This is a genomic window from Pseudomonas sp. 18.1.10 (genome assembly GCF_024655625.1).
Taxonomy (GTDB): Bacteria; Pseudomonadota; Gammaproteobacteria; order Pseudomonadales; family Pseudomonadaceae; genus Aquipseudomonas.
Genome location: NZ_JANLGL010000016.1, coordinates 1 through 52,499 on the forward strand (window position 1 = coordinate 1; position 52,499 = coordinate 52,499).

43 protein-coding genes and 2 pseudogenes are annotated in these 52,499 nt (G+C 55.7%); 12 read left to right on the forward strand and 33 right to left on the reverse strand.

The window, feature by feature from the left end; genetic code table 11:
* Positions 1–201: 201 nt before the first annotated feature.
* The 21 genes and pseudogenes from NUV89_RS04670 to mnmG all read right to left on the reverse strand — a co-directional run bounded on the left by NUV89_RS04670 (position 202) and on the right by mnmG (position 22,424).
* On the reverse strand, positions 202–1,359 hold the full coding sequence (locus NUV89_RS04670; RefSeq protein ID WP_306108736.1) for a TnsD family Tn7-like transposition protein: 1,158 nt from the start codon (positions 1,357–1,359) through the stop codon (positions 202–204).
* A gap of 54 nt (positions 1,360–1,413) precedes the next feature.
* Positions 1,414–1,887 (reverse strand): annotated as a pseudogene (locus NUV89_RS29800) (TniQ family protein); the annotation flags it as partial.
* A gap of 15 nt (positions 1,888–1,902) precedes the next feature.
* Complete coding sequence (locus NUV89_RS04675; RefSeq protein ID WP_032857199.1) at positions 1,903–3,372, reverse strand: ATP-binding protein; 1,470 nt, start codon at positions 3,370–3,372, stop codon at positions 1,903–1,905.
* Complete coding sequence (locus tag NUV89_RS04680) at positions 3,369–5,537, reverse strand: Mu transposase C-terminal domain-containing protein (RefSeq protein ID WP_032857197.1); 2,169 nt, start codon at positions 5,535–5,537, stop codon at positions 3,369–3,371. Before NUV89_RS04680 ends, NUV89_RS04675 begins: the two co-directional genes overlap by 4 nt.
* Entirely contained in the window at positions 5,534–6,391 is an 858-nt protein-coding gene (locus NUV89_RS04685; RefSeq protein WP_032857196.1) for a TnsA endonuclease N-terminal domain-containing protein, read from the reverse strand. The genes NUV89_RS04680 and NUV89_RS04685 overlap by 4 nt, the downstream gene beginning before the upstream one ends.
* A gap of 280 nt (positions 6,392–6,671) precedes the next feature.
* Positions 6,672–8,504, reverse strand: coding sequence for a glutamine--fructose-6-phosphate transaminase (isomerizing) (glmS, locus tag NUV89_RS04690; RefSeq protein ID WP_257780469.1), 1,833 nt, complete (start codon positions 8,502–8,504; stop codon positions 6,672–6,674).
* Positions 8,505–8,514: 10 nt separating this feature from the next.
* Complete coding sequence (locus NUV89_RS04695) at positions 8,515–9,282, reverse strand: DeoR/GlpR family DNA-binding transcription regulator (RefSeq protein WP_257780470.1); 768 nt, start codon at positions 9,280–9,282, stop codon at positions 8,515–8,517.
* Positions 9,283–9,449: 167 nt separating this feature from the next.
* On the reverse strand, positions 9,450–10,817 hold the full coding sequence (gene glmU, locus NUV89_RS04700; protein ID WP_257780471.1) for a bifunctional UDP-N-acetylglucosamine diphosphorylase/glucosamine-1-phosphate N-acetyltransferase GlmU: 1,368 nt from the start codon (positions 10,815–10,817) through the stop codon (positions 9,450–9,452).
* 123 nt (positions 10,818–10,940) lie between these two features.
* A complete protein-coding gene (locus NUV89_RS04705) occupies positions 10,941–11,357 on the reverse strand; it encodes a F0F1 ATP synthase subunit epsilon (RefSeq protein WP_003177061.1) in 417 nt (138 codons plus the stop codon).
* A 44-nt stretch (positions 11,358–11,401) separates the two neighbouring features.
* Positions 11,402–12,778, reverse strand: coding sequence for a F0F1 ATP synthase subunit beta (gene atpD / locus NUV89_RS04710; protein WP_010207684.1), 1,377 nt, complete (start codon positions 12,776–12,778; stop codon positions 11,402–11,404).
* Positions 12,779–12,805: 27 nt separating this feature from the next.
* The gene (atpG, locus tag NUV89_RS04715) at positions 12,806–13,666 is read right to left on the reverse strand and encodes a F0F1 ATP synthase subunit gamma (RefSeq protein ID WP_010565870.1); all 861 of its coding nucleotides are present in this window, start codon (positions 13,664–13,666) and stop codon (positions 12,806–12,808) included.
* 50 nt (positions 13,667–13,716) lie between these two features.
* A complete protein-coding gene (atpA, locus tag NUV89_RS04720; protein ID WP_010207686.1) occupies positions 13,717–15,261 on the reverse strand; it encodes a F0F1 ATP synthase subunit alpha in 1,545 nt (514 codons plus the stop codon).
* Between the two features lie 21 nt (positions 15,262–15,282).
* Entirely contained in the window at positions 15,283–15,819 is a 537-nt protein-coding gene (locus NUV89_RS04725; RefSeq protein ID WP_017736229.1) for a F0F1 ATP synthase subunit delta, read from the reverse strand.
* Between the two features lie 12 nt (positions 15,820–15,831).
* The gene (locus tag NUV89_RS04730; RefSeq protein ID WP_017736230.1) at positions 15,832–16,302 is read right to left on the reverse strand and encodes a F0F1 ATP synthase subunit B; all 471 of its coding nucleotides are present in this window, start codon (positions 16,300–16,302) and stop codon (positions 15,832–15,834) included.
* 56 nt (positions 16,303–16,358) lie between these two features.
* Positions 16,359–16,616, reverse strand: coding sequence for a F0F1 ATP synthase subunit C (gene atpE, locus NUV89_RS04735; protein ID WP_002555987.1), 258 nt, complete (start codon positions 16,614–16,616; stop codon positions 16,359–16,361).
* A gap of 134 nt (positions 16,617–16,750) precedes the next feature.
* A complete protein-coding gene (atpB, locus tag NUV89_RS04740; protein ID WP_017736231.1) occupies positions 16,751–17,620 on the reverse strand; it encodes a F0F1 ATP synthase subunit A in 870 nt (289 codons plus the stop codon).
* Positions 17,621–17,636: 16 nt separating this feature from the next.
* Entirely contained in the window at positions 17,637–18,044 is a 408-nt protein-coding gene (locus tag NUV89_RS04745; protein ID WP_017528671.1) for a F0F1 ATP synthase subunit I, read from the reverse strand.
* Positions 18,045–18,192: 148 nt separating this feature from the next.
* A complete protein-coding gene (locus NUV89_RS04750; RefSeq protein ID WP_017736232.1) occupies positions 18,193–19,065 on the reverse strand; it encodes a ParB/RepB/Spo0J family partition protein in 873 nt (290 codons plus the stop codon).
* A 9-nt stretch (positions 19,066–19,074) separates the two neighbouring features.
* Positions 19,075–19,872 carry a ParA family protein gene (locus NUV89_RS04755; protein ID WP_017736233.1) on the reverse strand — a complete coding sequence of 266 codons (798 nt, stop codon included), beginning with the start codon at positions 19,870–19,872 and terminating at the stop codon, positions 19,075–19,077.
* Between the two features lie 18 nt (positions 19,873–19,890).
* A complete protein-coding gene (rsmG, locus tag NUV89_RS04760; protein ID WP_017736234.1) occupies positions 19,891–20,535 on the reverse strand; it encodes a 16S rRNA (guanine(527)-N(7))-methyltransferase RsmG in 645 nt (214 codons plus the stop codon).
* Positions 20,532–22,424, reverse strand: a complete 1,893-nt coding sequence (mnmG, locus tag NUV89_RS04765; RefSeq protein WP_257780472.1) for a tRNA uridine-5-carboxymethylaminomethyl(34) synthesis enzyme MnmG — start codon at positions 22,422–22,424, stop codon at positions 20,532–20,534. The genes rsmG and mnmG overlap by 4 nt, the downstream gene beginning before the upstream one ends.
* Positions 22,425–22,988: 564 nt before the next feature.
* Here mnmG and NUV89_RS04770 point away from each other — a divergent pair.
* From NUV89_RS04770 to NUV89_RS04780, 3 genes are all read left to right on the forward strand, one after another.
* Positions 22,989–23,495: a sigma-70 family RNA polymerase sigma factor gene (locus NUV89_RS04770; protein ID WP_257780473.1), complete on the forward strand. Its 507-nt coding sequence runs from the start codon at positions 22,989–22,991 to the stop codon at positions 23,493–23,495.
* On the forward strand, positions 23,495–24,439 hold the full coding sequence (locus tag NUV89_RS04775) for a FecR domain-containing protein (RefSeq protein ID WP_257780474.1): 945 nt from the start codon (positions 23,495–23,497) through the stop codon (positions 24,437–24,439). The genes NUV89_RS04770 and NUV89_RS04775 overlap by 1 nt, the downstream gene beginning before the upstream one ends.
* 90 nt (positions 24,440–24,529) lie before the next feature.
* Complete coding sequence (locus NUV89_RS04780) at positions 24,530–26,956, forward strand: TonB-dependent siderophore receptor (RefSeq protein ID WP_257780475.1); 2,427 nt, start codon at positions 24,530–24,532, stop codon at positions 26,954–26,956.
* Positions 26,957–26,975: 19 nt separating this feature from the next.
* On the opposite strand, the gene mnmE is transcribed toward NUV89_RS04780, so the two are convergent.
* The 5 genes from mnmE to rpmH form a co-directional block, all read right to left on the reverse strand.
* A complete protein-coding gene (gene mnmE / locus NUV89_RS04785; RefSeq protein WP_257780476.1) occupies positions 26,976–28,346 on the reverse strand; it encodes a tRNA uridine-5-carboxymethylaminomethyl(34) synthesis GTPase MnmE in 1,371 nt (456 codons plus the stop codon).
* Positions 28,347–28,425: 79 nt separating this feature from the next.
* On the reverse strand, positions 28,426–30,129 hold the full coding sequence (gene yidC / locus NUV89_RS04790; RefSeq protein ID WP_124527025.1) for a membrane protein insertase YidC: 1,704 nt from the start codon (positions 30,127–30,129) through the stop codon (positions 28,426–28,428).
* Between the two features lie 2 nt (positions 30,130–30,131).
* Entirely contained in the window at positions 30,132–30,377 is a 246-nt protein-coding gene (gene yidD / locus NUV89_RS04795; RefSeq protein WP_192298133.1) for a membrane protein insertion efficiency factor YidD, read from the reverse strand.
* Positions 30,370–30,774 (reverse strand): ribonuclease P protein component, encoded by a 405-nt coding sequence (gene rnpA / locus NUV89_RS04800; RefSeq protein ID WP_257780487.1) that lies wholly within the window; start codon positions 30,772–30,774, stop codon positions 30,370–30,372. Before rnpA ends, yidD begins: the two co-directional genes overlap by 8 nt.
* 16 nt (positions 30,775–30,790) lie before the next feature.
* Complete coding sequence (gene rpmH / locus NUV89_RS04805; RefSeq protein ID WP_003213577.1) at positions 30,791–30,925, reverse strand: 50S ribosomal protein L34; 135 nt, start codon at positions 30,923–30,925, stop codon at positions 30,791–30,793.
* A gap of 586 nt (positions 30,926–31,511) precedes the next feature.
* On the opposite strand from rpmH, the gene dnaA reads away from it, so the two are divergent.
* Genes dnaA through gyrB form a run of 4 tightly spaced genes read left to right on the forward strand, consistent with a single transcriptional unit; the run spans position 31,512 to position 37,701 of the window.
* The gene (dnaA, locus tag NUV89_RS04810) at positions 31,512–33,023 is read left to right on the forward strand and encodes a chromosomal replication initiator protein DnaA (protein ID WP_257780477.1); all 1,512 of its coding nucleotides are present in this window, start codon (positions 31,512–31,514) and stop codon (positions 33,021–33,023) included.
* Between the two features lie 38 nt (positions 33,024–33,061).
* Positions 33,062–34,165, forward strand: a complete 1,104-nt coding sequence (gene dnaN / locus NUV89_RS04815; protein WP_185709615.1) for a DNA polymerase III subunit beta — start codon at positions 33,062–33,064, stop codon at positions 34,163–34,165.
* Positions 34,166–34,175: 10 nt separating this feature from the next.
* The gene (gene recF, locus NUV89_RS04820) at positions 34,176–35,279 is read left to right on the forward strand and encodes a DNA replication/repair protein RecF (protein ID WP_207040235.1); all 1,104 of its coding nucleotides are present in this window, start codon (positions 34,176–34,178) and stop codon (positions 35,277–35,279) included.
* A 4-nt stretch (positions 35,280–35,283) separates the two neighbouring features.
* Complete coding sequence (gene gyrB, locus NUV89_RS04825) at positions 35,284–37,701, forward strand: DNA topoisomerase (ATP-hydrolyzing) subunit B (RefSeq protein WP_017736246.1); 2,418 nt, start codon at positions 35,284–35,286, stop codon at positions 37,699–37,701.
* Positions 37,702–37,797: 96 nt separating this feature from the next.
* Here gyrB and NUV89_RS04830 read toward each other — a convergent pair whose 3' ends face one another.
* On the reverse strand, positions 37,798–38,517 hold the full coding sequence (locus NUV89_RS04830; RefSeq protein WP_257780478.1) for a response regulator transcription factor: 720 nt from the start codon (positions 38,515–38,517) through the stop codon (positions 37,798–37,800).
* Positions 38,518–38,842: 325 nt separating this feature from the next.
* Between NUV89_RS04830 and NUV89_RS04835 the strand changes: the two genes are divergently transcribed.
* Positions 38,843–41,125 (forward strand): CHASE2 domain-containing protein, encoded by a 2,283-nt coding sequence (locus tag NUV89_RS04835; protein WP_257780479.1) that lies wholly within the window; start codon positions 38,843–38,845, stop codon positions 41,123–41,125.
* A 182-nt stretch (positions 41,126–41,307) separates the two neighbouring features.
* Here the strand turns inward: NUV89_RS04835 and NUV89_RS04840 are convergent, their stop codons facing one another.
* From NUV89_RS04840 to glyQ, 4 genes are all read right to left on the reverse strand, one after another.
* The gene (locus NUV89_RS04840) at positions 41,308–42,078 is read right to left on the reverse strand and encodes a 1-acyl-sn-glycerol-3-phosphate acyltransferase (protein ID WP_257780481.1); all 771 of its coding nucleotides are present in this window, start codon (positions 42,076–42,078) and stop codon (positions 41,308–41,310) included.
* A gap of 82 nt (positions 42,079–42,160) precedes the next feature.
* The gene (gmhB, locus tag NUV89_RS04845; RefSeq protein ID WP_257780482.1) at positions 42,161–42,697 is read right to left on the reverse strand and encodes a D-glycero-beta-D-manno-heptose 1,7-bisphosphate 7-phosphatase; all 537 of its coding nucleotides are present in this window, start codon (positions 42,695–42,697) and stop codon (positions 42,161–42,163) included.
* A 2-nt stretch (positions 42,698–42,699) separates the two neighbouring features.
* The gene (gene glyS / locus NUV89_RS04850) at positions 42,700–44,754 is read right to left on the reverse strand and encodes a glycine--tRNA ligase subunit beta (protein WP_257780483.1); all 2,055 of its coding nucleotides are present in this window, start codon (positions 44,752–44,754) and stop codon (positions 42,700–42,702) included.
* The gene (glyQ, locus tag NUV89_RS04855; protein WP_003213601.1) at positions 44,751–45,704 is read right to left on the reverse strand and encodes a glycine--tRNA ligase subunit alpha; all 954 of its coding nucleotides are present in this window, start codon (positions 45,702–45,704) and stop codon (positions 44,751–44,753) included. The genes glyS and glyQ overlap by 4 nt, the downstream gene beginning before the upstream one ends.
* An 81-nt stretch (positions 45,705–45,785) precedes the next feature.
* On the opposite strand from glyQ, the gene NUV89_RS04860 reads away from it, so the two are divergent.
* Both NUV89_RS04860 and NUV89_RS04865 read left to right on the forward strand, forming a co-directional pair.
* Positions 45,786–46,280 carry a DNA-3-methyladenine glycosylase I gene (locus tag NUV89_RS04860; protein WP_257780488.1) on the forward strand — a complete coding sequence of 165 codons (495 nt, stop codon included), beginning with the start codon at positions 45,786–45,788 and terminating at the stop codon, positions 46,278–46,280.
* Positions 46,281–46,941: 661 nt separating this feature from the next.
* Positions 46,942–47,490 (forward strand): helix-turn-helix domain-containing protein, encoded by a 549-nt coding sequence (locus NUV89_RS04865; RefSeq protein WP_169905663.1) that lies wholly within the window; start codon positions 46,942–46,944, stop codon positions 47,488–47,490.
* A 318-nt stretch (positions 47,491–47,808) separates the two neighbouring features.
* On the opposite strand, the gene NUV89_RS04870 is transcribed toward NUV89_RS04865, so the two are convergent.
* Both NUV89_RS04870 and NUV89_RS04875 read right to left on the reverse strand, forming a co-directional pair.
* Positions 47,809–49,335: a hypothetical protein gene (locus tag NUV89_RS04870; RefSeq protein ID WP_257780484.1), complete on the reverse strand. Its 1,527-nt coding sequence runs from the start codon at positions 49,333–49,335 to the stop codon at positions 47,809–47,811.
* A 384-nt stretch (positions 49,336–49,719) separates the two neighbouring features.
* Entirely contained in the window at positions 49,720–51,369 is a 1,650-nt protein-coding gene (locus NUV89_RS04875) for a recombinase family protein (protein ID WP_308220186.1), read from the reverse strand.
* Positions 51,370–51,384: 15 nt separating this feature from the next.
* Here NUV89_RS04875 and NUV89_RS04880 point away from each other — a divergent pair.
* Together NUV89_RS04880 and NUV89_RS04885 are read left to right on the forward strand one after the other, a co-directional pair.
* A pseudogene (locus NUV89_RS04880) lies at positions 51,385–51,474 on the forward strand (DNA-3-methyladenine glycosylase I); the annotation flags it as partial.
* A 40-nt stretch (positions 51,475–51,514) separates the two neighbouring features.
* Positions 51,515–52,402 carry a lysophospholipid acyltransferase gene (locus NUV89_RS04885; protein WP_257780486.1) on the forward strand — a complete coding sequence of 296 codons (888 nt, stop codon included), beginning with the start codon at positions 51,515–51,517 and terminating at the stop codon, positions 52,400–52,402.
* Positions 52,403–52,499: the final 97 nt, after the last annotated feature.

Sequence of the window (52,499 nt, forward strand, 5' to 3'; positions counted from 1 at the left end):
ACTATCTTGGCCAATTTGGAGGGCTGTCAGGAGAGGGTGCTGGCCGGACGGTTACAAATACAATACACCACACATATAAATACTTTCACTGCACGCCTCGTCAAAATTCACACATCGAATCCACGCACAGCTCATATATATAGAGGCTTGTGCCGACGGCGTTACAGAGCAATATTCATACGCGGATCAGGGTGCCTTCACTCATATTTGGAGTTTTCTGAGACACGCTGTTCGATACAGCGCTGATTGAGTGATTGGCTTGCCGTCAAGTTTTAGCTTCCGCTCGGCCCAGCTCAGGCGCCGCCGATGGAATGCATCAAGGGTTTCGCATTCGGCTGCCAGTGCAGCCGCACAGTGCGGCAGCTTGTTGAGCTGCTTTTCAAACCTAGATAACACATGAAGCTCTCTGCCTATTTTTGTCCGTGAGATGCGGACAGGTTTACCTGGAAGCGCTCGTAACATTTCAGCGCATTGAACCACTTCGTTGGCAAGGTCAAGGTCGAGGTCTTTGAATCTTTCTGCCTGCTGTCCGCGCGGTCTGTGGGCTTTTCCTGGCTCTTGTGTAAGCTCGGACAGCCATTGCCGATCGTTTCGATGAAGCCACACATAATCTCGACACTCATGAGCTAGGCGAGCTCTGTATTCCCCGTCAAATCGGTTCCTCCTATCAACCAGCAGTTTCGAAAGCCTCGCCTCTTTCCATAGGTCAGGTCCATACGAAATCGCGCGTATCATTCGGTAGACGCATGTAACCGAGCTCCTTGTTTCTGACGCTATGGTCTTAGCGTTAGCCCCCATGAGCGCCAGCGTCCAGATCGTTTCAGATGCCTCACTCATATACTCATTGGTGCTTGAGCGATTGGTTGGAGATCTGTTGGCAGCTCGTCCACCAGGAGTTTCGCTATTGGCTGTTCGACTAAGCGACTCGGTAATAGGCCCGTTTGGCCGCAGTATCCTTTCCATATCGACCTTGAGCGCACAGGCCAGCAGGATGAATTTCAGCGGATGATGGGTGCCCCTCGGCTTACGCAAAAGCTTCACAATCCAGGCCGCCGGTATATCCGCAGACGACTTGCTCAGTATCGAGTATTCCCCTGAGGAGGGGAGCGCCTCAAAGAACGCAGACATGTGTCGCGCCAAAATGCCTAAGTGCAGCCGACCAGTATCGGAAGCCATTTTCAAGGCAATAGCGCTATCCAGAAACACCGAGCGAATCGCATCAGGACATAATGGCGGAACATCGGTCTCAAGCACCTGCATCGAACGCTGCGCTATTTCTTGCAGAGCACTTTGTAGATTTTGAGGGATGTCTAGCGAAATGGAGTGAGACTGAACGTCCTCATCGTCCGGTAAATGCATTCTTCGAGAGTTTCTGCTCAACCAGCGGTAATCAAGGAACCTCAACGGGGTTCCATGGTGGGGACAGATCAAAACGCCTGGAAGCTGATGCACACGGTGCCAGTACGCTGCTCCCACACAGGCCATGTCCTGTTGGACACAGTCGAAGCAAAATCGCACTCTCGAAGCAAACTCGAGTCGGCTCGCGATTAACCCCAACCTTAGCATCAACCCCTTGCCGTTTCCCGCCATCAAGATATTGGCGTCGTCCACCTGTTGCGGGGTCAAAAAAGGTTCGTAGTAGGGCAGTTGCGTATGGCGCTTTATAACAGCGGCTAGCGATAAGCCTGTATCACACGGCAGCGCCTCGACAAGCTCAGCTAGTCGACATGGAAAAGCAACGTTCTGCGAAAAGCATTTCGCGGACTGCGCTCCATCGAAAACTGCTGCGCAACTACGTACGCCACAGAGCCGGGCGTATCTTGAGAGAACGCTGTGAAGCGTCTCATCGTGGAAAACGGCCGGAAAGAAATGGAATTTGAGCCCCATTTCGTCACCCTTAATTCACCCCTTCCGATACAACGGAGAAAACTCAAAGAGATCACTGCTTATCCAACCGGCGCTCTTCAACGCCTCAATGGAGTCTTCACTTTCACTTAGCGCCTGTGCCTCTGAGGTCTCAACCGCCACCGCCGCAGGTGACTGCGATTTGACTTGGTTAACGGCCGCCACATTAGGTTTGGTAGCACTATTGTCGCTGCGACTGATGACACTGCGCAGCAATGCCAGTCGCTCCGGCCGAGCCACACCATCGAACGCCATCATGTCGCTTAGTTGGTCTTCAATCGGAAGCAAATCATCGAACTGCCGCATCCGTTTCGGATCTCGGCTTCGCAGAGCGGACAAAGCTGGCTTCAATATCTGCATCTTGGTGTTGCTCACCAACGCAATTGTCTCGGCGGTAACGCATTCCGAACCACTCTGGATCGCATACCTTTGACTGAGCACCAAAAGCTTCACCAAAAAGTCGGTGACCCCTTGTGTATGCTCATACAGCGCATCAAACACATCCTCTGTCAGTTCGACCGGCTGCTGGTACCACTGATAGCTCCAGAGGTTTTCAACAAGCATGCGCCACTCGTCATCGTCCTTCTCAAAACGTTTAAATTCGAGTACCCCGACGCCGCAGCAACGCCTTGCGTTGCGCATGACGTCCGAAAATAGGCTGATCATCGAATTTGTCCCGATGAACACCACAGGAATTCCGATGTTGTTCACTAGATGGAGGAAGAAATTCAGCATGTTGTCCTTGCCCCCAGTTTTCGCGAGGTGCAGGTTCTGAAGTTCGTCGATCAGCAAAGCTCCGATGAAAAATGTACTCGCAACCTGTTCCATTTGTTGCAACGAGTCATTGATGTTCCGAGCCCTATACCGCTTGTAGTAATCCTCATCACCTAAAGCTCGCCCGACCGCATAGAAAAATTGCTGACAGAAGCCTGCCAGCGAACCATCTCGGGGGCAGTCAAGCTTGAGCCAGGTGATCTGGGTATGAACGAACTGCTTTCCTTCATAACGCTCGTGGCGAATCGTTTGAGGGTAGAGACTCAAAATGGCTTCGAGTGCGGTGGACTTTCCAATGCCACTAAGGCCAACCAGACTGAACGTTTCGGCAGTGGACTTAAATCCATCGTGGTAGCGCTGTGCGCCCGAAAGTGAGTGAAGATGTCTGACAGTGTCTGGAGAGGTCGGGTTGCGTCCGACGTACCCACGTCGTACCAGCAATGAAAATACGGACTCCAGATCCATGTGGACCAACAAAGGCTGGACCACCGTTCTCAACCGGTCGATGCAGTGAACCCGAGTCGATCGGTCGAGGGTCAGCTCTTCTGGATCAACAGGACGGGGGAAGTTCGAGATTAGTTGCATTGCCACCTCTTCTGAGAAGATCGGTGGCAGCGCTTCGATGAGTGGATTTCCCGCGTAGTCCGCTATCGCCTGCTTCGTGTAGCTTGCGAAAACTTGGGCGCCTTTCATGAGTTTTGTCCTGGGCGCAGGCGTTTGAGCATATCGATAACCTGAGCGCTGCGAGGGCCGGCAAAGTTTTCTGAGCGATCTTGGGAGATCTCTGTCTTGAGCACAGGCGATTCAATCCTTACACCCTCTGGCACATGGGCGGTCTCACGCTCCTTGAGGCGCTCAACGGCGCGATTCTCACGAATATTTCCAATCATCTCAGCTTTGGTCGCAGGCGCTGGCTCATCATTTCGCTCAGCGATCGCACCGCTGACGACTTGATTAACTTCCTCCAGCAGCGAAATCCGACTCTCCAACTCAGCGCGTTTATGAGTCGGTGGAGTCTGGCGGTAAGCTTCGAGCAGATCGAAAATCTCATCGGATCGATAACCAGCATACTTGCTATCAGACTTACGCAAATCGCAACGGATGAACTGTTTGTTGTCTCCCCGAATCCAGATATGTGCTGAGGAATTTGGGTCATACCAACACTCTATCGACCAAACCCCGCGGCTACGGGCCTTCGCAAACCAGTTGTTCTCGATCGCTACATCACAGACATAGTGCATCCCTCGGAATAGCACACCACCCTTTTGCACCGTCGCTTGCTCGCGCGGAAGCAAATGGAGATAGACCAGCTCGTCGGGATGATTGTTTGGTTCGACATGACCATTTTCTAATGCCCAAGTCCAGATACCTGACGGCGTCGGATCGACACCGTCGTTCATCATCTCTTGAGTGAGCCTGTCGGGCTGCCTGTTGAAGCGGTTATAGTGAAGGACACACTGGATGATAATCTTGGTGAACTCTTTAATGCTCAGCGTTGCATCGAGTCGGTAATCTCGCTCGCCACGTTCCTTCTCCCTAGCAGCTACACCACCAGGAAGCCACCTGATGCCTGTCAGGTTGTTCAGGATACCGAACCGGCTCTCAACCATCGACTTCCAGTCAGGGCGGTAAGGCGGAGCGATTCCCAGCTCGATATTCAGGCCAGTGGCAAGACCCTCAGCTGCTTTCCCCAACATCTCGCCTCGATCAGCGTAGATGTGATGTGGGAGGTGATGACAGGCCCATTCCCCTGAATCGATTGTGACCCCATTGGTAGCGCAAAACTCAACCTTCGAAGTGAAAGCGTTGAAAAGCGCTTGCCTGGCTCCGTTCCAACTCGGGCCCTCTAATCCGATGTAGAGACCGACGATCATGCCGGAAAAGCTATCAATGACGACGTACACAACCGGCCGTCCAATGAGCATTCGCCTGGAGTATCCGTTCACGAGATAAATGTCCGCAATGGTGGCATCGATCTCAAACTGATGGCAGGGGCCACGAAGCCAGTCACGGACGGTTCCAGAAAGGGGGCGGCAATCTTTTAGCCACTTACGCATTCCCTTACGGCCACGTTCAGTTTCAACCTCGTCGAAATATTGCTTTCCCCAATAATCGAACTGTCTAAAGGAAGGAATTTCCGATTCGGGTAGCAAACGACCGCCTGATTCTGGATTTTTCGACAGGTCTTTCGCGGTATAGAACCTCCTGAGCATCTCAACATAGGCGTTGGTTATCGTAGAAGTCTTATCCCCGACAAATAACGAGTAGCCGATACGGATACAGCGCTTATCCACGGCATCGATAACCTTGGTCGGTGAAACGGCAATACCTTGATACCTTGGCTTCCTACCTGGGGGCTTTGCGGGATCATACTTGCGCTCAGGAACTCCGACGCCCGCATAGTTTTTCAAGAGCGCATTTCGAACTTGGCCATTGATCCAGTAACGGTACAGAAGTCGATAGATGCTCTTGCGCTGTATACCGAGCTCAACAGCTCTAGCGCCGACCATTTGACCCATCTCACCAGGAGCGAATATCTGACCTGGATAATCTGAGTCGATCAGGGGTGCGATGATGTTCCACTTTTCATCCCTTTCCCGCTTCTTTTTCTCATCCAAGTCATCCTCTAACACTAAGAGAAACTCAGGCGTAACGACCTTGGCTAGCTTCGTATCACCTGCAATGACGGATCCGCGAAGCTCCTCCAGGCCTAAACCAATCGGCTGGCGGGGCGGATCCGTTAATTGGATCAAAACGACCGCATCGTATCGCTCATTGAGGTACAAGACCCTAACGAAGCCCGGCACGACGGAAAACTCAGTAAGCGGTTCGAAACAATCATTGACTTGGACTTTCATGATAGGCCCTCCGCCGTCAGTGAAATTTTCATTGGTTTCTCAATGATTTCAAATGTTGGTAGTGGCGCAGTCATTTGAATGGGAGTACCAACCAAATCTACCTTGATCGACTTAGCCCATATCAGGTGATGATATAAAGCCCGAGAGTCTTGATAGGAGATAAATAAACGTGCGGCAATCTTTCGCAGAGATTCAGCAGTACTCCACGGGTAGGGACGACAGCTCGCTAAGTGCCCCAGAAAATCTGTGTGTAATGATGGCTCTGCCAAGGCGCGCGGCAGTTGAGCGAACTTCCTGAGTAAGCCTAAATTCTTGATCAAATCGGGGCTGAACATTTCTTCAGTGACAATGGCCCAATCAACGTGTTGGCCAGTCCAGAAACGCTTTTCGATCTCAAATTTTTCCAACGTCCTCCTGGCTTTTTTGCCTTCGAGGTCAGTGCGGTATTTAATTGTTCTGGCTACGGATTTAAAGCTGCCATCGGGCTTTTTTATCGTTAATAAAAAATCCGTGGTCATAACGTAAGGAAGCACTGTCTTCGGATACTTCGGGTATCGCACTCCCATAGAGCTCGCGATTGCTTGAGCACTTTCTCGCGGTAGCAATGGATACTGCTCGCGTATATCCACAACATTTTCCGAAAATTCACATACCAAAAAATAGGCGCGCTCTAGGTCGGAAAAGAGGTGATGGAGGCGATCGATCTTCACACCTTGGATCTTGTGGGAGCGTCCTCTGGAAGGCACGTCTTGGACGCGCAGCCACGGCAGATAACTGGCACCAGCTCCGCTACCGAATCCATTCGAAATATGCCGCTGAATATCTGTCTCAGACGAAAACCTACGACCGCGCAATGCTACCTCCTTCGTCCGCCGGGACCGCCTCTCCTCGCCCTGAAAAATAGTTATAGGAAAAAATCGCCCACCACCTGTTCATGGTACAGCCCTCTTTAGCCTACTCCCGGAGCGGAACGAAGCGGAGAATCTAGACCGATGGCTCAGCCAAAAAATGGAAAACCCCGTAAATACGGGGGTTTCGGCCTTGTGTCAATCTATGTTACGGCGTGTCAATCTTTATTGTTAAGTGTCAATCTTTATTGTTAGTAGCCACGGCGGGCCTCCAGGATAAGCGGGGTTACTCCACCGTCACCGACTTCGCCAGGTTACGCGGCTGATCCACATCTGTGCCCTTGAGCACGGCAACGTAGTACGACAGCAGTTGCAGCGGGATGGTGTAGAGGATCGGCGAGAGGATGTCGTTGATGTGCGGCATGTTGATGACGTGGGTGCCTTCGCCGTTGGTCATGCCGGCTTTTTCGTCGGCGAACACCACCAGTTGGCCGCCACGGGCGCGCACTTCCTGCAGGTTGGACTTGAGCTTTTCCAGCAGTTCGTTGTTCGGCGCGACGGTGACCACCGGCATGTCGTCATCCACCAGGGCCAGTGGGCCGTGTTTCAGCTCGCCGGCCGGGTAGGCTTCGGCGTGAATGTAGGAGATTTCCTTGAGCTTGAGCGCGCCTTCCATCGCCACCGGGTATTGCGCGCCACGGCCGAGGAACAGGGTGTGGTTCTTGTCGGCAAACAGCTCGGCGACTTTTTCCACGGTGCTGTCCATGGCCAGGGCTTCGCCGAGGCGGGTGGGCAGGCGGCGCAGTTCTTCGACCAGGGTGGCTTCGACGCCTTCGGCGAGGGTGCCGCGCACTTGGCCCAGGGACAGGGTCAGCAACAGCAGGCCAACGAGTTGGGTGGTGAAGGCTTTGGTGGAGGCGACGCCGATTTCGCGGCCGGCCTGGGTCAGCAGGGTCAGGTCGGATTCACGTACCAGGGAACTGATGCTGACGTTGCAGATCGCCAGGCTGGCGAGGAAGCCCAGTTCCTTGGCGTTACGCAGGGCGGCCAGGGTGTCGGCGGTTTCGCCGGACTGGGAGATGGTCACGAACAGGGTGTCGGGCTGCACCACCACCTTGCGGTAGCGGAACTCGCTGGCGACTTCGACCTGGCACGGGATGCCGGCCAGTTCTTCCAGCCAGTAACGGGCAACCATGCCAGCGTGGTAGCTGGTGCCGCACGCGACGATCTGCACATTGCGCACGTTGGCGAACAGCTCGGCGGCTTGTGGGCCGAAGGCGTTGACCAGCACCTGGTTCTGGCTCAGGCGGCCTTCCAGCGTGCGTTGCACCACGGCTGGCTGCTCATGGATTTCCTTGAGCATGAAGTGGCGGAACTCGCCTTTGTCGGCCGCTTCGGCGCCGTCGCGGTACTGCACGGCTTCGCGTTCGACGGTGTTGCCGTTCACGTCCCAGATCTGCACGCTTTCACGGCGGATATCGGCAATATCGCCTTCTTCCAGGTACATGAAGCGGTCAGTGACCTGGCGCAGGGCCAGTTGGTCGGAGGCGAGGAAGTTTTCCCCCAGGCCCAGGCCGATCACCAGCGGGCTGCCACTGCGGGCGGCGACCACGCGGTCGGGTTGGCTCGCGCTGACCACGGCCAGGCCGTAGGCGCCGTGCAGTTCCTTGACCGTGGCCTTGAGGGCGGTGGTCAGGTCGCTGTGGTCCTTGAGTTTGTGGTTGAGCAGGTGGGCGATGACTTCGGTGTCGGTGTCCGAGGTGAACACGTAGCCCAGGCCCTTGAGTTGCTCGCGCAGCACTTCGTGGTTTTCGATGATGCCGTTGTGCACCACCGCCAGGTCGCCGGAGAAGTGTGGGTGGGCGTTACGCTCGCACGGTGCGCCGTGGGTCGCCCAGCGGGTGTGGGCAATGCCCAGGCGACCGACCAGCGGCTCGCCGGCCAGGGCCTGTTCCAACTCGCTGACCTTGCCCGGACGGCGCATGCGCTCCAGCTTGCCGGCGTTGGTGAAGACCGCCACGCCGGCGCTGTCATAGCCACGGTATTCCAGGCGCTTGAGGCCTTCGAGCAGGATGGCAGTTACGTTACGTTCGGCGACTGCGCCAACAATTCCACACATGTTGTTTCTCCTAGATGATTGCCGCGCATATCAGCGTAATGCCGCGGGCTTGGATCTGGTCGCGGGCCTCAAGCGGCAGGCGATCATCGGTAATAAGGGTATGGACGCTGCTCCAGGGCAGTTCCAGGTTGGGGATCTTGCGGCCGATCTTGTCGGATTCGACCATCACCACGACTTCCCGGGCGACTTCGGCCATGACGCGGCTCAGGCCCAGCAGTTCGTTGAAGGTGGTGGTGCCGCGCTGCAGATCGATGCCGTCGGCGCCGATGAACAGCTGGTCAAAGTCATAGGACCGTAGCACCTGCTCGGCGACCTGGCCTTGGAACGAATCCGAGTGAGGGTCCCAGGTGCCGCCGGTCATCAACAGCACCGGTTCGTGTTCCAGTTCGCTCAAGGCGCTGGCCACGTGCAGGGAGTTGGTCATCACCACCAGGCCGGGCTGGTGGCCCAGTTCGGGGATCATCGCGGCGGTGGTGCTGCCGCTGTCGATGATGATGCGGGCGTGTTCGCGAAGGCGCATCACGGCGGCACGGGCGATGGCGCGCTTGTACACCGAGATGGGCTGGGCAGCGTCGCCGACCAATTCCTGGGGCATGGTGATGGCGCCACCGTAGCGACGCAGCAGCAGGCCGTTGCTTTCGAGGGCAGCCAGGTCCTTGCGGATGGTCACTTCCGAGGTTTCGAAATGCTTGGCCAATTCGTCCACGCTGACTTCGCCCTGTTCATTGAGCAAGGCCAGGATGTTGTGGCGGCGTTGGGGTGTATTTCGTTTCGACATGGTGATGATAAGTTTCGTTTCGAAAGATAACGAAGGCAATCAAAACCTATTGGCTTAACGTCGTCAAGCAGGACATGCAAAATTTTCAATCCATCACAAACCAAATGTGGGAGCGAGCAAGCCCGCTCCCACACTAGATATTTGTTAAGGGTGAAATTGTGGATAACTCAGCTCTTCTTGATTTTGACCGGGCGCTTCCAGCCGTCGATGTTGCGCTGGCGGGCGCGGGCCACACCGAGCTGCAAGTTATCCACATCCTGGTTGATGGTGGAGCCCGCCGCCGTGGTGGCGCCATCGCCCACCTTCACCGGGGCCACCAGCGAATTGTTGGAGCCGATGAACACGTCTTCGCCCAACACGGTGACGTGCTTGTTGGCGCCATCGTAGTTGCAAGTGATGGTGCCGGCACCGATGTTGGTGCGCGCGCCGATGACCGCATCGCCCAGGTACGTCAGGTGACCGGCCTTGGCACCTTCGCCCAGGTGGGCGTTTTTCAGTTCGACAAAGTTACCCACATGGGCCTTGGCTTCCAGCACGCTACCAGGGCGCAGGCGGGCGAACGGGCCGGCATCGCTGCCCTCACCCATCACCGCGCCGTCCAGGTGGCTGTTGGCCTTGACCACCACGCCTTTGCGCAGGGTGCTGTCCTTGATTACACAGTTCGGGCCGATCACCACGTCGTCTTCGATGATTACGCGGCCTTCGAGGATCACGTTGATGTCGATCAGCACGTCGCGGCCCACGGTCACTTCGCCGCGTACATCGAAACGCGCCGGGTCGCGCAGGGTCACGCCCTGGGCCATCAGGCGACGGCCTTCACGCAGTTGGTAGTGACGCTCCAGCTCGGCCAGTTGCTTGCGGTCGTTGGCGCCCTGCACTTCCATCGGGTCGAGGGGCTGCTCGGTGGCGACCAGCAGGCCATCGCTCACGGCCATCTCAATCACGTCGGTGAGGTAATACTCGCCCTGGACGTTGTTGTTGGACAGGCGGCTCATCCAGTCGGCGAGCTTATTGGCAGGCACCGCCATGATTCCGGTGTTGCCTTCGGTGATGGCCCGCTGGGCTTCGCTGGCATCTTTATGCTCGACGATGGCCGCGACCTTGCCGTCAGCGTTGCGCACGATACGGCCATAGCCCGTCGGGTCTTCCAGTTCAACGGTGAGCAGGCCCATCTGCCCAGGTACTACGTGCTTGAGCAGGCGTTGCAGGGTTTCCACTTCGATCAGCGGCACGTCACCGTAGAGGATCAGCACGGTGTCGGCGGTGATAAATGGCACGGCTTGCGCAGTGGCGTGGCCGGTGCCCAGTTGCTGGTCTTGCAATACGAAATTCAGGTCGTCCGCGGCCAGGCGTTCACGCACCACATCGGCACCGTGGCCGATCACCACATGAATGCGCTGTGGATCGAGCTGCCGGGCGCTGTGGATAACATGGCCAAGCATGGAGTTGCCGGCAACAGGATGCAGCACCTTGGGCAGGGCCGAACGCATGCGGGTGCCTTGGCCTGCGGCGAGAATGACGATTTCAAGAGACATGAATGGCTACCAATCCTGGGCGGTCCGACGTCAGACCAGAGAAGTGTATGGCTGAAAAAGAAAAAGGGTAGCCGAGGCTACCCTTTTTAATCAATCGCACATGAAACAAGACGGCGTGGCCGCTTACTTCTTGCGGATCTGCTGGAGCGTGCGCAGCTGGGCTGCAGCCTCGGCCAGACGTACAGCAGCAGCGCTGTAGTCGAAGTCCGCACCCTTTTCGTTCAGGGCCTTCTCGGCAGCCTTGACGGCTTCCTGAGCGGAGGCTTCATCCAGGTCGCCAGCACGTTGCACGGTGTCGGCAAGTACCTTGACCATGTTCGGCTGAACCTCAAGGAAACCACCGGAGATGTAAAACACCTCCTTTTCCCCGCCTTGCTTGGTCAGAGTGATCGGACCCGGCTTCAAGCTGGTGATCAACGGCGCGTGACCCATGGCAATACCCAGGTCACCGAGTTCGCCGTGTGCAATCACCATCTCTACCAGACCGGAGAAGATTTCCCCTTCCGCGCTGACGATATCGCAATGGACTGTCATAGCCATCTGATTGCCTCAACCTGATGAGCGCCCGTTTCCGGGCGCTTGGATTACAGTTTCTTGGCTTTCTCGATCGCTTCTTCGATGCCGCCAACCATGTAGAACGCTTGTTCTGGCAGGTGGTCGTAGTCACCGTTGAGGATGCCTTTGAAGCCAGCAATGGTGTCTTTCAGGGAAACGTATTTACCCGAGGCACCGGTGAAGACTTCAGCCACGAAGAACGGCTGCGACAAGAAACGCTGGATCTTACGAGCACGGTTTACCAACTGCTTGTCGGCTTCCGACAGCTCGTCCATACCCAGGATCGCAATGATGTCCTTCAGTTCTTTGTAACGCTGCAGCACGTACTGAACGCCGCGAGCGGTGTCGTAGTGCTCCTGGCCGATCACGTTCGGGTCCAGCTGGCGCGAAGTCGAGTCGAGTGGATCGACCGCTGGGTAGATACCCAGGGAAGCGATGTCACGGGACAGAACGACGGTGGCGTCCAAGTGGGCAAAGGTGGTGGCTGGCGACGGGTCAGTCAAGTCATCCGCAGGTACGTATACCGCTTGGATCGAAGTGATCGAACCTTCCTTGGTCGAAGTGATACGTTCTTGCAGAACGCCCATCTCTTCGGCCAGGGTCGGCTGGTAACCTACTGCGGAAGGCATACGGCCCAGCAGTGCGGATACTTCAGTACCGGCCAAGGTGTAACGGTAGATGTTGTCGACGAACAGCAGAACGTCGTTACCTTCGTCACGGAACTTCTCGGCCATGGTCAGGCCGGTCAGTGCTACGCGCAGACGGTTACCCGGCGGCTCGTTCATCTGACCGTAAACCAGTGCCACTTTGTCCAGAACGTTGGAGTCCTTCATCTCGTGGTAGAAGTCGTTACCCTCACGGGTACGCTCGCCCACACCGGCGAACACGGAATAACCGCTGTGCTCGATGGCGATGTTACGGATCAGTTCCATCATGTTTACGGTCTTGCCTACACCGGCACCACCGAACAGACCGACTTTACCGCCCTTGGCGAACGGGCAAACCAGGTCGATAACCTTGATGCCGGTTTCCAGCAGGTCGTTGCCGCCAGCTTGTTCCGCGAACGAAGGTGCTGGACGGTGAATGCCCCAGCGCTCTTCGGTGTCGATCGGGCCAGCTTCGTCAATCGGGTTGCCCAGTACGTCCATGATCCGGCCCAGGGTCGCTTTACCGACCGGTACGGAGATGGCTGCGCCAGAGTCGACAACGTCCAGACCGCGCTTCAAGCCTTCGGTGGAACCCATCGCAATGGTACGAACTACGCCGTCGCCCAGCTGCTGCTGAACTTCCAGAGTAGTGTCCGCGCCTTGTACTTTCAGCGCGTTGTAGATGCTCGGTACGCTGTCGCGTGGAAATTCCACGTCGATAACGGCGCCGATGATTTGAACGATACGTCCGCTACTCATAGCTGGATCCTCTGAATATTTGAACCGTTAAACCGCGGCAGCGCCGCCGACGATTTCCGAGATCTCTTGGGTGATCGCAGCCTGACGCGCCTTGTTGTAGATCAGCTGCAAATCGCTGATCAGATCACCGGCGTTATCGGTAGCGTTTTTCATCGCGATCATCCGCGCCGCTTGTTCAGCTGCGTTGTTCTCGACCACCGCCTGGTACACCTGCGACTCCACGTAGCGCACCATCAAGCCGTCAAGCAGCTCTTTGGCGTCTGGTTCGTAGAGGTAGTCCCAGTGGTGCTTGAGTTCCTGATCCGGAGTCGCCACCAGTGGAATCAATTGCTCCACGGTTGGCTGCTGGGTCATGGTGTTGATGAACTTGTTGGATACCACGGAGAGGCGGTCAATCCGGCCTTCCAGGTATGCATCCAGCATCACCTTCACACTGCCGATCAAATCATTGATCGACGGCTCTTCACCCAGGTGGCTGATAGCTGCTACGACGTTGCCGCCGAAGTTACGGAAAAAGGCCGCACCCTTGCTACCAACTACACACAGATCGATCTCGACGCCGTTTTCGCGGTTTACCGCCATGTCCTTGACCAGGGCCTTGAACAGGTTGGTATTCAAACCACCGCACAAACCACGGTCACTGCTCACAACCACATAACCCACACGCTTAACTTCGCGGTCGATCATGAACGGGTGGCGGTATTCCGGGTTGGCGTTGGCCAGATGCCCAATTACCTGGCGGATACGCTCCGCATAAGGACGGCTAGCAGCCATGCGCATTTGTGCCTTGCGCATTTTGCTGACCGCCACTTTTTCCATGGCGCTGGTAATTTTTTGCGTGCTTTTGATGCTCGCAATCTTACTGCGAATCTCTTTTGCGCCTGCCATGTAACACCTATCAGGTTAGCAAGCGGGAGCCTTGCGGCCCCCGCTGCGGCTTACCAGGTTTGGGTGGCCTTGAACTTCTCGATACCGGCTTTCAGGCCAGCGTCGATTTCGTCATTGAAGTCACCCTTCACGTTGATCTTGGCCAACAAGTCGGCGTGATCGCGGTTGAAGTAAGCAATCAGCGCTTGTTCAAAGCTGCCAACCTTGGCGATTTCGACGTCAGTCAGGAACCCACGCTCAGCGGCATACAGCGACAACGCCATGTCAGCGATCGACATTGGGGCGTATTGCTTCTGCTTCATCAGCTCGGTAACGCGCTGACCATGCTCAAGTTGCTTACGGGTCGCTTCGTCCAGGTCAGAAGCGAACTGGGCGAATGCCGCCAGTTCACGGTACTGAGCCAGAGCGGTACGGATACCACCGGAGAGCTTCTTGATGATCTTGGTCTGAGCGGCACCACCCACACGGGATACCGAAACACCGGCGTTCACTGCAGGGCGGATGCCCGAGTTGAACATGGCCGATTCCAGGAAGATCTGACCGTCGGTGATGGAAATCACGTTGGTCGGAACGAACGCGGAAACGTCGCCAGCCTGGGTTTCGATGATCGGCAGTGCGGTCAGGGAACCGGTTTTGCCGGTCACTGCGCCGTTGGTGAACTTCTCTACGTACTCTTCCGAAACGCGGGATGCGCGCTCCAGCAGACGGGAGTGGAGATAGAACACGTCGCCTGGGTAGGCTTCACGACCTGGTGGACGGCGCAGCAGCAGGGAAATCTGGCGGTAAGCCACTGCTTGCTTGGACAGATCGTCATAAACGATCAGTGCGTCTTCACCGCGGTCGCGGAAGAATTCACCCATGGTGCAACCGGCATACGGAGCCAGGTATTGCAGCGCAGGAGATTCCGAAGCACTGGCAGCCACGATGATCGTGTTCTTCAGTGCGCCGTTCTCTTCCAGCTTGCGAACCACGTTGGCGATGGTCGATTGCTTCTGACCGATAGCTACGTAGACGCAGAAAATGCCGCTGTCTTTCTGGTTGATGATCGCGTCGATGGCCAGAGCGGTTTTACCGATCTGACGGTCACCGATGATCAGCTCACGCTGGCCACGGCCGACAGGGATCATGGCATCGACAGCCTTGTAGCCAGTCTGTACAGGCTGGTCTACCGACTTACGCCAGATCACGCCTGGAGCAACTTTCTCGACCGCGTCGGTCTCGGTGTTGCCCAGTGGACCTTTACCGTCAACAGGGTTACCCAGTGCGTCGACTACGCGACCCAGCAGTTCCTTACCAACCGGAACTTCCAGGATACGGCCAGTGCACTTGGCGCTCATGCCTTCGGCCAGGGACTGGTATGCGCCGAGAATAACGGCACCTACGGAGTCCTGCTCCAGGTTGAGGGCCATACCGAAGACGCCGCCCGGAAACTCGATCATCTCGCCGGACATTACGTCGGCCAGACCGTGAATCCGCACGATACCGTCAGATACGCTGACGACAGTGCCTTCGTTACGGGCTTGGGAGGTCACATCGAGCTTGTCGATGCGGCCCTTGATAATTTCACTTATTTCGGAAGGATTGAGTTGCTGCATTGCTCTGCTGCCCCTTCAAACTCAAGATTTCAATGCTTCGGCAAGATTCGCGAGTTTGCCGCGAATCGAGCCATCGATAACCAGGTCGCCGGCGCGAATGACAATGCCCCCAATGAGGGATTTGTCTTCCGCAACTTGCAGGCGCACTTCCCGGTCGAGTCGTGCACTGAGAACCTTGGCGAGTTTGTCTTGCTGTTCTTGGTTCAATGCGAAAGCACTGGTCACTTCAACGTCTACCGATTTCTCTTGCTCGGCCTTGTACAGGTCGAACAGAGCGGCAATCTCCGGCAGAAGCAGGAGACGGTCGTTTTCGGCAACGACGTGCAAGAAGTTCTGCACTTTCACATCAAACTTGTCGCCGCACACTTCAATAAAAGTGGCGGCCTTGTCTGCGCTCGTCAGTCGCGGGGCCTTGAGCACGCGCTGCATGGTGTCGTCTTGCGACACTGCTGCAGCCAGGCCGAGCATGGCTGACCAAGAGGCCAGCTGCTGGTGGGCCTGGGCGTGCTCGAAGGCTGCCTTAGCGTAAGGTCGGGCCAACGTGGTCAATTCTGCCATGATCGCCCTCGCTTAAATTTCAGCAGCCAGTTTGTTAACCAGCTCCGCGTGCGCGTTTTGATCGATTGTGGCACCCAGGATCTTCTCAGCACCGCCAACGGCCAGGGCACCCAGTTGGGCACGCAGCGCGTCTTTGACACTGTTCAGTTCCTGCTCGATCTCGGCCTGAGCCTGAACCTTCACACGGTCAGCGTCGATACGGGCTTTTTCAACAGCCTCTTCAACGATCTGGTTACCGCGTTTCTTGGCTTGCTCAATGATTTCGGCTGCTTGAGCTTTCGCTTCGCGCAGTTGCTGACCCGCTTTATCTTGGGCCAACTCCAGGTCGCGAGCTGCTCGTGCTGCAGCGTCCAGTCCATCCGCAATCTTCTTCTGACGTTCGTGCAGAGCTGCGATGACCGGAGGCCATACGAACTTCATGCAGAAAACGACAAAAATCAAGAACGCTAAGGACTGACCAATAATGGTTGCATTAATGTTCACGCCAATACCTCGCTCATTCGTTGCACAACACACCAATCACTCGAAAAGACGAGTGATTAACCGGCGAGTTGACCAACGAAAGGGTTCGCGAAGGTGAAGAACAGAGCGATACCAACACCGATCATGGTCACGGCGTCGAGCAGGCCGGCGACGATGAACATTTTAACTTGCAGCATTGGAACCATTTCTGGCTGACGCGCTGCGCCTTCCAGGAACTTGCCGCCCAGCAGGCCGAAACCAATGGCAGTACCCAGGGCGCCCAGGCCGATCAACAGTGCAACAGCGATAGCGGTTAGACCAACTACAGTTTCCATCTTTCCTCCCGACTTTTACGTCGTATGGTTTAGGTTTTTTAGATTTTAAAGCGGTAAAACAAATCGTTTCATAGCCCGGTAGGGCCTACCTTCCCGTTTGACCGGGAAGGACATCAGACTAGTCGAGACTGGTCTTAATGGTTCTCTTCGTGCGCCATCGACAGGTAGACGATGGTCAGCATCATGAAGATGAAGGCCTGCAGGGTGATGATCAGGATGTGGAACACAGCCCACGCCCACTGCAGAACAATGCCCAGGCCGCTAAGCCAGAGCAGGCCGCTGCCGAACATCACAGCGATCAGAATGAACACCAGCTCGCCGGCATACATGTTGCCGAACAGTCGCAGAGCCAGGGAGATCGGCTTGGCGATCAGGGTCACGAATTCCAGCAGAAAGTTCACCGGGATCAGCAGGGCTTGAACGAAGATGTTCTTGCTGCCGAACGGGTGCAGGGTCAGTTCGCCGATGAAGCCGCCGATGCCCTTGATCTTGATGCTGTAGAAAATGATCAACGCGAATACCGACAGGGCCATGCCCAGGGTAGCGTTAGGGTCAGTGGTCGATACGGCACGGAATGGGATGTGCGGGTCGCCGCTGATCGCCATGGCGAGCTGAGGAATCCAGTCAACCGGGATCAGGTCGACGGCGTTCATCAGGAACACCCAGACGAAGATGGTCAGTGCCAGCGGTGCAATCACCGGGCTACGGCCATGGAAGCTGTCTTTCACGCTGCCATCGACGAATTCGACCAATACTTCAACGAAGTTCTGCAAAGCACCTGGCTGACCGGAAGTCGCCTTCTTTGCCGCCATGCGGAAAATCAGGACGAAGATCAGACCCAATGCGACCGACCAACCCAGAGTATCCAGGTGGAAAGCCCAGAAGCCCATTTCTTTGGCCTCTGCTGCGGAGTGGGCAAAGCCCCAGCCGCCATTAGGAAGCTGACCGAAGGTCAGGTTCTGCAAGTGGTGCTGGATATAGCCCGAAGCGGTTGTTTCTGCCATGGTTGCCTCAAACGCCCTAAGGTTTCGAAAGTCTTGTTTTCATTAGCAGGGGAGCGAACCAGCTGACCAGTTGGGTCAACACGAAGACGCCGAATACAGCCAGCGGCGCCAATGGCTTCACACCTGCAAAGGTCAGTGCAAACAGCACTGCCGTCAAAATCAGTTTCCCTGCTTCGCCGGCATAAAATGACCGGACGATCGCCTGGGCTGCTCGGGCGCCGGAAAACCGAAAGGCCCTGTGAGCAAAATACATATTGGGCAGCAAGGCTATCAGGCCTCCGCAAAGTCCTGAATATCCGGCAACGACTCCATGCCAGTACCAAAGCGCCAAAGCGGCGATCAGCGAAATGACAAATTGAGCCAATAAAACCGGAAAAACAGCCAAGCGATGGAACGGCAACGTGTTTGGCGTGCGGGTTTCCATCACTCTTGCTCCTCAATGGTCGGCTGCCGGAAATCAATAACTTGGCATAATTTGTGCCGACAAAATGCGCGCAGAGTATAGGGGCGGTTCTGCCCCTATTCAACTGCCGGGTAGTGATTTCCGATCACACGCTACATGAGTAAATGTTTCAGCGGATGTGGGCAAGGACGCCCTGCAGCTCATCGAGAGAGTTATAGCCGATGACCAATTGGCCTTTGCCTTTCTTCCCGTGGCGAATCTGCACCGCAGAGCCTAGGCGTTCGGCCAGGCGCTGCTCGAGACGGGCGATATCCGGATCAGGTTTGCTCGTTTCGACCGGTGCAGGTTTGCCGCTCAACCACTGGCGAACCAGGGCCTCGGTCTGACGAACGGTGAGCCCTCGTGCGACAACGTGTCGCGCCCCTTCAACCTGTTGATTTTCCGGCAAACCCAGCAAAGCACGGGCGTGACCCATTTCCAGGTCGCCATGGGACAGCATGGTCTTGATGACTTCCGGCAGCGCGATCAATCGCAGCAGGTTGGACACGGTCACGCGGGACTTGCCCACTGCGTCGGCCACTTGCTGCTGGGTCAGCTGGAATTCCTGCTGCAAGCGCTGCAACGCAATCGCTTCTTCGACCGGGTTGAGGTCTTCACGCTGGATGTTCTCGATCAACGCCATGGCGATCGCGGTTTCATCCGGCACATCGCGCACCATCGCCGGGATGGTTTCCTTGCCGGCCTGCTGGCTGGCACGCCAGCGGCGTTCACCGGCGATGATTTCAAAGCGCCCGCCACCGATCGGGCGGACCACGATCGGCTGCATCACGCCCTGGGCCTTGATCGAATTGGCCAGTTCTTCCAGCGCCTGGGGGTCCATGTCCCGGCGTGGCTGGTATTTGCCGCGCTGGATCAGGTCCAGGGGCAGGTGTTGCAGCTCGCGCTCGTCGGCCTGCACCGCTTGCTCTTCAAGCGATGTGACGGTCGGACCACTCAGCAGTGCATCCAGTCCACGTCCGAGACCTCGTTTCTTGACGGCCATGGGGATTCCTTAAGTTGGCTGGGCTGCAGCGGTGCGTGAGTTGCGGCGTTGACGGCGAACCATCTCGCCGGCCAGGGCCAGGTAGGCAATGGCGCCACGCGAGGATTTGTCGTACGCCAGCGCAGGCATGCCGTAGCTTGGCGCTTCGGCCAGACGGATGTTGCGCGGGATCACCGTGTCGTAGAGCTGGTCGCCAAAGTGTTCCTTGAGCTGCGCCGACACGTCGTTCATCAGGCTCAGGCGCGGATCGAACATGGTCCGCAACAGGCCTTCGATCTGCAGGTTCGGGTTGAGCAACTCGGCGATGCGCTTGATGTTATCCACAAGGTCGCTCAAACCTTCCAGCGCGTAGTACTCGCACTGCATGGGGATAATCACCCCATCGGCGGCCACCAACGCGTTCAGCGTGAGCATCGACAGCGATGGTGGGCAGTCGATCAAAATGTAATCGTAGTTCTCGCGGATCGGCGCCAAGGCGCTACGCAGACGGCTTTCCTTCATCTGCATTTCCAGCAGCACCACTTCCGCCGCGGTCAGATCGCGGTTGGCCGGCAGCAGTTGGTAACCACCGTGCTCGGAGAAGTGCATGGCCTGGGCCAGGTCGCACTCGCCGATGAGCAAGTCATAGACCGAGTTTTCCAGGCCGTGTTTATCCACACCGCTACCCATGGTGGCGTTGCCCTGTGGATCGAGATCGATCAACAGCACCCGGCGCTTGGTAGCCACCAGGGATGCTGCGAGGTTGATGCAGGTGGTGGTTTTGCCCACGCCACCTTTCTGGTTCGCTATCGCGAATACCTTAGCCATTCTTGCTTGTGTTCCCAATCATGCCGTGCGGCGCAGTATCAGCAGATGGCGTTGGCCTTGGCAACCGGGTACGGCCAAGGCGTGTTCGCTATCGAGGTGGAAGTCTGCCGGCAATGCTAACAGCTCGTCGCTTGGATGGACGCCCTTCATTGCCAGCCAGCGGGTGTCACGGTCGCCGAGGTGGCGAGTCCAGTTGCTGAAGTTCTCCATGCTGCTGAAGGCCCGGGAAACAATTCCGTTGAAGGGCTGCTCAGGCGTGAAGGCTTCGACGCGACTGTGGATAACGTGCAGGTTGTCCAGCTTGAGTTCGAGTTTGACCTGGGTCAGGAAGCGGGTTTTCTTGCCGTTGCTGTCCAGGCAGGTCACTTGCGACTCGGGAAACAGGATGGCCAGGGGAATGCCGGGCATGCCACCGCCACTGCCGACGTCGAGCCAGCGACCGTTTTCGATAAACGGCATCACGCTCAGGCTGTCGAGCAAGTGACGCGAAACCATTTCGTCCGGATCGCGCACCGCAGTCAGGTTGTAGGCCTTGTTCCATTTGATCAACAGGGCCAGGTAGCCCAGCAGCAATTCGTGCTGGGCCGGGGTCAGGTCGACGCCCAACTGACGCGCACCTGTGGATAACTCTTCGGCGTGTTGCGAGGTGACCAACGAACTCAAGCGCTTTGCTCCAACTGACGGCCCGCGCCGCGTTTTTTCAAATGAATCATCAACAGCGAAATGGCTGCCGGCGTGACGCCGGGGATGCGTGAAGCCTGGCCCAGGGTTTCTGGCCGAGTTACCCCCAGCTTGCTTTGAATTTCTTTCGACAGCCCGGAAATCCCGGTGTAATCGATATCCACAGGCAGCTTGGTGTCTTCACTGGCCCGCAGGCGAGCGATCTCATCCTGCTGGCGGTCAATGTAACCGGCGTACTTGGTCTTGATCTCGACCTGTTCGGCGACCTGTGGATCTTCTGCGCCGCCGCCAGTCACTTCGACCAGACCAGCGTAGTCGATTTCCGGGCGCGACAGCAGGTTGAGCAAGTTGTACTCGTGGGTCAGCGGCGTGCCGAATTTCTCGGCAATCGCATCGCCCTGCTCGGTGCCTGGGCGAACCCAAGTGCTTTTCAGGCGTTGCTCTTCCAGGGTGATGCTTTCGCGTTTCTTGCAGAAGGCTTCCCAACGCGCGTCATCGACCAAGCCCAGCTCGCGACCTTTTTCGGTCAGGCGCAGGTCGGCGTTGTCTTCGCGCAGGATCAGGCGGTATTCCGCCCGGGAAGTGAACATCCGGTACGGTTCCTGGGTACCCAGGGTAATCAGGTCATCCACCAACACGCCGATGTACGCTTCATCGCGGCGCGGGCACCAGCTGTCTTTGCCCTGTGCGCGCAGCGCGGCGTTGGTCCCGGCCAGCAAACCTTGGGCGCCGGCTTCTTCGTAACCGGTGGTGCCGTTGATTTGTCCGGCGAAGAACAGACCGCCGATCACTTTGGTTTCCAGGCTGTACTTCAGGTCACGCGGATCGAAATAGTCGTACTCGATGGCGTAGCCCGGACGCACGATGTGCGCGTTTTCCATGCCGCGAATCGACTGCACGATCTGGATTTGCACGTCGAACGGCAGGGAAGTGGAAATCCCGTTCGGGTACAGCTCGTGGGTGGTCAAGCCTTCGGGCTCGATAAAGACCTGGTGGCTTTCCTTGTCGGCAAAGCGATGGATCTTGTCTTCAATCGATGGGCAATAACGCGGGCCAATACCTTCGATCACCCCGGAATACATCGGCGAACGGTCGAGGTTCGCGGCAATGATTTCGTGGGTGCGCGCATTGGTGTGGGTAATCCAGCAGCTCACCTGTTTCGGGTGCTGCTCTTTGGACCCCATGAACGACATCACCGGGATCGGTGTATCGCCGGCCTGTTCGGTCATCACCGAGAAATCCACAGAACGCCCATCGATACGCGGCGGGGTCCCGGTTTTCAGGCGACCGACGCGCAGCGGCAATTCACGCAGGCGTTTTGCCAGGGCAATCGACGGCGGATCACCGGCGCGACCGCCGGAATAGTTCTGCATACCGATGTGGATAAGTCCGCCGAGGAAGGTACCGGTGGTCAACACCACGGATTCTGCGAAGAAACGCAGGCCCATTTGGGTGACAACACCGCGTACTTGATCCTGTTCAACGATCAGGTCATCCGCAGCCTGCTGAAATATCCACAGGTTCGGTTGGTTTTCCAGGGTTTCGCGTACGGCCGCCTTGTACAGGATGCGGTCGGCTTGTGCCCGAGTGGCACGCACGGCCGGGCCTTTACGGCTGTTGAGCACGCGAAATTGAATACCACCCTTGTCGGTAGCCATGGCCATCACGCCGCCAAGGGCGTCGATTTCTTTAACCAGATGGCTCTTGCCGATCCCACCAATGGCGGGGTTGCAACTCATTGCACCGAGGGTTTCCACGTTGTGCGTGAGCAACAGGGTTTTTACGCCCATGCGTGCTGACGCCAGTGCTGCCTCGGTACCGGCATGACCGCCGCCGATGACGATCACTTCAAAACGGGAAGGGAAATCCACCACGCACCTCGTGCCTGCTTATGTAGGTAATCAGGAATTGTCTGTTGAAAGGGTTTTGGAGCTTTGGCGGCAAGTATAGGGACTTCGCCCTTCCTAAAGAACCCTTTGCACAAAATTTAACCAGCTGTGGATGAATCACGGACAATAGAAATTAAAAGAGAGAAATTTATTAAATCTTTGTTTTTATGTTTATTTCTACTGAGCCAACTTTCTGTGGATAGATCTCTACAAGCCTTTATTTACGTTGTGTACAGCGATTCAAAAGTCTGTGGTCATGTGCCAATGAGGCCCTTGGATAAGTGCTTTAAGCCTGTGGATTAAACAGGTGGTTATCCACAGGCGGGCTTATCTTCAGTTTTCAAGCCCTGTTATCAACTGGGCACAGGGGCGGTTATTCACAGGGCTTAATCCACAGAAATCGATGAATAGCGGGGTATTTCGGGCGTGGCGAAGCCGCCGCAATCTTTCGATTCGCAGCTGGGCCCGTAAAAGAGAGACCTATTGTGAGAAAACCGCAGTGCAGTTAATAATAGCGATTATCATTAACCTGCCTTGTCGCGCCCTATGTCCCCTCCTTCACACACGGCTGCTGTCCAGCACATCTACGAACAGCACCATTCGTGGCTGCAGGGATGGCTCAAAGGTAAATTGCATAACGCTTGCGATGCGGCCGACGTGGCGCACGATACGTTTGTGCGAATCCTGGGCGGGCGCCATGCGGCGCAGATCATGGAACCGCGTGACTATCTGGCGACCATTGCCAGAGGCCTGGTGATTGACCGATATCGCCGGCACGCCGTTGAACAGGCCTATAAGCAAACCCTGGCCGAGCGCCCTGAAGCCACAGCCATCAGCGAAGAAGACAAGGCAATCATCATCGAAACCCTGGTGGCTGTGGATAAAGCACTGTCTGGCCTGGGGGAGCGAGCGCGGCGGATTTTCATGCTGTCGCAGATCGATGGCCTGACTTATCAACAAATCGCCGATCAACTGCAGGTTTCCCTGACCACCGTGAAAAAACATATGGTCCGCGCGCTGACCGAGTGCGCATTGATTATGGCCGGCCTCTGATGGCAGCGCCTGACCGCAAGACCTTCGAGGCGGCTGCCAGCTGGTATGTGCAGTTTCAGTCCCAGCCGCCAACACCTGCCGAACGATACGCCTGGCAACAATGGCTCAATGGCGATCCTTCTCATCAGGCGGCGTGGAACCAGATGGAGCAATTGCAGCGCAGCCTCGGTGCCCTGCCCCAGGACGTTACCCGCCGAGCATTGTCGACCACGCAACAACGCCGGCAGGTGCTCAAGTGGATGCTGGCACTCGGTAGCACTGGATATCTCGGTTGGAATGTTCAGCAACACACGTCCCTGGGCAACGTATGGGCCGACTACCGCACGGCTGTAGGACAGCGGCGGCGTATCGAACTGGCCGACGGTACGCAGATTGACCTCAATACCGGCACCGCCATCGATGTCGCGTTCGATGGACGCCAGCGCCTGATTCGCCTGCGCGAAGGCGAAGTACTTATCCACACCGGTAAACTGAGTGGCCAAACGCCCTTTTATGTCGACACTCGCCAAGGCCGGGTCCAGGCATTGGGCACACGATTCAGCGTGCGCCAACTGGCGGATTCCACACGGGTCGGTGTTTTGGAGGACACGGTGAGCGTGTCGCCAGGCGATCAGCCTGCACACCGGCGTGTGCTCGTCGCCGGCGAAAGTGCTGACTTCGATCGGCAAAACGTAGGACCGGATCAACAGTATTTTCGTACTCAAGCGGCTTGGGTTGATGGCCAGTTGATCGTATTGGACGCGCGGCTCGGTGACGTCATCGACGAACTGGCCCGTTACCGCACCGGCACCCTCCTGTGCGACCGGGCTTCGCAGCGCCTGCGCGTGTCCGGGACGTTCCGCCTGGATTCCACCGATGCCGTGCTGGCCAACCTGCAGGCGACGCTGCCGATCCAGGTGAAATACTTCACCCGCTATTGGGTGTCGGTGCAGCGAATCGGCTGACAAAAAAATAGTCCACAAGGGGGTTATCTTTTTTCTACCTGGCGCGGCCCTACAGGTAATTACGACGCAACCTTCAGGGCTTCCTCACACATGCGCCTTCCTAACCCGCTTCGCCAGCTACTCTCCTGCCACGGCATTACGTACGGTCTACTGTTGAGCACCGCCACTGCCGTCGGGGTGTTCCTGCCTTCCAGTGCGATGGCTGCGCACTACAGCATTGCCGCCGGTCCGCTGGACAGCGCCTTGAGCCAATTCGCCGCCAGGGCCAATATCATTCTGTCTTTTTCCCCACAGCAAACCGCACGATTGCGCAGTCCGGGGTTGGTTGGGGATTACTCGGTAGAGCAGGGTTTTGCACAGCTACTGCGGGAATCTGGCCTACAGGCCGTCGTCCAGGCTCCGGGCAGCTATGTACTTCAAGCCGCGCCCACCGGGGAATTGACCCTGGCCCCGACCACCATCAGTACTTATCAACAGGCTGGTTTCACTCAGGAGATCGCCGCAGACGTCGGCTACAAGGCCCAAAACAGCCGGGTCGGCACCAAGACCAGTACGCCTTTGTCGGAAACTCCGCGCTCGGTCTCGGTCGTCACCGGCCAGCGCATCAAGGACCAGAAGTCCCAGACCCTGACCGAAGTGCTCGGTTATGTGCCCGGTATCTTCGCGCCGCCGTTCGCCGCCGGTGATGGTCTGGCGGGTGACCTGTTTTTCATTCGCGGTTTCAACGCCACCGATTACGGCTACGGATTGCTGCGCGATGGCCTACGCGTACAAGGCAATCGGTACGACACTACCAGCGAGCCCTATGGCCTGGAACGGGTCGAGATCTTCCGTGGCCCGTCGTCCCTGCTTTATGGTGAAAACGCCCCCGGCGGCCTGGTGAACCTGGTGAGCAAGCACCCAACCAGCGCGCCACAGGGCGAAGTGCAACTGGGTTACGGCTCGAATAACCGTCGCCAACTGGGTGTGGATATCTCCGGCCCGCTCACGGACGCCGGCAACATTCTGGGGCGCGTGGTGATGCTTGGCCGCAAGTCCGACACCCAGACGGACCATGTGCCGGACGACCGCCTCTACATCGCGCCGTCCCTGACCCTGAATTTCGACGATTACAACACCCTGACGCTGTTGGCCAACTACCAGAAAGACCACACCAATCTGGAGCTTGGCTTACCCGCCGCAGGTACTTTGCTGACCAACCCGAATGGCAAGTTATCCAAGCACACCATGCTCGGCGACCCGAGTTGGAACACCTTTGAGCGGGAAGCCTGGAGTACGGGCTATGAGTTTAGCCACAGCTTCAATGACGATTGGCAGTTCCGCCAGAACTCGCGTTACATGCAGTCACGCATTAACCGCCATGAGACCTGGCCGGGCGACCTGAACAATCAGGGCTTCGGCACCCGGCTGAATATGAACGCCTACGACCGCTACAACAAGTCGATGGTGTACTCCCTGGATAACCAACTCGAGGGAAAATTCCAGCTGGGCGACCTGGAAAACACCCTCCTGTTCGGCGCGAGCTACGATCGGACCTCGTTCAACCAGGACTGGGACGCGGGTTTCGCCGGGACCATCAATGTGTATAACCCGGTTTACCTGCGTGAACCGACCACACCGCTCGCTATCCAAAACACCCTGCTGGAACAGCAGATGAAAGGGGTTTATGCACAGGTCCAGAGCAAGTACGACCACTGGCTGTTTTTGCTCGGCGGGCGCCAGGATTGGGTCGATAGCCAATTCCGGGACAAGGTGAAACCCTCATCGGACTCAAGCACCACCGAGCAGAAGTTCACCTACCAGGGCGGTGTGATGTACCAGTTCGACAACGGCCTTACGCCGTATGTCAGCTACTCCACTGCGTTCGTCCCGGTTCAACAGATCTCGGTCACAGGTTCTCCGCTCAAGCCAATCACCAGCCGCCAATACGAAGTGGGTGTGAAGTACGAGCCGATCGGTTGGGACACGGCGATGACGCTGTCGGTGTATGACCTGCGCAAACAGGACGATACCTACCTCGACAGCACCACCAACACCTACCGCCAAGTGGGCGAAAGCCGGGCCAAGGGCGCCGAAGTGGAGATCAACAGCAACATCACCCCGAACCTGAATCTGACGGCGGCCTACACCTACACCGACGCGCGGATTACCAAGGACACGGCCGGTTCATTGGTGGAGGGAAACCAGATGACTGGTGTTCCGCGCAACCAGGCATCTGTGTGGGGTAAATATCGATTCTTGGAAGGCCAACTCAAAGGCCTGTCCCTGGGCGGTGGCGTGCGTTACTTCGATAGCGCCTATTCCTACACCAAGCCAACCCTCTACGGGAAACTCGACCCCGGCAGCGTCACATTGGTGGATGCGGCCATCGGCTACCAGATCGATACCCACTGGTCGGTCGACCTGAACGCCAAGAACCTGTTCGACAAGGAATATGTATCCGGTTGCAACGATGCAGGGCGTTGCTACTGGGGCGACAGCCGTACCTTGCTCGGTACGGTGTCGTATAACTGGTAACGCGCTGTGGATAACTCGGCTATTTGCCGATGCAGAAACTGGAAAAGATCCGCCCCAACAAATCATCGGAGCTGAACGCACCGGTAATTTCCCCCAACAGCTGCTGCGCCTGGCGTAAATCCTCGGCCAGCAGCTCTCCGGCGCCCGCCAGGGTCAGTTGGGCCCGACCATGCTCGAGTGCCGCGCTGGCATGGCGCAGCGCCTCCAGGTGCCTGCGACGTGCGCTGAAGCTGCTTTCCGAGGTCTGCTCGTAGCCCATGCAAGCCTTGAGATGATCACGCAGCAATTCCAGGCCGTCCCCTGCCGCCTTGGCGCTCAGGCTGATGGTGACGTGGCCATCCTCGCTGGTTTCCATGGCAATCGCCTCGCCCGTCAGGTCAGCCTTGTTACGGATCAACGTGACTTTGGCCGGGTCTGGCCGCTGTTCGAGGAATTCCGGCCACAGGGCAAAGGGGTCCACCGCCTCAGGCGCGGTGGCATCCACCACCAGCAACACGCGATCGGCCTCACTGATGGCCTTGAGGGCCCGTTCCACGCCGATTTTTTCGACCTGGTCATCGGTGTCACGCAAACCGGCGGTATCGACCACATGCAGCGGCATGCCATCGATGTGGATATGTTCGCGCAGGATATCCCGCGTCGTGCCGGCAATCTCAGTGACGATGGCCGCTTCGCGCCCGGCCAGGGCGTTGAGCAGGCTGGATTTGCCGGCATTGGGGCGCCCGGCGATCACCACCGTCATGCCATCACGCAGCAATGCGCCCTGCCCGGCTTCGCGCAGCACTGTGGATAACTCCTCACGGACTTTATCCAGCATCGCCAGCACATGGCCATCGGCGAGGAAGTCGATTTCCTCTTCGGGAAAATCAATCGCCGCCTCGACATAGATCCGCAAGCTGATGAGCTGCTCGGTCAAGTTATGCACACGCAGGGAAAACGCTCCCTGCAACGAGCGCAGCGCATTGCGTGCAGCTTGTGCAGAACTGGCCTCGATCAAGTCGGCGATCGCTTCGGCCTGGGCCAGGTCGAGCTTGTCGTTCAGGAACGCGCGTTCGCTGAATTCCCCCGGCCGCGCGAGGCGGCAGCCCAATTGCAGGCAGCGCTGCAGCAACATGTCCAGGACGACCGGGCCTCCGTGGCCCTGCAGTTCCAGGACATCTTCACCGGTAAACGAATTCGGTCCCGGGAAATAGAGGGCCAGGCCTTCGTCCAACACGCTTTGGTCAGCATCGAGGAAGGGGCCGTAATGTGCGTAGCGCGGTTTCAATTCCCGCCCGCTGATGGCCTGGGCAGCCACGCCGGCAAGCGGCCCGGAAATACGCACAATACCGACACCGCCGCGACCTTGAGCGGTAGCGACAGCAGCGATGGTTTCACGAGGAGCACTCATCAGCAGGTTCCAGAACAAAAGTGACGGAAAGCAAAACGCCCCACGAGGGGGCGTCTTGAGTGGTTACCCACAGAGTAAATTACGCTTCGGCTTTTTTGGTAGCCGCTTCGATTTTACGTGTGATGTACCACTGTTGAGAGATCGACAACACGTTGTTGACTACCCAGTACAGCACCAGACCCGCTGGGAACCACAGGAAGAAGAAGGTGAAGATGATTGGCATCATTTTCATCACCTTGGCCTGCATCGGGTCCGGCGGAGTCGGGTTCAGACGCTGCTGGATAAACATGGTCGCGCCCATGATGATCGGCAGGATAAAGAACGGGTCTTTGATCGACAGGTCAGTAATCCACAGGATGAACGGCGCCTGACGCATTTCCACGCTTTCCAGGAGAACCCAGTAAAGCGACAGGAATACCGGCATCTGTACCAGAATCGGCAAGCATCCACCCAGCGGGTTGATCTTCTCTTTCTTGTACAGCTCCATCATGGCCTGCGACATTTTCTGCCGGTCATCACCATGCTGCTCTTTCAACGCGGCCAGTTTCGGGGCCACGGCACGCATGCGCGCCATCGACTTGTAGCTGGCTGCCGACAGAGGGAAGAAGATCCCCTTAATCAGCATGGTCAGGAAGATGATCGAGAAGCCCCAGTTACCGACGATGCTGTGGATATGTTGCAGCAGCCAGAAGATCGGCTGGGCAATGAACCACAGGATGCCGTAGTCCACAGTCAGTTCCAGACCTGGGGACAACTCTTTGAGCACAGCCTGGCTTTTCGGGCCGGCGTACAGAGTGGCGCTGGTTTCAGCCTTGGCACCTGGTGCGACGGTCAACGCCGGGCCCGTGTAGCCAATGATGTAGTTGCCTTTGGTGTCCTTGCGCGCCGCGACCAAGTTGTTCTGGCCAGGCTGAGGAATCCACGCGGTCACGAAGTAGTGTTGCAACCAAGCAACCCAGCCACCGTTCACGTTATAGGTGATCGGTGCCTTTTGTTTGTCTTCGGCGACCTTGTCGATATCTTTCATCGACACTTTTTTGTACGGCTCCGAACTTGTCCACAGGGCAGCGCCCAGGTAAGTCGCGGTACCAGTAGCGGTGCTGGACGACGGATCGGAGCTGGCGTCACGCTTGAGCTGGGCAAACATTGCGCCAGTCCAGGGCTGCGCGCTCTGGTTGTCGATCAAGTAGGTGACAACGATGTCGTACAGGCCGCGTTTCAGGGTGAAACGCTTGATGTAGTTGACGCCGTCCTTGCTGAACTTCAAGTCGACGACCAACTGGTCCTGGCCATCGGCCAGTTGATAACTCTTCTTCTCCGAGGAGAAAACCGGACGACCGGTAGGGCTCGCATCCGGGCCGTTGGTGCCAATCAAGCCACTTTGAGCCTGATAAACACGTTCGCCACCGTTATCGAACAACTGGAATGGAATTTCCGGGTGATCCTGACGACGCGGGTACAGAGGAAGTGTCAGTTTGGCAACATCGCCACCTTGCGGGTCGATAGCCAGGTCCAATACATCCGTTTTTACCTGGATGAGGTCTGTGCTGGCGGCAACTGGGACTTCTGCGGGTGCGTTTGTTTCGCCCGCTGCGCGTGGAATGTCATCACTGGCGGCAGTGTTGGTGCCACTCACTGTATCGGGAAGCCCCGCTGGAACAGCATTGGCAGCAACATTCTGAGTCGGCAGGGCAGCTTGGCCGTAGTCCTGGTTCCAATTAAGGACCATGACGTAGGACACGATTGCCAGGGCGACGATCAGGATCGTGCGTTTAATATCCATGATTACTCGGCCATCGAAGAAGAACGGGAGGTAGGGATAGGTGGAACCGGGTCATAACCACCGGCATTCCACGGATGACAGCGACCTAAACGACGAAAGGTCAGCCAGCCACCGCGCAGAAGACCATGATTTTCTATGGCCTCTAACGCGTAGCAGGAACAACTGGGGTAGAAACGACAGTGGTTGGCCATCAGGGGACTAATGGCATAGCGATAAAACTGGATCGGAACGATTGCCAGTTTACGCATCAGGACTGTCTACCCCTACAGTTTCGGTGCTGACTGCTGGTGTTGGCTTGTTGGTACGCGCCAAACGTTTCCAGAGCTTGCCGAAATGCTGAATCAATTCGGGGTTTTCTACGTCCCCCAAGCCTTTGCGCGCGACGATAACAATATCCCAACCAACCAGAGTGTCCTGGTGGAGGCGAAACGATTCGCGCATCAGACGCTTGAGGCGATTGCGCTCAACGGAGAGCTTTACGCTCTTCTTGCCGATCACCAACCCGAGACGGGGGTGATCCAGATCGTTGTTACGCGCAAGGAGCAGGAGATTTTTCCCCGGAACCTTGCCGGTGGGGGAGTCAAAGACTGCCTTGAAGTGCCGGGGGGTAAGCAGACGCTTTTCCCGACTGAAGTCCTGACTCACCGCAGGTACCGGATTATCAAACTGCCAGACGTGCACGACCTTTGGCGCGACGACGCGACAGGACAGCACGGCCGTTCTTGGTAGCCATGCGAGCACGGAAACCGTGAGTGCGGGCGCGTTTGATGGTGCTTGGTTGGAAAGTACGTTTCATGGCGTTGTTACCTGGTTCGTCCACAACGGGCCGGAATGGCCCCCGTTTTAAGAGACCGGCGATTCTAGAGAAAGCAAGCCTCTAGGTCAATTTCCAACCAGCTTTTCCTTCAATTAGATCTCTATACGGCAAAGCGCCCTTTTCTATCCGCTCGGCTTTCACGAGCAATGCCCTAGATATAAAAATAAAGAAGGAAGTTATTTAAAGCTTTTCTGTAAAGCTTATAAAAGCTAGGGCGGCGATCATCTGTGGATAACTGCCTTGAGGCCATATTCCACCTGATGTACAGAGAATGACAACACGGGGGAGAAACTGGGCTCTGCCTGTGCTGCGCTGTCGGATAAGCTGTGGGTGGAATGGGTTGTTATCCACAGGCCAGTTACCCACAGACTTTCGCCCCCACTTGTACAACGACCTTAGGTGCGCTTATCCACAGAGCTTATGCACAGACCATTGGTCGCTTTTTTTGTGGTTAACGCATTGATTTTGGCTGCCTTGTGCGCAACCTACATGTGGATAAGTGGGCAGCGCGCCGCTACAATGGCGGCTGTTTTTGCCTCACCGGCTTTCAACTTAGGGGATATCCGTGTCAGTGGAACTTTGGCAGCAGTGCGTGGAGCTTTTGCGCGAGGAGCTGCCTGCCCAGCAATTCAACACCTGGATCCGTCCACTACAAGTCGAAGCCGAAGGCGACGAGTTGCGTGTTTACGCACCCAATCGGTTTGTTCTCGACTGGGTCAACGAGAAGTACCTGAGCCGCGTGCTCGAGTTGCTCGACGAACATGGCAATGGCGTCGCGCCGGTGCTCTCCTTATTAATAGGTAGCAAGCGCAGCTCCGCGCCCCGCGCTGCACCGAATGCGCCGTTGGCCGCTGCTGCTTCGCAAGCCCAGGCAGTGAATGCACCGGCGGCACCTGCGCCGGCGCCCGCGCCATCCAAGGCCTCCGCGCAGAAAAGCGCGCCGCAGAACGAGGAGCCGTCACGCGACAGCTTTGACCCGATGGCCGGCGCCAGCTCCCAGCAAGCACCGGTTCGCGCCGAACAGCGCACCGTGCAAGTCGAAGGCGCGCTCAAGCACACCAGCTACCTGAACCGCACCTTTACCTTTGAGAACTTCGTCGAAGGTAAATCCAACCAGTTGGCCCGCGCTGCCGCCTGGCAGGTCGCCGATAACCCCAAGCATGGTTACAACCCGCTCTTCCTTTATGGTGGCGTTGGCTTGGGTAAGACTCACTTGATGCACGCTGTGGGTAACCACCTATTAAAGAAGAACCCGAATGCCAAGGTTGTGTACCTGCACTCGGAGCGCTTCGTGGCTGACATGGTCAAGGCCTTGCAGCTCAATGCTATCAACGAGTTCAAACGGTTCTACCGTTCCGTTGATGCCTTGCTGATCGATGACATTCAATTCTTCGCGCGCAAGGAACGTTCACAGGAAGAGTTCTTCCACACCTTCAACGCCCTGCTCGAAGGCGGTCAACAGGTCATCTTGACCAGTGACCGCTACCCGAAGGAAATCGAAGGCCTGGAAGAGCGCTTGAAGTCGCGCTTCGGCTGGGGCCTCACCGTTGCGGTAGAACCGCCGGAGCTGGAAACCCGCGTCGCGATCCTGATGAAAAAGGCCGACCAGGCGAAAGTCGACCTGCCCCACGACGCCGCCTTCTTTATCGCCCAGCGCATTCGTTCCAACGTGCGTGAGCTGGAAGGCGCACTCAAGCGGGTCATCGCCCACTCGCACTTCATGGGCCGCGATATCACCATCGAGTTGATTCGCGAATCCCTGAAAGACCTGCTGGCGCTGCAAGATAAACTGGTGAGTGTGGATAACATCCAACGCACGGTTGCCGAATACTACAAAATCAAGATTTCCGACTTGTTGTCCAAGCGCCGTTCGCGCTCGGTGGCACGTCCACGGCAAGTGGCCATGGCGCTCTCCAAAGAGCTGACCAACCACAGCCTGCCGGAAATCGGCGATGTGTTTGGTGGCCGCGATCACACCACTGTGTTGCACGCGTGCCGCAAAATCAACGAACTCAAGGAATCCGACGCGGATATTCGCGAGGACTACAAGAACCTGCTGCGTACACTGACAACGTGATGACACCAGCGCAGCTTATTAAGGCAAGGGACTAGACCATGCATTTCACCATTCAACGCGAAGCCCTGTTGAAACCCCTGCAACTGGTCGCAGGCGTCGTCGAGCGCCGACAGACCTTGCCGGTGCTTTCCAACGTATTGCTGGTGGTCGAAGGCCAGCAACTGTCCCTGACCGGTACCGACCTGGAAGTCGAACTGGTCGGTCGTGTGCAGTTGGAAGAGCCCGCCGAACCTGGCGAGATCACCGTGCCGGCGCGCAAGCTGATGGATATCTGCAAAAGCCTGCCGAACGACGCGCTGATCGATATTAAAGTTGATGACGCCAAGCTGGTGGTCAAGGCCGGCCGTAGCCGTTTCACCCTGTCCACCCTGCCAGCCAATGATTTCCCAACCGTGGAAGAAGGTCCTGGCTCGCTGACCTGCAGCCTGGAGCAAAGCAAGCTGCGTCGTTTGATCGAACGCACCAGCTTCGCCATGGCGCAACAGGACGTGCGTTACTACCTCAACGGCATGCTGTTGGAAGTGTCTGAAGGCATCATTCGCGCCGTGGCCACCGACGGTCACCGTCTGGCCATGTGCTCGATGAAAGCCGACATTGGCCAACCGGATCGCCACCAGGTGATCGTGCCGCGCAAAGGTATCCTCGAATTGGCGCGCCTGCTCACCGAGCCGGACGGCAATGTCAGCATCGTCTTGGGCCAGCACCACATCCGCGCGACCACCGGTGAGTTCACCTTCACCTCCAAGTTGGTTGACGGCAAGTTCCCGGATTACGAGCGTGTACTGCCCAAGGGCGGTGACAAGTTGGTGCTCGGTGATCGCCAGGCATTACGTGAAGCCTTCAGTCGGACCGCGATTCTGTCCAACGAGAAGTACCGTGGTATTCGTCTCCAATTGGCCAACGGTCAGCTGAAAATCCAGGCCAACAACCCGGAGCAGGAAGAAGCGGAAGAAGAAGTGGGCGTTGACTACAACGGCGGCTCCCTGGAAATCGGCTTTAACGTGAGTTACTTGCTCGACGTGCTGGGTGTGATGACCACCGAACAGGTTCGCCTGATTCTGTCGGACTCCAACAGCAGCGCCCTCGTGCAGGAATCCGACAATGACGACTCGGCTTACGTTGTTATGCCGATGCGCCTGTAACAGAAGCTAGATGTCCCTTAGTCGCGTCTCGGTCACCGCGGTGCGCAATCTGCACCCGGTGACCTTCTCCCCCTCCCCCCGCATCAATATCCTCTACGGCGCCAACGGCAGTGGCAAAACCAGCGTGCTGGAAGCCATCCACCTGTTGGGGCTTGCCCGTTCCTTCCGCAGTGCCCGCTTGTTACCGGTTATCCAGTACGAACAATTGGCGTGCACGGTATTCGGCCAAGTCGAACTGGCAGAAGGCGGCAACAGTGCCTTGGGGATATCCCGTGATCGCGGCGGTGAGTTCCAGATCCGTATTGACGGCCAAAACGCACGCAGTGCGGCCCAGCTCGCGGAAATCCTGCCACTGCAATTGATAAACCCCGACAGCTTTCGCCTGTTGGAAGGCGCGCCAAAAATCCGCAGGCAGTTCCTCGATTGGGGAGTGTTCCACGTGGAACCGCGTTTCATGGCCACTTGGCAGCGCCTGCAGAAGGCCCTGCGGCAGCGGAACTCGTGGCTGCGGCATGGTACACTTGACGCCGCTTCGCAAGCGGCCTGGGACCGGGAACTGTGCCTGGCCAGCGACGAAATAGATGAATACCGCCGCGCTTATATCAAAGCCTTGAAACCAGTCTTTGAGCAGACCTTGAGCGAGTTGTTGGATCTCGAAGGGCTGACGCTGAGCTACTACCGTGGCTGGGACAAAGAGCGTGAACTGAGTGCAGTGCTCGCCACGTCCTTGCAGCGGGACCAGCAAATTGGCCATACCCAGGCCGGCCCCCAACGGGCTGATCTGCGCCTTAGATTAGGCGCACATAATGCCGCGGATATCTTGTCCCGTGGCCAGCAGAAGTTGGTGGTGTGCGCGCTGCGTATCGCCCAGGGGCATTTGGTTAGCCAGGCCCGACGCGGTCAGTGTATTTATCTGGTGGATGACTTGCCGTCCGAACTCGACGAGCAACATCGCCGCGCGTTATGCCGCTTGTTGGAAGACTTACGCTGCCAGGTGTTTATCACCTGTGTAGACCACGAATTATTGAGGGAAGGCTGGCAGACGGAAACGCCAGTCGCTTTGTTCCACGTGGAACAGGGCCGTATCACCCAGACCCACGACCATCGGGAGTGAAGGCATGAGCGAAGAAAACACGTACGACTCGACCAGCATTAAAGTGCTGAAAGGTTTGGATGCCGTACGCAAACGTCCCGGTATGTACATTGGCGACACCGATGATGGTAGCGGTCTGCACCACATGGTGTTCGAGGTGGTCGATAACTCCATCGACGAAGCGCTGGCCGGTCACTGCGACGATATCAGCATCATCATCCACCCGGATGAGTCCATCACCGTGCGCGACAACGGTCGCGGCATTCCGGTTGATGTGCACAAAGAAGAAGGCGTTTCGGCGGCAGAGGTCATCATGACCGTGCTCCACGCCGGCGGTAAGTTCGATGACAACTCCTACAAAGTCTCCGGCGGTTTGCACGGTGTAGGTGTGTCGGTGGTGAACGCGCTGTCCGAAGAGTTGATCCTGACCGTTCGCCGCAGCGGCAAGATCTGGGAACAGACCTACGTCCACGGTGTTCCACAAGAACCGATGAAAATCGTTGGCGACAGCGAAACCACCGGTACGCAGATCCACTTCAAGCCATCGGCTGAAACCTTCAAGAATATCCACTTCAGCTGGGACATCCTGGCCAAGCGTATTCGTGAACTGTCCTTCCTCAACTCCGGTGTGGGTATCGTCCTCAAGGACGAGCGCAGCGGCAAGGAAGAGCTGTTCAAGTACGAAGGCGGCCTGCGTGCGTTCGTTGAATACCTGAACACCAACAAGACTGCGGTCAACCAGGTGTTCCACTTCAACATCCAGCGTGAAGACGGCATCGGCGTGGAAATCGCCTTGCAGTGGAACGACAGCTTCAACGAGAACCTGTTGTGCTTCACCAACAACATTCCACAGCGCGACGGCGGTACTCACCTGGTGGGTTTCCGTTCCGCACTGACGCGTAACCTGAACACCTACATCGAAGCCGAAGGCCTGGCCAAGAAGCATAAAGTTGCCACCACCGGTGACGATGCCCGCGAAGGCCTGACCGCGATTATCTCGGTAAAAGTGCCGGACCCTAAATTCAGTTCCCAGACCAAAGATAAGCTGGTGTCTTCCGAAGTGAAGACCGCAGTGGAACAGGAGATGGGTAAATACTTTTCCGACTTCCTGCTGGAGAACCCGAACGAAGCCAAGCTGGTGGTCGGCAAGATGATTGACGCCGCACGTGCCCGTGAAGCCGCGCGTAAGGCCCGTGAGATGACCCGCCGTAAAGGCGCATTGGACATCGCTGGCCTGCCAGGCAAACTGGCTGACTGCCAGGAGAAGGACCCTGCCCTCTCCGAACTGTACCTGGTGGAAGGTGACTCTGCTGGCGGTTCCGCCAAGCAGGGTCGTAACCGTCGCACCCAGGCCATCCTGCCGTTGAAGGGTAAGATCCTCAACGTCGAGAAGGCACGCTTCGACAAGATGATTTCCTCCCAGGAAGTCGGCACCTTGATCACTGCGCTGGGCTGCGGTATCGGCCGTGACGAGTACAACATCGATAAGCTGCGCTATCACAACATCATCATCATGACCGATGCTGACGTCGACGGTTCGCACATCCGTACCCTGCTGCTGACTTTCTTCTTCCGTCAGTTGCCGGAGCTGATCGAGCGCGGCTACATCTACATCGCCCAGCCGCCGTTGTACAAAGTGAAAAAGGGCAAGCAAGAGCAATACATCAAAGACGACGACGCCATGGAAGAGTACATGACGCAGTCGGCCCTGGAAGATGCCAGCTTGCACCTGAACGACGAAGCCCCGGGTATCTCCGGTGAGGCGCTGGAGCGTCTGGTCAACGACTTCCGCATGGTGATGAAGACCCTCAAGCGTCTGTCGCGCCTGTACCCTCAGGAGTTGACCGAGCACTTCATCTACCTGCCGGCCGTAAGCCTGGAGCAGTTGGGCGATCACGCCGCGATGCAGGATTGGCTGGCCCAGTACGAAGTGCGCCTGCGCACCTCCGAGAAGTCCGGCCTGGTGTACAAAGCCAGCCTGCGTGAAGACCGTGAACGTAACGTCTGGCTGCCAGAGGTCGAACTGATCTCCCACGGCCTGTCGAACTACGTCACTTTCAACCGCGACTTCTTCGGCAGCAACGACTACAAAACCGTGGTGACCCTGGGCGCTCAACTGAGCACCCTGCTGGACGACGGCGCGTACATCCAGCGTGGCGAACGCAAGAAGCAGGTCAAGGAATTCAAAGAAGCCCTCGACTGGCTGATGGCCGAAAGCACCAAGCGCCACACCATCCAGCGCTACAAAGGTCTGGGCGAAATGAACCCGGATCAGTTGTGGGAAACCACCATGGACCCAAGCCAGCGTCGCATGCTGCGCGTGACCATCGAAGACGCCATTGGCGCAGACCAGATCTTCAACACCCTCATGGGTGATGCGGTCGAACCTCGTCGTGACTTCATCGAGAGCAATGCGTTGGCGGTTTCTAACCTGGATTTCTGATCGAGGTAACCGCTAAACCAAAAAGGCCAACGCTTAGCGTTGGCCTTTTTTATTGGGTGAAAATACAGCCTATTCGAAAATGCTCCACGTGGAACATCACGGCGAAGTCGCCGCCACACTCTCCAACCGATACCCATACCCGTAGATCGTCAACAGCTGCCAACCCCTGTCTGCCGTAAGCCCCAGCTTGTTGCGCAGTCGGTAGATATGCGTGTCCAAGGGCCGCGATGACACCATCTCTTCATGGGTCCAAAACCGCTCATACAGGTACTCACGGGACAGCGGCCGCGCCAGGTTGGCAAACAGGCAGCTGGCCAATCGGTACTCACGCTCAGTGAGGTTGATCGGCTTCCCCGCGCGGGTCACGGTCAATTCGGCGTCGTCAAAGGTCAGATCATTGAAGCTCTGCAATTCATGGGTTGCCGACTTTTGCAGGCCATGCCGACGCAACACCGCCGCGACCCGGGCCTTCAGTTCGTTGGGCCGAAAAGGCTTGCTGACGTAATCATCGGCGCCGCTGTTCAATGCGGTGACGATGTCGCTCTCGGCATCCCGGCTGGTGAGCATGATGACCGCGGGCGGCGACTCCATGTGTTCGCGGGTCCAACGCAGCAGGGCGATGCCGGTGATGTCCGGCAGTTGCCAGTCGAGGATCAGCAGGTCGAAGGTTTCCCGGCGCAGTTGGCGCAGCAGGTCTTCACCGCGTTCAAAGCAGTGCAGGGTCCAAGGCTGTTCGGCGGTGCTGGGGATCTGTCGCAGTGTCTGTTCCACCCGGCGCAGTTCGGCGGGTTCGTCATCCAGTATTGCGACACGCATGGGTGGTCCTTTCGTCTTGAAAAGTATGGCAGCCGTTGGCCTGTTTCGAATAAGGGCACGTGCTGCATAGATGCCGGTCGTTGAATCTGAAGAATTGTGCGCAGATTCATCGACCCCTTGGATCTCTCGGTACGCTGGGATCAATCAGCGGTTAAGCCTTTGAAAGTCCTCGGTACCTGTGTGGGAAAGATACCGGCTCCTGACCGTAAGTAAAAGGATCAGCCGACGCGTGCGCTGTCGTAAACTCCAGTGTCGTCCTACGATGAGCAAAGCCGCGGTCCATGACATCGTCCACCACTCGACAACAGCACAGGCACGTTGACCTATGATGCTCTGGGGCAAGCCCGAAAAACGCCAACCCACCCACGCCCAACGGCTGTTCCATGGCCTGGTCCGCGAATGGTTGTGGATTGGCCTGCTGTTGCTGCCCATCACCGCGTACTTGTCCCTGAGCCCCGGCTTGGCGTTGAACAACCCGCTTTACGACAGCCTTCGCCGCCTCACGCCCCTGCCGGCAGACCCGCGCATCCTGTTGGTGACCATCGACGGCCCCAGCCTTAAAAAGCTGGGCCAATGGCCCTGGCCACGCAGCTTGCACGCCGACCTGATTGACCGCCTGAGCGCCGCGCAACCGGCCGCGATCCTGTTCGATGTGGTCTTCAGCGAGCCGGGCAACCCCGCCAATGACAAACGCCTGGCTGACGCAGTGTGCAATGCCGGCAACGTCTTGTTGCCGTTGTTGCGTGAAGGGCCGGCGAGTTACATCCAACCCGCAGAACAAATGCAGCCGCTGCTTAAATGCGCCAAGGGTGTGGGGCATATCAATGTCGAAGCGGACAATGATGGCGTCGTGCGCAGCCTGTATTTGCGTGAGGGGCCGCTGGATGCCATGGCGCCGCAACTGGCTTGGCTGGCCTATGAGATGGGCACCCAGCAGCCCGCACCGATGCCCGGTGAGTCCCACGGCAAAGCCAGCGAACAGTGGCACCGTGAGCATGGCATTCGCATTCCGTTTATTGCGGCCCACAGCCACTTCCCCAGTGTGTCCTACGTCAGCGTATTGCGCGGTGAAGTCTCCCCCGAGTTGCTGCGCAATCGTTTGATCCTGGTCGGGGCGACCGCTTCTGGAATGGGTGATCGTTTTGCCACACCCATTTCGTCCACGCTGGGCACCACGGCCGGTGTCGAGATCCAGGCCAATGTGCTCAACGGTTTGCTGCAAGAGCGCAGCATTGTTGATCTGCCCGGGTGGTTGGCGGCGCTGATGGCGACGTCCGTGGTGGCCCTGCTACTCGGCTTGCTGCTCTATCGTCCGCGTTACGCGCTGTGGATGACGCTGGGCTGCATGACCACTGCGCTGATCGCTTCCTGGGCTTTGTTGCGCCTGGGCCATTGGTGGTCCCCTGCCGCCTGCCTGATCGGTTTGCTGCTCAGCTACCTGATCTGGAACTGGCGACGCCTCAGCGTGATCCTGGCCTACTTCGGCTGGGAACTGGCGCGCCTGGACAACGAACCCAAAGTGCTGCCCGAACGCCGCCGTGCACCCGCCAGCAAAGGCGATGTCTTGCAGGGCCGTATCTTTGCCCTGGAGCAAGCCGTCAGCCGCACCCGCGACACCCGCCGGTTCATGGCCGATGGCCTGGAGTGCCTGCCGGTGGCGACGCTGATTACCGATCCCAAGGGCAATATCCTGCTGGCCAACCGCATCGCCCGGGAAGTGTTCGGCAGCGACCTGGTCACCGACAACCTGCTGGAGCAACTGGCCGACCTGGGCTATCCACCGCTGCACAACGGCATGCGCCCTGCCCTCTCGGCGTTGGAGCTGGTCGAGTTCCGCGATATCCACCAGCGCAGCCTGCGCATGGAACTCGCGCCCCTGCTGCCTGCAGAAGGTGACGTCGCACTGGGCTGGCTGCTGAGCCTGACGGACCTGAGCAAGGAGCGTGAAGCCCAGCAGCACCGCGAGACCATGCTGCGCTTCCTCTCCCACGACTTGCGTGCGCCGCACTCGGCGATCCTCGCGCTACTGGATGTACACGGCAGCGAGTCGCCGGTATTCGCCCAGATCGAGCAGCAGGTACGCCGTGCCTTGAGCCTCACCGAATCCTTTGTGCAGTTGGCCAAGGCCGAGGCGGACGGCTACCACTTCCAGCCGACGCTGTTCGCCATGCTGGTGATGGATGCGTTTGACCAGGTGGCGTTGCTGGCCCAGCTCAAGGGGATTCATTTGGTCCATGACCTGGATGAAGCTGACGAGGGCATGGTGTCGGCCGATCAATCGCTGCTGACCCGTGCGTTGTTCAATGTCCTGGAAAACGCCATCAAGTATTCGCCTTCCGGCACCACCGTCAGGTTGCGCCACGGCACTACGGCAGGCTGGCTGGAATGCCGCATCAGCGATCAGGGCGCGGGGATTGCCGCCGAGGACTTGCCGGAGTTGTTCAGCCAATACCGGCGCTTCGAATCGGCCCAGGGCAGCGATGGCCTGGGGTTGGGGTTGACCATGGTCAAGGCCGTCGTGGAACGCCATGGCGGGCGTATCAGCTGCGAAAGCGTGGTGGGCAAGGGCACCACGTTCAGCCTGCAACTGCCGCTGTTGGAAGACTGAAAAACGGACTTTTTCGCTGTGCATAAAAAACCGGTCACAAGGACCGGTTTTTTAATGCGAGAAAAAACTTATGCACCTTTTCCCGAATTTTATGACCTCAGGAAATATGTAAGTAAATCAGCTTGTTATGAGGCAAAAAAGCCAATTCGCCAACATTCCGTACACAGGTTATCCACAGATGCTCAAGCCGCTGGCACCTGCGCCACAACCGGCTCCGGTGGCAGCGAGCCCATGGCGCGTTGCTGTGCTTCATTCCAGGCCGCTGCCCGGTCATTCAGCGCAGCGATAGCCCGCGGGCCTTCGCCTTCGGCATACATCGGTTCACCAATCACCACGGTGATAGTACCAGCGCGCTTGGCCCAGCCTTCCTTGGGCCAGAACTTGCCGGCGTTGTGTGCGATCGGCAGTACCGGCAGGTTGGCATTGACCGCCAATGCCGTACCGCCCCGGGAGAATTTGCCCACGGTGCCAAACGGCACCCGTGTGCCTTCCGGGAAGATCAGCACCCACACACCGTCCTTGAGCAGCTCGTCACCCTTCTTGGCCACGTGCTTGAGCGCAGCCTTGGGGTTGTCACGGTCGATCGCGATCGGTCGCAACATGGCCATGGCCCAGCCAAAGAACGGCACGTACAGCAACTCACGCTTGAGCACCTGGCTCAGGGGCGAGAAGTACGCCGAGAGGAAGAACGTCTCCCAGGTGCTCTGGTGGTTCGACAGAATCACACAGGGCTGGTCCGGGACGTTTTCAGCGCCCTTGATCTCGAAGCGAATGCCCAGGAACACCTTGGACAGCCACAACGCACAGCGGCACCAATACACGTTGATAAAGCGATAGCGCGCCTTGAACGGCAAAAAGGGCGCGATAAAAAAGCTCAGGGTGCACCAGAGAAACGAACTGGTGCCCAGCAGCAGGTAAAAGAAAAAGGTTCTGATGGCCTGCAAGATCGACATGGCGGCATTTACCGTTGCGGGGCATGGCCCGCCTGTTAAAAGCGCACTCCCGAACACTCCTTGGTCAGGATGTCGAGGGCGACTAGTTGTTGATAAGTTCTGCGGCAACCGCCGCCAGATCGTCAAAAATCAAGGTGCCCACCGGCAGGGTTTTCGCCTGGGTCTTTTCGCCTTTTCCGGTCTTCACCAAAACTGGCTGAGAATCGACGGCTTTGGCCGCCTCCAGGTCACCGAGGCTGTCCCCGACGAACCATATCCCAGCCAACGGCACCTTGTAATGTTCTGCAATGGTTTTCAACATGCCAGGTTTGGGTTTGCGGCACTCGCAGCCCTCATCCGGCCCGTGGGGGCAGTAGACCACCAGCCCCACCTCACCGCCCTGCTCGGCCACCAACGTGCGCAAGCGCGCGTGCATGGCGTCCAGGGTGGCGATGTCGTAGTAACCGCGGGCGATGCCGGACTGGTTGGTGGCGATGGCCACCGTCCAGCCGGCTTTGCTCAACTGCGCGATGGCCTCGATCGAACCGGGCAGTGGCACCCACTCCGCCACCGACTTGATGTAAGCGTCGGAGTCGTAATTGATTACCCCGTCCCGATCGAGAATCAGCAGTTTCAACATGGTCAGCTCAGCGTCGAGATGTCGGCGATATTGACGAACAGACCACGCAGGCGCGCCAGCATGGCGTAGCGGTTTTTGCGCACACCCGCATCTTCGGCATTGATCATCACGGCTTCGAAGAACGCATCCACCGGGTCACGCAAGGTGGCCAGGCGCGCCAGCGCTTCGGCATAGTTGCGCTCGGCGATCAGCGGTTTCACCGCCGTTTCAGCCTTGGCAATGGCCGAATTCAGCGAAAACTCCTTGGCGTCGGCAAACAGGCCAGGGTCGACGTCCGCATTGCCCAGGCCTTCGGCCTTGCTCAGCAGGTTCGACACACGCTTGTTCACGGCGGCCAGGGCGTTAGCTTCCGGCAGTTTGCGGAAGGCCTGCACGGCTTGTACGCGCTGATCGAAGTCCAGCGCCGAACCCGGTTGCAGGGCACGCACCGCCAGGTACACCGACACGTCCACGCCTTCGTCTTCGTAACGCGCACGCAGGCGATCGAACACGAACTCCAGCACTTGCTCGGCCAGGCCGGCTTGCTTGACCTTGGCACCGAACTGGCCAACCGCGAACACCACGGCCTGGGTCAGGTCGAGGTCGAGCTTCTTGTCGATCAGGATACGCAGCACGCCCAGGGCCGCACGGCGCAGGGCATACGGGTCTTTGCTGCCGGTGGGCAGCATGCCGATACCAAAGATGCCCACGAGGGTGTCCAGCTTGTCGGCAATGGCCACGGCCGCACCGGTCAGGGTGCTTGGCAGCTCGGCGCCGGCACCGCGCGGCATGTACTGCTCGTTCAGGGCCAGCGCCACATCGTCCGGCTCGCCGTCGTTGAGGGCGTAGTAGTAGCCGGCAACACCTTGCATCTCCGGGAACTCGCCGACCATCTCGGTGGCCAGGTCGCACTTGGACAGCAGGCCCGCACGCGCAGCCCAGGCGGAATCACCGCCAATGCGCGGCGCAATGTAGGCGGCCAGCTTGGAAACGCGCACGGCCTTGTCGTAGACGCTGCCGAGCTTCTCCTGGAACACCACGTTCTGCAGGCGCAGGTTGAAGTCTTCCAGCTTCTGCTTCTTGTCTTGCTTGAAGAAGAACTCGGCATCGGTCAGGCGCGGGCGCACGACTTTTTCGTTACCGGCGATGATCTGCTGTGGGTCCTTGCTTTCGATGTTGGCCACGGTGATAAAGCGCGGCAGCAACTTGCCGTCCACATCCAGCAGGCAGAAATACTTCTGGTTGTCCTGCATGGTGGTGATCAGGGCTTCTTGCGGCACGTCGAGGAAGCGCTCTTCGAACGAGCACACCAGCGGCACCGGCCATTCAACCAAAGCGGTCACTTCGTCGAGCAGGCTTGGCGGCACGATGGCGGTGCCTTCCTGCAGACGGGCCAGCTCTTCGGTACGCTTGCTAATCAGCTCGCGACGCTCGTTGGCGTCGGCCAGCACGTAGGCGGCACGCAGGTCGGCGGCATAGTTGGCCGGCGACGTGATGCGCACCGCTTCTGGATGGTGGAAGCGATGGCCACGGGACTCACGACCGGCCTTCTGGGCAAGGATGGTGCAGTCGATGACCTGGTCACCGAGCAGCATCACCAGCCATTGGGTCGGACGCACGAACTCTTCCTTGCGCGCACCCCAGCGCATGCGCTTGGGGATCGGCAGGTCGTTCAGGGAATCTTCGACGATGGTCGGCAACAGGCTCGCGGTCGGCTTGCCGGTGATGACCTGGCTGAAGCGCAGTTTCGGGCCGCTCTGGTCGATCTCGCTCAACTCGACGCCGCACTTCTTGGCGAAGCCCAGCGCGGCTTGAGTCGGGTTGCCTTCGGCGTCGAAAGCCGCCTGGCGTGGCGGGCCGTCGAGGTTGATGCTGCGGTCCGGCTGCTGGGTTTCCAGCGCGGTCAGCAACACGGCCAGGCGGCGCGGCGCGGCGTAGACTTTTTTCGCGGCGAACTTCAGGCCAGCGCTGTGCAGGCCTTTTTCGATACCGGCCAGGAACGCGTCGGCCAGTGTGTTCAGTGCCTTGGGTGGCAGCTCTTCGGTGCCCAGTTCAACCAGGAAATCTTGAGCACTCATTGTGCAGCCTCCAGCTTAGCCAACACTTCATCACGCAGGTCCGGGGTCGCCATCGGGAAGCCCAGCTTGGCGCGAGCCAGCAGGTAGGCTTGAGCGACGGAACGCGCCAGGGTGCGTACACGCAGGATGTATTGCTGACGCGCGGTCACCGAGATCGCCCGGCGCGCATCCAGCAGGTTGAAGGTATGGGACGCTTTCAACACCATTTCGTAGCTCGGCAACGGCAGCGGCTGGTCGAGTTCGATCAGGCGCTTGGCTTCGCTTTCATAGAAGTCGAACAGTTCGAACAGCTTCTCGACGTTGGCGTGCTCGAAGTTGTAGGTGGATTGCTCCACTTCGTTCTGGTGGAACACATCGCCGTAGGTCACTTTGCCGAACGGGCCATCAGCCCACACCAGGTCGTAGACCGAGTCCACGCCTTGCAGGTACATGGCCAGGCGCTCAAGGCCGTAGGTGATTTCGCCGGTGACCGGGTAGCACTCGATGCCGCCCGCTTGCTGGAAGTACGTGAACTGCGTCACTTCCATGCCGTTGAGCCAGACTTCCCAGCCCAGGCCCCAGGCGCCGAGCGTTGGCGATTCCCAGTTGTCTTCGACGAAACGGATGTCGTGGACCAGCGGGTCCAGGCCGACATGCTTGAGCGAGCCCAGGTACAGTTCCTGGAAGTTGTCCGGGTTCGGCTTCAATACCACCTGGAACTGGTAGTAGTGCTGCAGACGGTTCGGGTTTTCGCCGTAGCGGCCGTCAGTCGGGCGACGACTGGGCTGCACATAAGCGGCGTTCCAGGTTTCCGGGCCGATGGCCCGCAGGAATGTAGCGGTGTGGAAAGTGCCGGCGCCTACTTCCATATCGTAGGGCTGAAGTACCACACAACCTTGCTCGGCCCAGTATTGCTGGAGGGCGAGGATCAAGTCTTGGAAGGTACGCACGGCTGGCGTAGGCTGGCTCACGAAATTCACCTGTTACTTGGGCTGCGATTTAAAGAGCGGGAGTATACCCGATTCGGCCGCGCCACCATCCCCTGGAGCCTTATGCCACGCTGCTTTTGGTGTTCTGAAGATCCGCTGTACATGGCATATCACGATCAGGAGTGGGGAACGCCGCTGCGCGATGCGCAGGGCTTGTTCGAGTTGCTTTTGCTCGAAGGGTTCCAGGCGGGCCTTTCCTGGATCACCGTTTTACGCAAACGCGAGCATTATCGAAAGGTCTTGTTTGGTTTTGATGCACAACGCTTGGCAAGGCTCACCGATGCCGAAATCGAAGCGCTGATGCTCGACCCTGGCATCGTGCGCAATCGCCTCAAGCTCAACGCCACCCGCCGTAACGCCGCCGCCTGGCTGGCGCTGGAAGATCCGGTGACGTGGCTCTGGTCGTTTGTCGGCGGCGTGCCCAAGGTCAATCACTTCAAGGACCGCAGCGAAGTCCCGGCGATCACCGCCGAGGCTGAAGCCATGAGCAAAGCCTTGAAAAAGGCCGGTTTCACCTTTGTCGGCCCGACCATTTGCTACGCGCTCATACAAGCATAGTCAATTCGCATGGTAGGCACCAACTCCGTGCGCCCGAAACGCCGCATAGGCGCGGGCGCTGTCTGGGCAGGGGGTTGCCCTAGACCGTCGCCCGAAGGGGCGGGTACGACGGTCATAGAGGTGGGTGAATCATCCAGCAGGGCTAGCCGAATAGCTTTTAATGCTTTTCCGCTTTTGGCCCCCAACCGGGGGGTTTGGGGGGGATTTCACAAAACATAAAAGTAAATAACGGCAGTACCTGCCGCAAACGAAAACAGCTAAAACATTTAAGAACTTTTCAATTTAATAAGAATTTAAAAAATAAAATGCTACTGTTTAGTTAAAGCACTTTTATCTCTAATGTGCATAGTAAATTACCTCCCTCTTAAAGGTCTTATTAAAGTCTTACATCTTAAGAACCTCTCAACACCAATAAAATCAATACTTACAAGAAATAAAAGTTGATAATTTAATCAACCGAAGTTGATTTTTTAATCAACTGCAAGTTGACGATTTTATCAACCAGAGTTGACGATTTTATCAACTATGAAAAATGACTATTTTTCTGAATAGATAAGTTTTGAGAGAGCTTTCTCAAAATAAACAATTATTTCTCACTTACGTCTACTTTTTATCAATTCAAATGATACGCTATTTATATAGACATAATATAGGTGCGTTAATGAATGATTCAATGTGTGGTTTAGAAATAGAAAATGATGATGGAAGTATCGGCGCTTTACAAAAAGAGTGTTTAAAGAAAGAGCTAAATGACAAAACGCTAGAAGCTGTTGATGATTTGCTGGGTGATAAAAAATCTAATATTAACATTGATGTAAATGTAAAAAGAGATAAGCCAAAAGTCATATTAGGGCAGTTTTTCATCGGATTTGCAGAGAATCTATTGCAATTAGACTTAAAACCGACAGAGTTTAAAGTCGTTATATACATATTGAAAATGATGGATTACGGGAACTTGGTAAGTCTTAAACAATCAACAATCGCAAAAGATTTAAAGCTTGATAAAAGTGCTGTTAATAGAGCGTGGAAAGAACTCATTACAAAAAAGGTTTTAGTTGATAACAACGGGCATATCTTTTTTAATTCCAATTTTTGCGCCAAGGGCTTATCAAGCTCATTAGATAAAGAAAGAATTGAGAATCTAAAACGTAGTAATGTTTCTGATGAAAATATAAAGCAAATGTTGAATTTGGACGTAAAGAAAAAATAGAAATGAAGACTATGCCGCAGGTACTGCGGTGTTTTTTTATTTGCTTCTGTAATATATGACCGAAGCATAATTATTCTCTTGAAGAACCATAGTTGTGTTCGTTTGCGGCAGGTACTGCCGTTATTTACTTTGTATGTTTGTATTATCCCCCCCAAACCCCCCGGTTGGGGGCCAAAAGCCTTAAAAGCTATTAAAAGCGATTTAGCTATTCTCTCTTACTGATTCATACATAAGATTGACCCTGGCGGGTCAAGGTGAATTAATCGTGTCCAGATAGGACGCCCACGACTATGCGTCGTTTGGGCGTAGCGCCATGAATTACATCTTTGGTCTTTTAAGTCCAAGAACATCTTGTTTAACTCGATGGTCAGACTGTTTAGCAAATTCATCAATCATTTCATTGGCTGGTTCATCAGTTCCAAACTCTTCTGCTAATTTATTAATATTAGCTCGAATTTCAATCTGCGTTTTACTATTTTTAATTCTGCTCATTTTCTCTATTATAAAATCACTAATTAATGTTCCTATATTTTCGAGACTGTCTTTCATTCGGTGGTACTTATCAGTCATAAATTCAACGGCGGTAGTTAGTTTATCGAGCTTCTTGTCCATATCATCAAGTTTATTTCTCTTTGTTACTTCTTCCCTGTCCATTTCGTCAAGTTTATTTTGTTTTGTTATTTCCTCCTGGTCCATCTTATCAAGAGTTTTTTTCTTGGCTGTTTCTTTTTTGTCCAGTTCGACAATGCTGTTTTTTAGCTGATTCTCTTTTTTATCTAAATTCCTAATATTATTCATTTGTTTTTTTATTCGAAGGTTATTGAAATTAAATTGCCTGTCAATTTTTGGTCGTTTTGCGTCTTCTTCAATCACCCTCATACGAGCTTTATTTTCTTCGGTCTTTTCTAGAACTTTCGCATTTAATTTGTATTTCTCATTATTGAGTGTTTCATTAGCGTGAGCATAGAAAAGAACTTGAAAATATTCAGCTTGTAATTTTTTACGTTTATAGCCACTTGGTTCGTTTTTCAAAACTTTCAATCGTTCTTCGTCAATGTTCTTTTCTACGAATCTATATTGTGCTTTTAGTAAGTCGTGCTTGTTGGTTTTTTTGTTCTTTGTAGAAACGAATATGTGAGAGTGTTCGTCTGATTCATCACCGTGAATAGCAATGGCTTTGATTTGATAGTCAGGAAAGTTTTTCTTGTAAAACGATGATTGAATTTTCACTATATCGTTTAAAGAAACTTCAACCTCATTTCTCGCTGGTATTTTAAAAACAGCCTCTTGAATAACTGCCTCATTGAGCCCTATGTCTTTCGTGTTATTTGGATTTAGCACCTTATTGTGAAGCTCTATAAATTTGCCGAGGCACTCAATCTTTTGGTTCTTTCTTGTTAATTCAAATTGACCAAAATGATTTTTTTCTATTTTACTGTCTAATTCAGTTTTTGAGTTTATGATATTGTTAAGATAGTTATATAGCTCTGGATTGTCAGTTGATGCTTTAAGTATTTTGTTAAGTTTTGCTTTATACTTACCCAAATCATTTTTATTTTCTGTGTCAATTGAGTTGGATTTTTTGTTAACTTTTACCTCGTCTATGATGTTGGAAATTATGTTAACTCGTTCCTCTTGTGATAGAGAATCTAAGTTAAAGACTTTATTTTGTTCGGGCAAATAAATTTGATTATGTGCGGATTTAGAATCGTCCCATTCTAAATTTTTGGTGGGGTTGTTAGGCGTAACTCTCAACGAATGCTTCAACGATTTTTGAAGTGTAACGATACCCTTTCCGCTATTCTTGTAATTCATTTGTCTGTAAAATATTGTTATGTTTTTCATCCTGTTCTCGGTTGTTATTTTGGTGAAAGTGTTATGAAAATAATTAGCAGATTGCTAAATTTTTATAACTCGTTTCACTTCTAAACAATCGAAAATAGTATGAGCGACAGCGTTACTGTTTTAGATTTTTTAGTGCCCTTGATTTTGACTTTCGCTTTTTGCTTTTGCTTCTGTCTCAATGACCAATTGCGAGCTAACTATTCCCTCACTTTTGAGCGCAGCGAAAAAAGTGTGGGGATAGTGTAGCGAGTTACTTAATTACTTCGCATTTTACACTTGTACTAATATATTAGCATTTGAATGTCATACTTCAACTTTTAAGCAACTATTTTTTTATAGTGAAGTCCTTTTGCTTGCTTGATTTTAATCAAGCGAGAAAAAGGGCTAGTAACTTCTTCTTATGTGATTAAAAAAGCGAGCCCTTTTATCCTTGGAAATTTTATTGAACTCAACGTCAATATACTCATCTTTTGAGTTGTAACTAATCTCTAAATCAAGTTCATTGCTTGATACAATATGGATTGTAAAATCAAATGATTTATTAAAGTCAGAGATTGAAATACTGACTGTCTCGCTCTTCAATATTTTATTTATTATGGCTCTTTTATTTTCATCTTTTAATGCTTCATCAAGCTCTGAATAATTAAAATCATTGAGGTGTTTTTGTGCTGTGTCGAGTGCAAGCAATGCTTTCAGCTCGTCAATTTTTTCGTTGAGCTTTTCTGTCTGTTGTTCTAATTCATTAAGACGATTCACAAGCGCTTTATTGACAGTTCCTAACTCAATAGCTTTGATGATATTTTCTTTCTGTTCTTCTATTTTTAAATATTCAGACTGTGCATTTTCCAAAACTTTCAGATTTGAATTACTGGATTTTTCTTTGAGTAGATTCGCTTTCAAAATGTTCAAATTAAAGTTTGAGAAAAAGGCATTTTCTACATCGTTGTAGTTGTACCACTTTCGTCCAGCGTCTCTACATTGATTTGATTCACTTGCCGTGCAAACGAGATATTTTTTTTCTCCACCAATCCATTTCATATGCGACAAGCGCATAGGCGCATCGCACGCAAAGCAACGCATTACGTTTCTAAATATATTTTTAAAACCTGACACTCGCCCTGCGCTTTTATTTACCGCTGATTTTTTTCGACTTTGAATCTCTGTTCGTAGTTCTTCAAACTCCGAACGACTAATCAGAGCGGGGTAATAGTCATGAATAATTTCATGCTTTACCCTTTTTTGATTTCCGCTTTCGTCATACTCGATTTTGTTTGTTTGTAAATCGCCGCATACCGCCGGGCGATTTAATAAATGCGATACTGTTTCTTTGGTGATTTTTTTTGATGATGTTTGTAGTAAGTTCATTTTTGCCGTAACTGCGTACATACCATACGTTTTAAGCAGTGATAGACATAGTTTAACGTCAATTGCTTCTTCTTCTTTTATCTTCAACCCTTCATCTGTTTTTTCAATCCAAAATGGTAATGAGCCGTAAGCGATTTTTCCTTTCTTTGCATTTTCTCTGCGCTGTTTATGTTGTTCAGTGATGCGATTAGATTTTGTTTTACTTTCATCATATGCTCTATACAAGAGCGTTTGGATTTCAATACCTTCAATAAATTGATTTTCTGAATTAATTGAATATTTTTTAACGGGCGAAAGTGTCGCTATGTCAATGCCGTATTTGATAATATCAAGAATTACAGAATGAGCTATATAACCGCCTTGGCGTGAAATTCGGTCAAAACTCTCGATAATCAGAATTGATCCTTTTTCAATTTCGTTTCGTTTAACTCTTTCAAGAAAGTCTTTAATTGCGCCTTTTTTAACGTTTTTACCATTGAACGACGAAAGTCTATCTAAAAAAACAGGTTCGATTAGTTCGGCATTATTTTCAGTCAAAAAACGCTCAATCTGGGCGAGTTGGCGACGCTCGCTGTCGCCTCGCGCCTGCTCCACGGTACTCATCCGCACATAGGCATAGGCCGGTGTTTTTCGTGTCATAGTCAGTCTCACAAGGCTTCGTAGGTGCATTCTAGCGCTATACGAATAGCTTATGCTTGTATGCAGGCCAGCGGCATGGTCATGGACCACACCCAGGACTGCGACCGTTACGCGGACCTGGCCAACGCCGGTTAGAATGCCGGCTTTGCGCACCACACACGATCAGGAGTGACCTGTGGAAAAGTTGAAAGGCGCCTTGCTGGTAGGCGCTCTCCGGTTATTTGCCCTATTGCCTTGGCGCGCCGTCCAGGCCGTCGGCACGGCCATTGGCTGGATCATGTGGAAAACCCCCAACCGCTCCCGCGACACGGTGCGGATCAACCTGTCCAAATGCTTCCCCGACATGGACCCGGCCGCCCGCGAGCGCCTGGTGGGCCAGAGCCTGATGGACATCGGCAAATCCCTCACCGAAAGCGCCTGCGCGTGGATCTGGCCGGCCCAACGCTCGATTGACCTGGTCCGCGAAGTCGAAGGCCTGGAAGTGCTGCACCAAGCCCTGGCCTCGGGCAAAGGCGTGGTCGGCATCACCAGCCACCTGGGCAACTGGGAAGTGTTGAACCACTTCTATTGCAGCCAGTGCAAACCGATCATTTTCTACCGCCCGCCCAAGCTCAAGGCGGTGGATGAACTGCTGCGCAAACAGCGCGTGCAGTTGGGCAACCGCGTGGCGGCATCCACCAAGGAAGGCATTCTCAGCGTTATCAAGGAAGTGCGCCGGGGCGGCCAGGTGGGCATTCCCGCCGACCCGGAGCCGGCCGAATCCGCAGGCATCTTCGTACCGTTCTTTGCCACCCAGGCCCTCACCAGCAAGTTCGTGCCAAACATGCTCGCAGGCCACAAGGCCGTGGGCGTTTTCCTGCATGCCCTGCGGCTGCCGGACGGTTCGGGTTACAAAGTGATCCTGGAAGCGGCACCGGAAGACATGTACAGCACCGACACCGCCACGTCCTGCGCGGCGATGAGCAAGGTGGTGGAGCGTTATGTCGGCGCCTATCCGAGCCAGTACATGTGGAGCATGAAGCGCTTCAAGAAACGCCCGCCGGGTGAGGAGCGGTGGTACTGACTTAAGGGCAACACAAAACAAAATGTGGAAGCGGGCTTGTGTGGGAGCGGGCTTGCTCGCGAATGCGGAGTGTCAGTCACTGAATATGTGGCTGACA

Coding starts and splice junctions, on each gene's coding strand:
- NUV89_RS04770 (WP_257780473.1), top strand. CDS start 22,989: ATGTCCCCTCCTTCACACACGGCTGCTGTCCAGCACATCTACGAACAG.
- NUV89_RS04670 (WP_306108736.1), bottom strand. CDS start 1,359: ATGCATTTACCGGACGATGAGGACGTTCAGTCTCACTCCATTTCGCTA.
- NUV89_RS04875 (WP_308220186.1), bottom strand. CDS start 51,369: ATGCACCTACGAAGCCTTGTGAGACTGACTATGACACGAAAAACACCG.
- NUV89_RS04680 (WP_032857197.1), bottom strand. CDS start 5,537: ATGAAAGTCCAAGTCAATGATTGTTTCGAACCGCTTACTGAGTTTTCC.
- atpB (WP_017736231.1), bottom strand. CDS start 17,620: ATGGCAGAAACAACCGCTTCGGGCTATATCCAGCACCACTTGCAGAAC.
- rpmH (WP_003213577.1), bottom strand. CDS start 30,925: ATGAAACGTACTTTCCAACCAAGCACCATCAAACGCGCCCGCACTCAC.
- atpA (WP_010207686.1), bottom strand. CDS start 15,261: ATGCAGCAACTCAATCCTTCCGAAATAAGTGAAATTATCAAGGGCCGC.
- NUV89_RS04830 (WP_257780478.1), bottom strand. CDS start 38,517: ATGCGTGTCGCAATACTGGATGACGAACCCGCCGAACTGCGCCGGGTG.
- NUV89_RS04775 (WP_257780474.1), top strand. CDS start 23,495: ATGGCAGCGCCTGACCGCAAGACCTTCGAGGCGGCTGCCAGCTGGTAT.
- NUV89_RS04705 (WP_003177061.1), bottom strand. CDS start 11,357: ATGGCTATGACAGTCCATTGCGATATCGTCAGCGCGGAAGGGGAAATC.
- glmU (WP_257780471.1), bottom strand. CDS start 10,817: ATGTCTCTTGAAATCGTCATTCTCGCCGCAGGCCAAGGCACCCGCATG.
- NUV89_RS04695 (WP_257780470.1), bottom strand. CDS start 9,282: ATGTCGAAACGAAATACACCCCAACGCCGCCACAACATCCTGGCCTTG.
- glyS (WP_257780483.1), bottom strand. CDS start 44,754: ATGAGTGCTCAAGATTTCCTGGTTGAACTGGGCACCGAAGAGCTGCCA.
- NUV89_RS04865 (WP_169905663.1), top strand. CDS start 46,942: ATGAATGATTCAATGTGTGGTTTAGAAATAGAAAATGATGATGGAAGT.
- NUV89_RS04750 (WP_017736232.1), bottom strand. CDS start 19,065: ATGGCCGTCAAGAAACGAGGTCTCGGACGTGGACTGGATGCACTGCTG.
- recF (WP_207040235.1), top strand. CDS start 34,176: ATGTCCCTTAGTCGCGTCTCGGTCACCGCGGTGCGCAATCTGCACCCG.
- NUV89_RS04725 (WP_017736229.1), bottom strand. CDS start 15,819: ATGGCAGAATTGACCACGTTGGCCCGACCTTACGCTAAGGCAGCCTTC.
- NUV89_RS04860 (WP_257780488.1), top strand. CDS start 45,786: ATGCCACGCTGCTTTTGGTGTTCTGAAGATCCGCTGTACATGGCATAT.
- NUV89_RS04675 (WP_032857199.1), bottom strand. CDS start 3,372: ATGAAAGGCGCCCAAGTTTTCGCAAGCTACACGAAGCAGGCGATAGCG.
- NUV89_RS04780 (WP_257780475.1), top strand. CDS start 24,530: ATGCGCCTTCCTAACCCGCTTCGCCAGCTACTCTCCTGCCACGGCATT.
- mnmE (WP_257780476.1), bottom strand. CDS start 28,346: ATGAGTGCTCCTCGTGAAACCATCGCTGCTGTCGCTACCGCTCAAGGT.
- NUV89_RS04755 (WP_017736233.1), bottom strand. CDS start 19,872: ATGGCTAAGGTATTCGCGATAGCGAACCAGAAAGGTGGCGTGGGCAAA.
- NUV89_RS04835 (WP_257780479.1), top strand. CDS start 38,843: ATGATGCTCTGGGGCAAGCCCGAAAAACGCCAACCCACCCACGCCCAA.
- atpE (WP_002555987.1), bottom strand. CDS start 16,616: ATGGAAACTGTAGTTGGTCTAACCGCTATCGCTGTTGCACTGTTGATC.
- yidD (WP_192298133.1), bottom strand. CDS start 30,377: ATGCGTAAACTGGCAATCGTTCCGATCCAGTTTTATCGCTATGCCATT.
- yidC (WP_124527025.1), bottom strand. CDS start 30,129: ATGGATATTAAACGCACGATCCTGATCGTCGCCCTGGCAATCGTGTCC.
- NUV89_RS04870 (WP_257780484.1), bottom strand. CDS start 49,335: ATGAAAAACATAACAATATTTTACAGACAAATGAATTACAAGAATAGC.
- NUV89_RS04840 (WP_257780481.1), bottom strand. CDS start 42,078: ATGTCGATCTTGCAGGCCATCAGAACCTTTTTCTTTTACCTGCTGCTG.
- dnaN (WP_185709615.1), top strand. CDS start 33,062: ATGCATTTCACCATTCAACGCGAAGCCCTGTTGAAACCCCTGCAACTG.
- gyrB (WP_017736246.1), top strand. CDS start 35,284: ATGAGCGAAGAAAACACGTACGACTCGACCAGCATTAAAGTGCTGAAA.
- gmhB (WP_257780482.1), bottom strand. CDS start 42,697: ATGTTGAAACTGCTGATTCTCGATCGGGACGGGGTAATCAATTACGAC.
- glmS (WP_257780469.1), bottom strand. CDS start 8,504: ATGTGTGGAATTGTTGGCGCAGTCGCCGAACGTAACGTAACTGCCATC.
- atpD (WP_010207684.1), bottom strand. CDS start 12,778: ATGAGTAGCGGACGTATCGTTCAAATCATCGGCGCCGTTATCGACGTG.
- atpG (WP_010565870.1), bottom strand. CDS start 13,666: ATGGCAGGCGCAAAAGAGATTCGCAGTAAGATTGCGAGCATCAAAAGC.
- NUV89_RS04745 (WP_017528671.1), bottom strand. CDS start 18,044: ATGGAAACCCGCACGCCAAACACGTTGCCGTTCCATCGCTTGGCTGTT.